This is a genomic window from Halorubrum sp. B53, assembly GCF_059752395.1.
Genome location: NZ_MWTH01000005.1, coordinates 261,655 through 319,325, shown reverse-complemented (window position 1 = coordinate 319,325; position 57,671 = coordinate 261,655). Strand labels below are relative to the sequence as shown.

Genomic DNA, 57,671 nt, shown 5'->3' with positions numbered 1-57,671 from the left:
AGACCACCCAGCCGTACCCCACGTCGTCGTAGCCGGGCCGGCCCGCGCGCCCGAGCATCTGGAGCACGTCGAGCGGCGAGATGTCCGTCTCGCCCTCCAGCGGGTCGTGGTACTTCGTGTCGCGGATGACGACGCAGCGCGCCGGGAGGTTCACCCCCCACGCGAGCGTCGACGTCGAGAAGAGCAGCTTGATCTTCCCCTGCTTGAACCACTCCTCGACGCGGTCGCGGTCCTCCTTCCCGAGCCCGGCGTGGTGGAAGCCGACGCCGTCGGTGACGGACTGGCGGAGCGTGTCGTTGGTGAGCTCCTTCGCCTCGTTGTGGAAGTCGTAATCGTCCCGCGAGTCGATCGGGATGTCGCGGTCGGTGATCTCGTCGCGGGCCTTCTTGGCCGCCTGCACCGTGTCCTGCCGCGAGGAGACGAACACCAAGGCCTGCCCGTCCTCGCGCACGTGCGGCTCGGCCAGATCGAGCGCGCGGTAGAGCCGCCGGTACTTGTCGGCGAAGGCGTTCGAGCCGTGCGAGTACGTCTTCACCCCGGTCTCGAGGTCGACCGGGCGGTACTCGTCGCCGAACTCGTAGGTCGTCTCCGCGGGCGCGTCGAGCCACTCTGCGACGTCCGCGATGTTCGGCATCGTCGCCGAGAGCGCGACGACGCGGGGGTCCTGCAGCCGACGGAGCCGCGAGACCGTCACCTCGAGCACCGCACCGCGCTTCTCGCTGTCGAGCAGGTGGACCTCGTCGATGACGACGCAGTCGACGTCGGTGACGAACGAGTAGCGCGCGGAGTCGTGCTTTCGGGTGGCGCTGTCGGCCTTCTCGGGGGTCGTCACGAGCACGTCCGCGCGCTCGGCGCGGCGCGGGTTGAGGTCGCGCTCGCCGGAGACGACGTAGACGGAGTAGCCGAGCTCCTCGAAGCGCTCCCACTCGCTCTCCTTCTCGTTGGTGAGCGCGCGGAGGGGAGCGATAAAGAGCGCTGTGCCGCCCTCCGAGAGGGTCTTGCAGATAGCGAGCTCGGCGAGCGCGGTCTTCCCCGAGGCCGTCGGCGCGGAGGCGACGACGTTGTGGTCGGTCTCGAGGATGCCCGGCAGCGACTCGCGTTGCATCCGGTTGAACTCCTCGAAGCCGAACGCGTCGGCGAACTCCGGCACCGCGTCCGCGACCTTCACGCCGCACCACGCTCGCGGGCGAGTCGACGGCGACCGAGCGTTGTTCGCATCACGTCGAGTCGGGGGGCTCCAGCGCAAAGGCGTTTCTCATGTGGCCGGCGGAGCGCGGTCCGTTCGGACGGGCGCGTTCGCCGTCGTCGACCCCGAGCGTTTACGTGACCGCGGACCGACCGGCCGGTATGATACCGTCGGACCCGCTCGTCGTGGGGGCCGTGGCCGTGATCGCCCTGCTCGTCCTGTTGGCCGTCGTCAGTCGCCTCCGCGGGCCGTCAGAGGAAGCGCGGGAGTCGAAGCGCGCCCACGACGCCGCACAAGAGCGCGAGCCGCCCGTCGAGATCGGCGAGACGTACGAGTTCGGCGTCACCGAACTCACCGACCACCACTCCGGCGAGGAGGTCGCCGTCGGCAAGGTCGAGGGGTTCGTCGTCTTCACCGAGGACATCCCGCGCGACCTCTCGACGGGCGACGTGATCCGCGCCAAGGTGCTCTCGTTCAACGAGGGGCGCACCTCGGCCGACGCGACGTTCGTGACGAAGGCGTAGCGAGGCCGCCTCGGGCCGAGGGGGATCGAGTTCGGGAGCCGAACGGGGCCTGCCAAGTCCACCTCCGCTCCGAACATGAGGTTCATACGTGATGGCGACGAAGGGATTTCGTAATGGCTCAGGCCGGGAATCAGGACCTCACGGAGCGGTTCATTCAGTTCTACCGCAACTACTACCGCGAGGAGATCGGCACCCTCGCGCAGCGATACCCCAACGAACAGCGCTCCCTGTACGTCGACTACGACGATCTGTTCCAGTTCGACCGCGACCTCGCGGAGGACTTCCGCACGAAGCCGGATCAGATGCGCGAGTACGCCGAGGAGGCGCTGCGGCTCTACGACCTCCCCGCCGACGTCAGCCTCGGCCGCGCGCACGTCCGCATCGAGAACCTCCCCGAGAGCATCGACATCCGCGGGATCCGCGTCCACGACGACCACATCGGGAAGCTCGTCTCGGTCAAGGGGATCGTCCGCAAGGCGACCGACGTCCGCCCAAAGGTGACCGAGGCCGCCTTCGAGTGCCAGCGCTGCGGCACGATGACGTACATCCCCCAGAGCGACGGCGGCTTCCAGGAGCCCCACGAGTGTCAGGGCTGCGAGCGGCAGGGCCCCTTCCGCGTTAACTTCGACCAGTCGGAGTTCATCGACTCCCAGAAGCTCCGCATTCAGGAGTCGCCCGAGGGGCTCCGCGGCGGGGAGACCCCCCAGTCGCTGGACGTCGACATCGTCGACGACATCACCGGGAAGGTGAGCCCCGGCGACCACGTCACCTGCGTCGGCGTCCTCCACATCGAGCAGGTCGAGCAGGGCAACGAGAAGTCCGCCATCTTCGATCTGTACATGGACGGCGTCTCCATCTCTATCGAGGACGAGGAGTTCGAGGACATGGACATCACCGAGGCGGACAAACGCGAGATCATCGAGCTCTCCAACCGCGACGACATCTACGAGGCGATGGTCGGCTCCATTGCCCCGGCCATCTACGGCTACGAGGAGGAGAAGCTCGCGATGATTCTCCAGCTGTTCTCCGGCGTCACCAAACACCTCCCCGACGGCTCGCGGATCCGCGGGGACCTGCATATGCTCCTGATCGGGGATCCGGGTACGGGAAAGTCTCAAATGATCAGTTATGTCGAGAATATTGCTCCAAGGTCAGTTTATACGTCTGGTAAAGGATCATCTGCTGCGGGGCTTTGCGTAGTTGGTGACACGAAGATTCACACGAGCGACGGGTTCGTCCCGATTCGGGAGATCGCCACAGACCGGCATCCCGATCCGGTCGAGATCGAAACGGCCGCAGAATCGACGCGCGATCTGTACACGTTCGACCGTGCCAACGGCTCGATCGAGCTCGCAGAGAGTTCTCACGTGTGGCGAATGCCCGAGAAGTCCTGTCGGCGGATCGAGACGGCACACGGAAAGGATCTCGAAGCGTCGGTCAATACGCCGGTTCTCGTCTGTGACGAGCACGGCATCGAGTGGCGCGAGATTTCGGAGGTCGGTGTTGGCGACCACGTCGCAGTTCCCCGATACACCGGGATCGACCGGTCATCGCCGTCAGTTCGTGAGTACGTCGAGTTCACGGGTGAAAAGCTGAAACCGACGGACGAGTCGATCGAACGCCTCCGCACTCGTCTCTGCGAGGAGTTCGGGACGCTTCGTAACGCGGCCGCCGAACTCGATCTCTCGGAGGACTTTATTTACGACACGCTCTCGAACCGTCACATTCCACGCGAAAAGCTCGATACGGTCCTCGATGCACTCGACGTCCATCTCGACGACATCGGCCTCGAACGGGCGATGCTTCGGCACGGAAGCGGTGTGACGATCCCCGAGAAGTTCGACGCGGATCTGATGTATTTGATCGGACTCGTCTTCGGTGACGGCGACGTGATGGTGTCGCGTCGAGGGGGCAACCGCGGTCACGTCCGGATCTCGAACTCGGACACGGACCTGCTGAAACAGGCCGCCGATATCATCGAGGCCAAATTCGGGAGGTCCGTCCAGGTCGAGTACCAGGACGAGCGTGTCCCCTGCATTCGTCTTCACAGCGCGACCGTCGCCCGCTTTTTCGCCAACGTTGGCGTCGAATCGCCGAGAGACGACATCCGTCTCGATCCCGGACTCACGACAGCGGAGCACGCTGACGCATTCCTCCGGGGCCTGTTCGATGCGGACGGGTCAGTTTGCGGACGTGACGACGGCGGATCGAGCGTCCAGTTCTCGACCGTCTGTGGCGAACTCGCGGAGCAAGTCCAACTGATGTTGGAGACGTACGGCGTCCGTTCGCGAACCCGTGAGCGTGACCGCCGCGGGACCTACACACGGGCGGACGGACACGAAATCGAATCGACTTCGATCCAAACGCACCTCGCCATTTATGGGAAGGAACTCGACGCGTTCGCCGATCAGATCGGATTCCGGTCGACTGCAAAATCACGGGCGCTAGGCAGCATCGTCCGCGACGTGCCTCGGCGTGGTGAACGGCTTCCGGTGGGGAGCGCACTCGCACGGGCAGACGGCGGGTCTACAGCATACCGCCAGAATATCGTAAAAGGGCAGAACCCAAGTCGTTCCCGGGCGAAAGCCATCGTGGATAGTCTCGATCTCGGCGCGATCGCCGGGGATGTCGAGGAGGTTGCCGACGCCGACCTCGTCTGGGACGAAGTCGTTGACGCCGAACACACCGGAAAAAAAGAGGTGTTCGACCTCACGGTCCCGGACACCCACAACTTCCTCGGAAACGGGATCGTGACGCACAATACGGCCGCGGCTGTGAGAGACGACTTCGGCGACGGCCAGCAGTGGTCGCTCGAAGCCGGTGCTCTTGTCCTCGCAGACAAGGGGATCGCCGCGGTCGACGAGCTGGACAAGATGGACTGCGTGACCGGCGACACGCTGGTCTCGCTCGCCGACGGGCGCGTGGAGCGAATCGACGAGCTGGCACGGGAGGCCGCGGAAGACGGCGAAATCGAGGAGCTCTCGAACGGCCGACGAATCCGCGACGTCGATCTGGACGTCTGGACGATGGACGAGGAGGGAGATCTGGTCGAGCGTCCCGTGTTCTCGGTCCACGAGTACGACGCGCCCTCGGAGCTGACCCGCGTGACGACAGAGACCGGCGAGTCGCTGACGGCGACGGCGGACCACCCGTTCTTCGTCCTCGACGACGGCGAGCGCGTCGAGCGCGAGGCGGCGGCGCTCGACGACGGCGACTGGGTGTACGTCCCCCGCGAGATTCCGACGAAAGCGACGGACGGCGCGGGAGCGGTGGCGGCTGCAGGCGATAGTATCGACGCCGGGTCCGTCGGTGACAGCGGAGGAGTCGACGCCGCGATGGCGAGCGTCCTCGGATACCTCTCCGGCGACGGGAACGTCTACTACGATCGGGAGGAGGGCGTCTACGGCGTCCGGTTCACCAACACCGACGAGGAACTGCTGGCCGACTTCGAGCGGGCGGCGCAGGAGGCGTTCGGTACAGAACCGACCCGTCCGCCGAGCGAGAAGCGTGACGACGGCACCGAGACGGTTCGAGTCACCGGGAAGGAACACGCCGACGCCGTCCTCGACGCGGGGATGAACCTCGGTCGATACGACGAGAAGTGCTTCCCGACCCCTGTTTCGACCGGAACCCGTGCGGCGAAGGCCGCGTTCGTCCGTGCGCTCGCCGACAGCGAGGGCCACGTCGACGAGTCCGCGGGTAACGTTCGGATAGCGTCGGCGAGCCGAGACCTGCTTCGAGGGGCGCGGACCCTCCTCTTACAGTTCGGCGTGTCGAGCCAGCTCCAGCGCCGCGAACGAAACGGGGGCCGAGACGTGTACTACCTCACGGTGACGGACGCGGACTCGCTCGCGGCGTTCCGCCGCGCTATCGGATTCACCGCCACCCGAAAGGCGGAGGCGCTCGACTGCGTCGTCGAGGCCGCCGACGGCGACCGCACGATTCTCGACGTGATTCCGGAGATAGACGGCCTACTCGCGGAGTGTCGCGAGTCGCTCCGGCTTCACCAGAGCGAGTGCGGGCTCGACGCGGTCACGTATCACGACTTCGAGAGCGGCGCCGCGAACGTGTCGCTCCATCGAGCGCAGCGGGTGCTGACCGCGTTCGAGGAGAGACTGGAGACGGCCGCCGAAGACAGAGACCGGCTCGGCGAGGATCCGACGTGGGAAACCATCTCCGAGCTTCGAGGCCGGTATCACGTCTCGCAGTCCGAACTGGCTGAGGGAACGGCGCTGTCACAACAGCGGATTTCCCGCGAGTGGGGCGAGAGCGACTCTGCTCGGCGAACGGTGGCCGACCGACTTCGGGGGATCCTCATCGAGATTACGAAGACCGACCTCGGCGACCTTCGCGAGTTCGTCCGCGGCGACGTGAAGTGGCGCCGCGTCGAGTCGGTTGAAACGGTGCCGCCGGAGTCGACCGAACACCGTCGCGAGGTGCTCCGACAGCGGCTTGCAGAGGTTCTCGGCGGTCCGGTCGAGGGCATCGAACGACGCGCGCGGAGTCTGCTTGAACGCGATTCAGTCGGGGAAACGAGAGAGGAGCTATCGGCGGCGCTCGAGGCGTACGGCGTCAGTCAGTCCGACGTGGCCTCGTCGCTCGACGTGGATCAAGCGACCGTGTCGCGGTGGCTGTCCGGGGCCGTCGAGACCGACAGGCTCGGCGATCTCCACGAAGCGATCGGAGCCGAAGTCGGCGCCGTCAAGGACGAACTGCGCTCGCTCCTGGCTCGGATCGAGGACGGGCGGAGCCCGAAGGTGTACGACCTGACCGTCGACGAGACGCACAACTTCGTCGCGAACGGCGTGGTCGTCCACAACTCCTCCGACCGCTCCGCGATGCACGAGGGGCTCGAACAGCAGAAGATCTCCGTCTCGAAGGCGGGGATCAACGCGACGCTGAAGGCGCGGTGTTCGCTCCTCGGCGCGGCGAACCCGAAGTACGGCCGGTTCGACCAGTACGAGCCGATCGGCGAGCAGATCGACCTCGAACCCGCGCTCATCTCGCGGTTCGACCTGATCTTCACGGTGACTGACAGCCCGGACCCCGAACACGACTCCCGGCTGGCGAAACACATCATCAAGACGAACTACGCCGGCGAGCTCAACACCCAGCGCGAGGAGCTGGCGAGCTCGGAGTTCACGTCGGAGCAGGTGGCGGAGGTGACCCAGGAGGTCGCCCCGGAGATCGACGCCGAGCTGCTTCGGAAGTACATCGCCCACGCGAAGCGCTCCTGTTACCCGACGATGACGGAGGAGGCGAAGGAGCTGATCGAGGAGTTCTACGTCGACCTGCGCTCGAAGGGCGCCGACGAGGACGCACCGGTGCCCGTCACCGCCCGGAAGCTGGAGGCGATGGTGCGGCTCGCGGAGGCGAGCGCGCGGCTCCGGCTCTCGGACACCGTCGAGCGCGAGGACGCCGACCGCGCGACCGACATCGTCGAGTCCTGTCTCAAGGACATCGGCGTCGACCCCGAGACGGGGCAGTTCGACGCCGACGTGGTGGAGACGGGCACCTCCAAGAGCCAGCGCGACCGCATCAAGAACATCAAGGGACTGATCGCGGACATCGAGGAGGAGTACCAAGAGGGCGCGCCCATCGAAGAGGTGCTCGACCGCGCCGGCGAGATCGGGATGGACCCCGGGAAAGCCGAACAGGAGATCGAGAAGCTCCGGACGAAGGGCGAGGTGTACGAACCGAAGCAGGGGCACCTCCGGACGACGTAGATGGACCGCATCTCAGCGATACGGAACGTCGAGGACGCCCTGCGCGCGTTCGAGAACGGCGAGGCCGACCTCGCCGACACGGAGCGGCGGGTGGCGGCGGTGCTCCGGACCTACGCCACGGAGTTCGACGGCGACGACGACGTGTTCCGCGCGGTCGGCGAGGATCCGGTCGACGGGCGGGTCGTCGTGGCGCCGTCGGCGCCGGCGGCGCGCGAGCGCGTGCTCGCGCTCTCCGGGATCGACGCGGACGACGCGAGCGGCGCGAGAGAAACCGAACGTCAGAGAGATCTGACAGACCTCGAAAACGACGCAGTCCCCGAGTTCGAGGTCGAACGGGTAGGCGATTCGAAGTAGTTCGGAACCGATAAGTTCCGCCCTCGATCAGCCGCGTCCGTGCTGCTGATCGTGACGTATTCGGAGGCGGCCCGCACCGGCCTCCGGAACCTGTGTCGACGCCACGAGGAGCCGGTCGTCCGGCGGTTCGGACGGGCGGCGCTGCTCGACGCGACGAAGTACGCCGCGTTCCTCGCCGTGCGGCTCCGCGAGTCGCACGGCGGTGCCGTCCAGATCGAGCGGACGGAGCCGTTCAACGAGTTCGTCGCGCTGGACGAGTCGGTCCGCGAGGCCGCGAGCGCGTACGCGAACCGGGACACGGCGGCGACGCCGTACGCCGCCTTCGCCGCCGGGACGGAGCACCCGGACCCGGAGCGGCTGAAGGGCGAGGAGCTGTGACCGGCGGGTCGGATCCGGCGCGGCCGGCAGATCCGAGTGATTCCTCGGTCCCCGTGCCAGCGACGGTCCTCGGACGAGTGCCGACCGGGACCAGCCTCCGGCAGGAGCTCGCGGCGGCGGCCCGGTCGCGGGGACACGGGTCGTCGGTGAGCGACGAGCTCGGTCGGCTCCGCGACGAGATCGCGGCGATCGAGGTCGAGTCGGTCGACCTCGCCGCGGCCCGGCGGCGGGTCGCGGAAGCAAGCGGCGAGGAGGAGCACTTAAAAGAGCGCGTCGCGGCGCTCCGCGGCGACGTCCGGGCGCGGCGGGCCGTCGAGGCGGAGACGGACGAGACGCTCGACGACCTCGAGTCCGCCGCGGCGGAGCTCTCGAACGCGCAGACGGAACGGATCGCGGCGGAGCAGGCGCTCGAACGGGCGCGCGAGCGGGCCGCCGCCGCCCGCGACGAGCGCGAGCGACGGCTCGAACTCGAAGACCGACTGCGGAACCGGCGGCGAGAGGCGCGCCGCGAGCTCGCGGCCGACGTGTACCCGGCGTTCCGCGACGCGCTCGGTGCCGTCCCCGACGGCGACCCGTCAAGTGCCGGGTCGGGGCCGTCGGAGTACGACGGGCCGCGGCTCGCCGCGTCGCTTGCGGCGGTTCGGATCGCCGACCTCGACGCGCCGGTCACGCTCGGCCGCGAGGCCGCGCGCTGGCTCGCCGAGCGAGGGTCGAGACCGCCGGAGGCGGTGCTCGACGTACCGATCGCTCGTCCGGACGCCGCACCGGACCCGTGATCGGCGTCGGTGTCGGGTCGATAGTTAAATACGATTCCGCGACAGCCGACGTATGGACCTCTCGTGGACCGTCGACCGAGCGGGCGACGTGTCGTTGGTGCGCTGTCGGCTACGCAACGGCGACGCCGGCCCGCGCCGCGTGCGGATCGAGAGCCGGTTCGACGCGCCCGTGTTGCCGCCACGGCGGGCCGGCGTGCCGGTGGACGGCTGGGACGCCGACGGCGTGACGCTGCGGATCGGTCCGGAGGAGCGACACGGGTTCGGCTTCGCCGTGCCGACCCGGCCCGTCGAGCCGCCGGTGGAGATCGCCGAGATCGACCCCGTCGGCCCGGACGAACCTGCCGGCGGAGTCGTCGGTTCGAGCGACGACTCCGCCGGCGGGTCGGCGGTGGCGACCGCACTCCGCGACCTCGGTGACCATCGGCCGCCGCGCGCGGCGGTCGACGGGGAACGGGTGACCGGCGAGGACAACGAGGACTGCGATGCCGACGAGCCGGAGAGCGCGGGCCCCGATGCGGTCGACGACTGGTTCGCCGCGGTCGAGGCGCGGGTCGATCGGGCGGAGCAGCTGACCGACGCAGACGTGGCGACGGCGACGGACGCGGTCGCAGACGCCGGCGGCGTCGACGCGCTCGCCGACCTCGACGAGCGCGTGGCGGCGGACGCGGAGCGGCTCCGGGCGGTGAGCGAGCGCGCCGCGGCGCTGGCGGAGCGCGCCGCGGCGACGGACGCGCCGATCGAGGCGCTGGAGCGGCTCGCGTGATCCTCGCCGTCGCCGGCGGCAAGGGCGGCGTCGGGAAGACCACGCTCGCGTACAACGTCGCCGCCGCGCTCGACGCGGTCGCGGTCGACGCGGACCTCGGCATGGCCGACCTCCCCGGTGGAGGCGGTCCGGACCTCCACGACGTGCTCGCGGGGCGCGCCGATCCGACCGAGATCGTTCGGGCCGGGCCGGTGGACGTCGCCCCCTGCGGTCGGACGCTCGCCGGCGCCCGCGCCTGCGACCTCTCGGCCCTCGGAGACGCGATCGCAGCGATCGAGCGGGAGCGCGGGGTCGTCGTCCTCGACTGTCCGGCCGGCCGACGGGCGGACGCCGGCGTCCCGCTCGCGGTCGCGGACGCGTGCCTGCTGGTCGTCTCCCCGCGGGCGTTCGCGCTGGCCGACGCGATCCGGACGCGGGAGCTGGCCCGCGAGCTCGACGCCGGCCTCGTCGGCTGCGCCGTCAACCGGGTGACCGAAGAGCCGCCGACCGAGGCCGTCGCCGACGCGCTGGGCGCGCCCGCGGCGGTGATCCCCGCGGACCCGCGAGTCGGTCGCTCCGTCGCCGCGGAGCGCCCGGTCGTCGACGCCGCGCCGGACAGCGACGCGGCGGGGGCGATTCGGAACCTGGCCGAGCGGGTCCCCCGCTGACGGGTACTGGGCGCGGGACATCGGGTCGTTTTATTCGGTCCGGAACGGAGGGAGAGCCATGCTCACGGTCGCGTTCCTCGTCGGCGTCGCCGTCGTCGGCTTCCTCGCGGTCGAGGTCGGACCGCTGTACGCCGCCGACCGCTTCCGCGACCTGCGGGAACCGACGGACGCGGAGCGGAGGCGGCTCACGTCGCTCCGCGAGACCGCCGGCCTCGGCGTGGAGCGGGTCGCGATCGAGACCGACGGGGCGACGAGCGATGAGGGGACGAGAGACGGGGGGGCGAGCGAGGAAACGACCGCCGACGAAGACGGGTCGGACATCGGACGGGTCGAAGTCGCCGTGCGCGGCCCGCCGGGCAGGCGGGTCCTGTTCGTCACAGAGAGCGTGCTCGGCGGCCTCGACGAGGACGTCGCGACCGGGCTCCTCGCGGCCGAGGCGGGGCGCGTCGAGACGTACTACGGCGAGTTCCGCGCGATCGCGATCGCGGCGGTGCTCGCGATCCTGGCGGCGATCGTGACGGTAGCGGTGCCGTTTCAGGCCGGCTTCGCATCGCTCGTCGCCGTCGGAGTCGCCGCGTTCTGGGTCGGACGACGTGTGCAGTACGCGGCCGACGCCCGCGCCGCGGACGCGGTCGGCGCGGAGCGCGTCGCCGACGCCTTCGAGCGCGTCGCCGCCGTTCGGGGCGTCGAGCCAGAGACGGGCGACTGGTCGACGTGGTTCGAGGTGCAGCCGCCGCTCGGCGATCGGATCGCGGCGCTCCGGGAGCGGGCGGAAGACGAGAACTGACGGGAGCGAGAGGCTCGGGGGCGCTACTCGTTGACGGGAGAGAGAGAGAGGCTCGGGGGCGCTACTCGTCGACGCGAGCGACGACCGCGTCGCGGTCGACCCGCACGTCGTACTCGTCGACGGAAAAGGAGAGGGCGATCTCGCCGTCGGGACGGTGCTCGACGAGCGCGTCGAGCGCGTCGGGGTCGACGTGATCGTACAGGACGATGCCGGTCTCGGCGGCGAGCGCATCGGTGGCGACGCCGGCGAGGTCCGCGAGCGCCTCGACGACCGCGCGGCTCGGGGATCGGTCGGTACGGCCGTGGGCGACGCGGACCGGTCCGGAAATCGAGCCGGCGTTGGAAGCGCTTGTCGGGACACTGCTCATACCGGTCCGAACTCCGCTCCGGTATATAAGCTCTCGGCGCCGGTAATCAAACCAGATAATGCGGATCAGTCGGTGGGGGCGGATCGGCCCCGACCGGAGCGAAACGGTTAACGGGACTCACGCGTCACGGGATCGCATGGCACTCGAACGCGCCACGGCGGGTATCGCTCGGAGAGCCGACGGCGACGCGTTCGAGCGCTTTTTTAAGTAACCGGCGCGCGGCGGACCCGCCCCGCGGTCGGGCGGCGAAACCGCGCGGTTCGGCGGCGACGGGATGGTGCGGGAGGAGGTCGACCGCCCCGCGCCGTCCCGCGAGAGCGACGTGCCGGAACCGTTACCAACCAGCCACACGCGTATGGATACAACTCGAATGCGACTCCCGGAACGACAGCTCGCGGTCCTCGAGGCCGCGAGCGCGACGGACGAACGGACGATAGACGAGATCGCGACGGAGACGGGCTTAAAGCCCGAGACGGTCGTCGGCGCCGCCTTCGACCTCCGCGACGAGGGCCTCTGCTCCGTCGCCGAGCGCACCGCGGAGACGGCCGATCTCACCGACGAGGGACGGCGCTACGTCGACGACGGGCTCCCCGAGACGCGGCTCTACCGGGCCGGGCTCGCGCTCGGCGCCGACGAGTCCGCGGTCTCGATGGGACGGGTCATCGGCGAGGCCGACCTTGACGGCCCCGAGGTCGACATCGCCCTCTCGAACTTCGCGCGGAAGGGGTTCGGCGCGATCGATTCGGGCGAGCTGACGGTCGACGCTGACGCCGACCCCGACGCCGACTCCGAGGCGGCCGCGCTCGCGGCGCTCGCCGGGGGAGACGACCCCGCGGTCGAGGACGCGGTCCTCGACCAGCTGGACTCCCGCGGGCTCGTCGACCGCGGCGAGTCGGTCACGCGGTCGGTGACGCTGACCGACGACGGCGTCGACGCCCTGATGACGGGCGTGGAGGCGACCGAGACCGTCTCGGAGCTCACCCCGGAGCTGCTCGCCAGCGGCGAGTGGCGCGACGTGGAGTTCGCCGAGTACAACGTCGAGGCCGACGCGCCCGGCGTCTCCGGCGGCCGGAAACACGTGCTCCGGCGGACCGCCGACCGCGTGAAGGACGTCCTGGTCGGCATGGGATTCCAGGAGATGGAGGGCCCCCACGCCGACAGCGACTTCTGGATCAACGACTGCCTGTTCATGCCGCAGGACCACCCGGCGCGGACCCACTGGGACCGGTTCGCGCTGGACGTCGACCCGATGGAGTCGATTCCGGAGGAGCTGATCCGGCGGGTCGAGTCGGCCCACCGGGACGGGTGGGGGGAGGACGGCGACGGCTACCACTCGCCGTGGTCCGAGGAGTTCGCCCGCGAGGTCGCGCTGCGGGGCCACACCACGTCGCTGTCGATGCGGTACCTCTCGGGGATCGCCGGCGCAGAGCTGGAGCCGCCCCAGCGCTACTTCTCCGTCGAGAAGGTGTACCGCAACGACACGCTCGACCCGACGCACCTCCTTGAGTTCTTCCAGATCGAGGGGTGGGTGATGGCCGAGGACCTCTCGGTGCGCGACCTGATGGGCACCTTCGAAGAGTTCTACCGGCAGTTCGGGATCACCGACATCCGGTTCAAGCCACACTACAACCCGTACACGGAGCCCTCCTTCGAGCTGTTCGGGGAACACCCGGAGACGGGCGAGGAGATCGAGATCGGCAACTCCGGCGTCTTCCGCGAGGAGGTCACCGGGCCGCTCGGCGTCGACTGCGACGTGATGGCGTGGGGGCTCGCCCTCGAACGGCTCGCGATGCTGACGACGGGCGCGGAGGACATCCGCGACCTCCACGGGACCTTGGCTGACATCGAGTTCCTGCGCGACGCGGAGGTGAGCTACTGATGCCCGTCGTCGACATCGACACCGACGAGCTGCGCGGGCTCACCGGCCGCACCGACACCACCGACGAGGAGTTCAAGCAGGACCTGTTCGGGCTCGGCTTAGAGTTCGAGGGCGAGACCGACGACGGGCTCCTCCAGTTCGAGTTCGCGCCCGACCGGCTCGACCGGCTCTCGGTCGAGGGCGTCGCGCGCTCGCTGCGCTACCACTACGGCGACGACCGCGGCGTCTACGTCCCCGAGACGAACGACCCCGAGTGGACCATCGAGGTCGATGAGTCGGTCCCCGACGAGCGCCCGTACGTCACGGGCGCCGTGATCCGCGGCGTCGACCTCGACGAGGGCGCGCTCGAGTCGCTGATCCAGCTGCAGGAGAAGCTGCACGCGACGATGGGTCGCGGCCGCGCGAAGGGCGCGATCGGGATCCACGACCTCGCGATGCTCAAGGGCGCCCCGCTGCAGGAGGGGTCGGAGCCGTCGATCACCTACCGCGGCGTCGAGCCCGACGGCGACACGTTCGTCCCGCTGGACGCGAACGACGAGCTGACGCCGAGCGAGGTGCTCGACGAGCACGACACGGGCCGGACGTACGCCGACCTCGTCGAGGACTTCGACCGCTACCCCGCCATCTACGACGAGCTCGGGCTCTTCTCGTTCCCGCCCGTCATCAACGGGAAGCGGACCGAGGTGACGACGGGCTCCCGCGAGCTGTTCGTCGAGCTCACCGGCACCGACCAGTGGACGATCGACCGGATGTGCACCATCGTCTGCTACGCGCTCTCCGCCCGCGGCGCGACGATCGAGGAGGTCGAGGTGAACTACGCCGACGGCGCGGCCGCCCCCGACGAGTACGGCGCGGAGCTGGTCCGGCCGAACCTCGACGTCGACGAGAAGTCGGTGGGCCACGACCGCATCGAGACGCTGCTCGGCGTCGACTTCGAGCCCGAGGCGGTCGTCGACTGCTTCGAGCGCGCCGGGCTCGACGCCGACTACACCCTCGACGAGGACGTGACCTACGAGGTGGAAATCCCGCCGTACCGCGTCGACGTGCTCCACCCGCTCGACCTCGTCGACGACGTGGGGCGCGCGTACGGCTTCGACGAGTTGGAGCCGCGCTACCCCGACGTGGGGACCGTCGGCGGGCGCCACGAGCGCTCCCGGCTGGAGGACGCGGTCCGGACGAGCCTCGTCGGACTCGGCTTCGAGGACCTGCTCAACTTCCACATGACGAGCGGGACCGAGAACTACGACCGGATGAACCTGGAGGCGGGAAGCGACGCCTTCGGCGGCGGCGAGCCCGTCGAGATCACGGAGCCGTACAGCGAGGAGTACACCCAGCTCCGCACGTGGGCGCTCCCCTCGCTCGTCATGCTGTTGGAGCGGAACACCCACAACGCCTACCCGCAGGACGTCGCGGAGGTCGGCTTCGTCGCCGAGCGCGACGAGTCGGAGAACACAAGCGTCGCCGAGCGCCGCCGCGTCGCCGGCGCGGTCGCCCGTCGCGACGCCTCCTACGAGGCCGCGAAGGGGCGCCTGCAGGCGGTGTGCGACGACTTCGGAGCGGAACTCGCGACGCCCCGCACCGAGCACCCGTCGTTCATCGACGGACGGACCGCCGCGGTCGAGATCGACGGCGAGACCGTCGGCGTGATCGGCGAGGTCCATCCCGCGGTCCTCGTCGAGCACGACCTCGAAGTGCCGGTCGCGGCCTTCGAGTTCGACCTCGACGCGCTGCGCTAGCCGGAGCGACCGCCGGCGAAACCGCCGGATCGGACGGTTTCACGAGCATTTAGGATCGTGAGATCGGGAACAGAAAGTATTTGTATCGGTTGTCGAAGGAACTTCGTATGAACTGTGAGAAGTGCGGCGCCGACGCGCCGGTCCGCCACTGCGACGTCGACGGGTTCGCCTACTACCTCTGCGTGACGTGTTCCGAGGAGTGGGACGCGGTCACGGAGCGGCCGGACACGCAGGCGCCCGCGGACGCCGCGGGACGGTCCGTGGTACAGTAGCCTGACGGCTCGGAACCGCGGCTACCCCTCGAACCCCCCTTCCCACCGGAACGTCCCAGTTGCACCTTTTTCCCGGGCTCGCTCCGCTCGCCCGGCAAAAATCTGCACCAAAAACCGCGGCTACCCCTCGAACCCCTCTTCCCATCGGAACGTCCCGTTCCGCTGGACGACCTCGCCGTCGACTTCCATCCGGGAGCGCTCGCTCACGTCGCTTATCATGTCGACGTGGACCGCGCTGTCGTTGCCCGACTCGCCCGCGGGGAGGCAGGCGTCGTAGGCGCGGCCGACCGCCAGGTGGACCGTGTCGCCCATCTTCTCGTCGAAGAGGATCGAGTCGGTGAACCGGTCGATCCCGCGGTTCATCCCGATCCCGAGCTCGCCGAGCCGCCGGGCGCCCGCGTCGGTGTCGAGCACGCTCGCGAGCGCGTCCTCGCCGGCGCCGGCCGCGAAGTCGACGACCTCGCCGCCCTCGAAGACGAGGCGCACGTCCCGGACCCGGGTCGCGTCGATCGTCATCGGCACGTCGAAGAACGCCTCGCCCTCGGTGTCGTACGGCGCGGTGAACACCTCGCCGGACGGGAGGTTGTGGGAGTCGTACGCCACGGAGGCGGCGGAGTTGACCGCGGTGCGACCCGCGATCGACATCGTCACGTCGGTATCGGGCGCGTCGTCGCGCTCGGTGACGAGCCGGACCTCCTCGCCCGCGTCGAGGATCGCTTTCATCTGTGCCATCTCGTCGGCGAGCGCCTCCCAGTCGCGGAGGACCGCGTCGTAGACGAACTCCCGGTACTCCTCGTAGGCCATCCCGGCCTGCTGCGCGAGGCTGCGGGTCGGGTGGACCGTCGACACCCAGTCGGTGTCCATCCGAGCCTCGCGGACGCCCTTCCGCGCTTTCGCGTACGCCTGTCGGGTTTCGGGGGAGACGTCCGCGGTCGCGGTAGTGTTGCGCCCGCCGCCGATCCGGAGGTAGGCGTCGGCGGCCTCGAAGATCGCGCGGTCGACGGCAGGATCGTCGTCGAAGTCGGGGGCGTCGCCACTGTCGTCGTCGCTGCCGCTTCCGTCGACTCCCGCCTCGGCGCCTTTTAAATAGGCTCGGGAGAGTTCGTCGGAGCCGTACAGCGTCGTGACGGTCGCCCCGCGCTCGCCGAGCGCCTCGGCGACGGCGACGCCGAGGTCGTGGGCGTCCTCGGCGACGCTGACGACGACGTCGTCTCCCGCCTCGACCCGCGCGCTCCAGTCGACGAGCACTTCGGCGTGCTCGCGTACGCGTTCGTCCATGGTCGCCGCGTCGTGTGGGAGCGGTAAATCGGTGCCGGGACGGTGATCGCCGTTCGGACGTGATCGGTCTCTGTTGATACGTGAGTGCGGGCCGTCACGGAACGGTTCGCGTGCTCATCGACGCGTCCGGTGAGAGGGGGTCCGAGGCCACCGAATGCGGCAGCGCTCTCAGAGCTCCTCGAAGCGCTCCACCCCCGCCCGTGCGACCGTCATGTCTTCGTCGACGCTGCCACCGGAGACGCCCACGCCGCCGACGACTGTTCCGTCGTCGACCTCTAGCGGGAACCCGCCACCGAAGGTGACGATTCGCCCGTCGTTCGTGTTCCCGATCCCGTACAGCGACTCGCCCGGCTGTGACGCCTCGTGGATCGCCTCGGTGTCCAACTTCAGCGACACCGAGGAGTACGCCTTGTTCTGGGCGATGTCGACGCTCCCGAGCAGCGCGCCGTCCATCCGGTGGAATCCCACAAGGTTCGCGCCGTCGTCCATCACCGCGATACACATCGGCACGTCGATCGCCGCGGCCTCCTCCTCCGCGGCCGCGATGACCTCCTTGGCGACGTCTAGTGTTACGTGAGTCATACTACGTGTGCTCCGTCTACCCGGTCCCGCGGTAGTATAATAAATTAACATGATAGATACGGGCACCCGCGAGCAGACGAGGAGGGGGAGCGGCGAGCGGGCGAACGGCAGGGAGGAAAGGTCGATGCGCCCGGCGTGAGCGGTTTATAAAACGCGCAGCACGAGAGCCCTTCGAACCGACTACTCCAGGTCGAGCAGCGCCGCGATCTCGTGGAGGTAGTCGTCGTAGATCCCGACGGCGGCCTCGATCGGGTCCGGCGAGGCCATGTCGATGCCCGCGAGCTCGACGACGGAAAGCGGGTAGTCGGAGCCGCCCGCTTTCAGCATCTCGCGGTAGTCGGCGGCGGCGGGCTCGCCCTCGTTGAGGACGCGCTCGACGATCGCGGCGGCCGCGGAGATGCCGGTCGCGTACTGGTAAACGTAGAAGTTGTAGTAGAAGTGCGGGATCCGCTCCCACTCGCGCTCGATGCCGCCGGTCAGCTCGGCGGGCGCGTAGTAGTCGCCCTTCAGGTCGCCGTAGATCTCGTCGAAGGCGTCGGGCGTGAGCGCGTCGCCGGCCTCCACGCGCTCGTGGATCCGCTGTTCGAACGTCGCGAACATCGTCTGCCGGAAGAGGGTCGAGCGGAAGCGCTCGAGGTACTCGTCGAGGACGTGCGTCCGCAGCTCGTCGTCCTCGACGGTGTCGAGCAGGTGGTGCGTGAGGAGGGTCTCGTTGACCGTGGAGGCGATCTCGGCGACGAAGATCTCGTAGCTCGCGTCGTGCCACGGCTGTGCGTCGCCCGCGAGCTCGGAGTGCATCGAGTGGCCGAGCTCGTGCGCCAGCGTGAACATCGAGGCGATGTCGTCCTGGTAGTTCATCATGATGTACGGCTGCGTGTCGTACGTGCCCGAGGAGAACGCGCCGGAGCGCTTCCCGCGGTTCTCGTACACGTCGACCCACCGGGAGTCGAGCCCCTCGGCCATCCGTTCCTGGTACGCCTCGCCGAGCGGCGCGACCGCCTCGATCACCCACTCGCGGGCCTGGTCGTACTCGACGTCCGGCCCCTGATCGCCCGTCAGCGACATGTAGAGGTCGTGACTCTCCAGCTGGTCGACGCCGAGCGCTTGCTCCTTCAGCTCGGCGTGCCGGTGGAGCACGTCGAGGTTGTCGTCGACCGTGTCGACGAGCGTGTCGTACACCTCGACCGGGACGTTCGAGCCGTCGAGCGCGGCCGCGCGGGCGCTGTCGTAGCCGCGGATGTCGGCGCTCGTCGCGTGCTCGCGGACGGCCTTCTCGAGGGAGGTGCCGACCGTGTTGCGCACGTCCGCCCACTGCTCGTAGAACGTCTCGTGGACGCGGCGGCGGAAGTCGCGGTCCGGGTTCGTCTGGAGCTTCGTGAAGTTCGACTGCGTGATCTCCACCTCCTCGCCGTCGGGGTCCTCGACGACGCCGTAGGTCATGTCGGCGTTCGTCAGCATCGAGTAGATCTCGCTCGGCGCGTCGGTGACCTCGGAGAGGTCGGCGAGCACCTCCTCGACCTCCGCCGAGCGCGTGTGTTCTTTCATCCGCAACACGTCGTCGAGGTAGTGCTCGTACGCCTCCAGCGCGGGCTCGCTCTCGAGGAACTCCGCGACTGCCGCCTCGGTGAGCGACTGCAGCTCGGGCTCGAGATACGAGAGCGCGCTCGACGCCTCGGAGCCCAACGAGGACGCCTTCGCCGACATCGCCTGGTACTCCTGGTTCCGTGTGTCCTCGGCGCTCCGCAGGCGGGCGTACGTCGTCACCTGCTGGAGCTCTCGGAAGATCTCCTCGCGGAGCTCGAGCAGCTCCAGCAGGGTCGCGGCGTCCTCGGTGACGCGTCCCTCGTAGTCGCGCAGCTCGTCGATCCGGTCGGAGACCGTCTCGTAGGCCGACTCCCACCCCTCGTCGTCCTCGTAGATGCTCTGGAGGTCCCACTTGTACGCCTCGTCGATCTCCGCTCGCTCGGGAACCGAACTCATACCGTTCGGTTCGCGCTCAGGGCACTAAGGCTTGTTAAAAGCGGAAGTTCGCGTGTCGATCGGGACCGACGAGGCGAGCGACCGTCTGATCCCCGCCGCTCGCACCGCCGGCAATTACGCCCCCGCCGCTCGCATCGCCGGCAATTACGCCCCCGCCGCCCACTCCGCGAGGTCGACGACGAGCACGATGGCGTCCTCCCCGTCTCGGTAGTAGTTCGAGACGCGGCGGACGGGCTCGAACCCCTCGTCCGCGTACAGCGACCGCGCGACCGCGTTGCTCTCGCGGACCTCCAAGCGCACGACCGCGACGCCGAGACCGCGGAGCCGCGCGAGCGCCGAGCGGAGCAGTCCCCGCCCGAGCCCTTCACCGCGCGCCTCCGGGTGGACCGCGAGGTCCTTGACATGGCCGATGTCGCGGCCGTGGTTCGGCGTGGCGTCCGCGACGACGTAGCCGACGACCCCGCCGTCGCGCTCGGCGACGAGGAACGCGGGCTCGTCGAGCAGCCGCTCGAAGGCGTCGTACGGCCACGGGTCCGAGAAGCACGCCCGCTCGATCCGCACCACCGCGAGCAGGTCCGCGCGCTCGACCCGGCGGATCGTGGCGTCGACCGGGGTCACGAATCGAATTGGCGGGCGGGATGAATAAACGCGACGGGACGCGAGCGCGGCCCCGTCCGCGTTCTTCCCCGACCGGATCTGTCGGCCTCAGCCGTCGATCCACGGCTCCGCCGCCGCGACCGCATCGGGGCCCGGCGCCTCAACGACGAAGCACGCGCCGTCCGGCTGCGGGACCGCAGGCGGGAGGGCGGGCACGTCCGCGTCCGGCCGGAGCCGGACCGTCCACCCGTGAGATTCGACGACCTCGCGGACGATGTCGAGGCCGTACCCGGTCCCGTCGGCGCTGGTGGTGAAGCCGGGGTCGAACGCTTCGTCGCGGTGCTCGGGGTCGATCCCCGGACCGTCGTCGGCGACGAGGAATCCCTCCGCGGTCGCGCTCACGACGACGGTGAGGTCGTCACCGCCGTCAGAGGTGTGGTCGACGCGGTCGTCGGAGTTCGTCCGGCCGCCAGTCGAGCCGTGCTCGACGCAGTTCCGGAACAGGTTCTCCAGCGCCTGTCGCAGGCGCCCGCGGTCGCCGCGGACCCGGGCGTGGGCGCCGACGACGAGCGTCGCGTCGTCGCTTCCGGCGGTCGCCCAGGCCTCGCGGACGGCCCCTTCGAGGTCGAACTCGGTCGGCTCGTCGATCCCCGACCCCTGCCGGGCGAGCGTCAGCAGCTCGGAGACGAGCTGATCGATTCTGTCGACCGCGCGCTCGCCGCGCTCCAGCGGCTCGGTGTCCCCCTGCAGCCGCGCCATCTCCATCGACCCGCGGATCACGGACAGCGGGTTCCGGAGGTCGTGCGAGACGATGCCAGCGAACCGGTCGAGCCGCTCGTTGCGGTCGGTGAGCCGTCGCTCGCGCGCCTTCCGCTCGCTCACGTCCCGAGAGTTGATGAGGAGCTGTCCGACCGCGGCGTCCGGCAGGGAGCGCGTCCGCGACTCCAGCCAGACCCAGTCGCCGTCGGCGGTGCGGTATCGGTACTCCATCGTCGGCGCCGCCTCGGGGTCGTCGAGGGCGTGGTAGAACCGCTCTGTCACGCGCTCGCGGTCGTCGGGGTGGACGTACCCGAGCGGCGACCGACCGACGGTCGATCCCTGCTCGTAGCCGAGCACCTCCTCGAGTGAGGGGCTCTCGTACCTGACCAGCCCGTCGTCGTCGACGACGGTGACTAGGTCGGTCCCGTACTCGAGGAACTGGCGGAACCGCTCCGGGAAGGCGCGGTCGACGTCGACGCGGCGCGCGGTGACGACGCGACCGCCGAACTCCGGGGCGAGCTCCTCGTCGACGACGGACTCGACCCAGACGAAGCCGCCGCTCGCGTGTCGGAGCCGGTGGGTGACGGTGCGGTCGGCCGCGACCGCGGAGAGCGCGTCGGAGACGGGGTCGCGGTCGTTCGGGTGGACGTGCTCGAGCAGGTTGTCGCCGAGCAGCGCCTCGCGCTCGACGCCGAGCACCGCGGACACCGACGGGCCCGCGAACAGCACCTCGCCGTCGACGGCGACGGCCGCGACGAACCGGTCCGAGCCGCGGTCGGCCGCGGTCGCCGGGGCCGCCGCGTCGAGATCGGGTCCGGCCGTCGGATCGGAGCTCGATCCCCCGTCGGCCGTCGAACGTCGCCGCTCGTCAGAGGGCTGGCCGTCGTCGTGAAGTGAGTCGTCCCGCGGGGCGGACGATCGATCGCTTGGACGGAGGGTCACGTTCGTTCTGCCGACGCTATGAACGCGTGTGTATAAACCCGCACCCCGAAGGTATCAGAACAGATAATTTGTGGGACTGCGGACCGATAGTAAGTCGTGGGCGACGGTCAGCGGGTTCGGACGGTAGACGGGGCTCAGTGACGTCGCCTCAGTTGGGACGGAATCAGAGGAGGCGGAGCGCGGTCAAGCGATCGTGACGCCCCGAGTCAGAAGCGTTAAACGCTCGCCGCGGATATTCGAGCGTGAGGGCGCGTAGCTCAGCGGACAGAGCACTTGGTTCCGGACCAAGATGCCGCGGGTTCAAATCCCGTCGCGCCCGCTTGATTTTCGAACGATCCAAATCCGACAGACGGCGGTAGGTCACTTATAAAGCAACTTTGGCTGTCGAATCTGATTTCGTTCGGATATCGAACGATTCCGTCTGAGGTCGGTGCCTTCTGGCGATTCGTGTACATCCAAACATGGGTAGAAAGCGGATAATTAATGGGTTAGTGGATGAGCTTGATCGAAGAGTTCCCCTACCTGCTGTTCGCCGCTAATCTCTGACTGTAACTTCTAAACCTGACTCGATAGCAAGATCAGAACGATTCAGATTCTAACCAATCTTGTATATAAACGTGTAATTGGATTTTGTACTGACTCCACCAAACTATCAAAAGCCAAACGAGAAGTTATATGCGCCAGCACAGGCGATGTATTAGTAACAACTTGGAGCATAGATGGAAATCGTAAGCACAATGGGTAGTGGCTCACTCGGACGAGAAATTGATTTAGAAGCTCTCGTATCCGAGCTGGAGAACTATCTTGGAGCGATTGTAGACGCGAACTTCCAGGGAGCTTCAATGGTCACTGTTCGGCTGGAAGAGAATGGCCCAGCCTACACTATCTATCGAACGGGCACGTTCCAGATTCGTGGAGCTGAGACCGAAGAGATGCTAACAGAGTCTTTCCGACGGTTTGAGGAGGTTCTTGATGAGATCTCGGTCAGTACCTCTGAAACTGAATTCAGGCAGGTAACCTCTGTATTCATGGAAGATCTCGGACGTGAAGTCAATTTGGAAGCGTTTGCCATCGTACTTGGGTTTGAACACACAGAGTACGAACCCGAGCAGTTTCCCGGTTTGATTTATCGGCCTACTCAATATGAGGTCACTTTATTGGTTTTCGCTAGTGGGAAAATCATCATTGGTGGCACAACAGATCGTGAACATGCTAAGTCTGCTATTCAGCATCTCCAGAACCAACTCACTGCTCTTGATAATGCCTGACTGTAGTGAACCAGTAGGCAAAATTGAAGGCCCCAACCACCGGTGATTGTTGTATGAGTATTAATGGCGACAACGGGAAATTCGAGAAAAGCCTCTGGCAATCTGCTGAGGGGCTTCGTGGGCCCGTTGAATCTGCTGAGTACAAGCACATCGTTCTCGGTCTCCTTTTTCAAAAATATATGTCGGACGCGTTCCAGCAACGCCGTGAGGAACTGCGGGAGCTGACGTACGACGAAGATTCGATGTATTACTGTGGCGACGACGACAAAGAGCGCCAGTTTATTTTAGAGGATAAGGACGCATATCACGGTGAGAATGTCTTCTACGTTCCGGAAAAGGCACGATGGGAGCACCTCATCGACAATGCAACTAACCCTGACATCGGCGCAAAGATTGATGATGCGATGCGGGCCATTGAGGATGAAAATCCCGATCGACTTGATGGAATGCTACCAAAGCGATATTCTCGGATCCCTCAGGATACGCTAGAGGGTCTTCTCAATAAGTTCGCTGAACTCGATCTCGGCAACGGAAAAGACACACAAGACGAGGATGTCTTCGGGCGCGTCTACGAATACTTTATTAAAGAATTTGCCCGCCAAGAAGGCCACCGTGGTGGAGAATTCTATACACCGAAACACGTAGTCGAACTTCTGGTTGAGATCTTGGAGCCTTTTGAGGGACGCATTTTTGATCCGTTCTGTGGCTCCGGCGGGATGTTTGTACAGAGCCACAAATTTCTAGAGCGAAAAGGTGGAGATGAAAACTTAGTGTCAATATATGGGCAGGAAGTTAACGACGCTACATGGCGCATCTGTAAGATGAATCTCTATCTTCGTGGTATTGATGGTAATATCCAACTTGGGGATAGTGTCCGGAACAATCAATTCCCCAATCTTCGTGCAGATAAGATCATCACGAATCCACCATTCAATATGAGTGAGTGGGGAAAATCGACGATCTCTGATTCTGATCCCCGTTTCAAATATGGGATTCCTCGTTCAAGCAATGCAAACTTTGCGTTCATTCAACATATGCTGTATCATCTTGATGAGGATGGTATGGCAGGGACGGTGATGGCAAATGGTTCAATGTCTGTTCAGGGTACTGATGGTGAAATACGAAAAGGGATAATTGAAGACGATCGGTTAGATGCAGTTATCGCACTTCCTAAGGAACTATTCTACACCACTGGTATCCCTGTCTGTATCTGGATCCTCTCAAAAGGAAAATCAACGGATGACTACCGTGACCGAAGCAATGAAACTCTCTTTGTAGATGCCCGTGATATGTATGAATCAGTTGATCAGTCCCAGAATCGGTTGACAGAGGACCATATACAAACTATCGCTAATACGATACGAGCATACAGAGGTGAAGAGGATGTGGGCAGTTATGAAGATACGACTGGTTTCTGCAAAAAAGTGACTACTGACGAAATAGCAGATAATGAATACATAGTGACACCAGGGAGATATGTAGGGTTGGAGTCGAATTATGGAGATGATGTGCCATATGAAGTGAAGATGGAAGAACTCTCTACGGAACTACGAGAGACATTCCGTCAATCAGAAGAGCTTCAACACACAATTAATGCGAAACTGGAGGAATTAGGATTTTGAATTCTCAGCAAGAGCTCTCAGAATATTCTAATGACCAAGACCGGTTTGAGAAAGTTCGATTAGGAGATGTTTGCCAAATAAACCCAGATTCGGTGAATGATGATGATTTCGAGTACACCGAAATCAAGTACCTAACGATTGGTAACGCAGGTACTGGTGTAATCTCAGAAATCGATGAGCATGAGATCTCTGAAGCACCAAGCCGTGCACAGCGATGGGTGAAACCAGGGGATACAGTCATATCCAGAGTTAGGCCTGGGAGAAAGCAGTATGTATACATGAAGGAACCTCCTGAAAATATGGTTGTCTCGTCAGGATTTGTGGTGATAAGGCCAAATAATCCAAAGACCCTCTTACCTCGATATGTATACTACGCAACAACTTCACCAGGATTCATTGATTACTTAGAAGTAAATGCAACAGGCAGTGCGTACCCGTCTACTAATATTTCTGAGGTTCGGAAAGCAGAAATTCCAGTCCCACCCACAGAGGTACAGTCAGAGATTGTAGAGACTCTCGGTGCTGTTGACGATAAGATCGAAAATAATAGACAAATGAATAACCAACTTGGTGAATTTTCTCAGTTGGTATTCAGAAATTGGTTCATTAATTTTGGGCCGTTTACTGACTCGGAGCTAGTCCATCACGATAACCTAGGTATGGACATACCGTCTGATTGGGATGTCATAGAAATGTCTGAGATTGCGAAGGTCGTTGATTGCCTCCATTCGAAAAAACCAGATAGACAAGAAGATGGAAATTTCTATATTGAGGTAAATGACATCGGAGAAAACGGAGAACTGTTCCTCAACGACAAATATCTGATTTCAGAGGAAGATTATAATCAGTGGACAAAGCGAATCACCGCAAAACCAGGAGATGTTATTATTTCTAAAGATGGACGGGTTGGCGCTGTTGCTCAGGTTCCACGAGGAGTAGAGGGTGCAATTGGAAGAAATATTGTTTGTATCAGACCAGATTCTGACAGATTGTCTCCACCATTTTTACGGGAGTATATGCTGTCCCCTCTGATGAGACAAGAAATTGGTGAGAAAACTCTTTCAAGATCCATATTCGAAACGCTCCACGTCAGCGAAATAGAGGACTTGCGTGTATTACTTCCTCCAAAAGATGTACGAGAAGAGTTTGACAGAATTGTCGATCCAATTCATAAGCTGATTGAGTCAAATATCAAGGAGATCATGGACCTCCGCGAACTGCGAGACCACCTGCATCCTCAACTCATTTCCGGAAACACAGAGCTTACTTCTGAGCAATAGTTATGCTTGAAGAACAGAAACTAATTCGTACTAATGGGTCTTGACGAACTTGAACTGGCCGAAAAGCCAGCAATTGCTATTTTTCAAGAGCTCGGTTACAACTATTTGTCAGCGTCTGATCTAGACTCTGAACGACAGACAACCTCTGAAGTCGTACTCCGAGATCGACTTAAGAATAGCATCGAGCGAATAAACCCAGATTTGCCCCAGATGGCTTTGGAGGACGCAGTTCGTCAAATTATGTCTACCCAATCGCCCAACCTTCTAGAAGATAATGAACTGCTTCATAAACAGTTAGTAGACGGAATACAAGTAGAATTTGAGAAAGGAGGAGAGCAAATTGGACGATTCGTTCAGGCCATAGACTTCAAGAACCCAAATAACAATGACTGGCTTGTTACGACTCAGTTCACAGTTCAAGTGGGCGAAAATCCTCGTCGGAAGCCAGACATGGTCATTTTTGTCAATGGACTTCCTCTCGGCATTTTAGAGTTCAAAAATCCCACCGATCCTAAAGCTACTCTAGAGAACGCATACGAGCAGGTCAACAGCCGATACCGAGACGATATTTCGCCGCTCCTTCGGTTTAACGAAGTTATCGGACTGATGGATATGAATGAGGCCCGGATAGGGTGCCTGGATGCAGGCTGGCAGTGGTACCGTCCTTGGCGATACATTGAAAAAGAAGGTGATGAGCGAGATGACCTGCCCGAACAAGAGGTTCTGCTCCGAGGGGTATTCAAAAAAGAACGACTCTTGGACCTTATTGAGAACTTCATAATCTCCAGCGAGAAGGATGGCCAGCCAGTAAAGATGCTGGCGGGGTACCACCAGTTCTATGGCGTCCGAGAAGCCGTCAAGAGCGCGAAGGAAACTCAAGGAGACGACCTGGGCCGCATCGGTGTCTACTGGCATACACAGGGCTCTGGAAAGTCACTGTCGATGGTCTATTTCGTGCGGAAGATCCGTCGAAGTAGCCACTTCGGCAACCCGACCTTCGTGGTTGTGACGGACCGGAACGAGTTGGATGAGCAGATCACGCACACGTTTAGCGATGCGGGGTACAACGTGAGTTGGGCTGATACTATCCCTGACCTGCGCGACAAACTGGATCGCCAGGCTGGCGGTCTGATCTTCACCACAATACAGAAGTTCCAGACTCAAGACGACGAACGCCAACACCCAGTTGTCAACGAGCGTGAGGATGTGATCGTGATGGCAGACGAGGCCCATCGATCACAGACAAAAGAGTTGGGAGAGAATCTTCGGGATGCCCTCCCTAATGCCTCCTTCATCGGCTTCACTGCCACTCCGATCCACGATGGCGACAACGCAACCCGAGCGACATTTGGTGAATACGTCAGCCAGTACACTATCGACCGCTCTGAAGAAGACGGCTCAACTGTCCCGATTTATTACGAATCCCGGTTCGCAAAACTCCAGCTCAATAAAGAGGCGATCAGCGAATCAGTACGAGAGTTGCTTGACTCAGGTGACGAGGAACTTGAGAATCAACTCGTTGAGAAGTGGACTACCCTTCGTCGGATCATCGAAACCGCCGATGACCGTCTCGAAAAAATAGCAGGCGATATAGTTGACCACTACAACGACCGTGAAATCGAGGGGAAGGCTATGGTCGTATCCATTAGTCGTAAAGCTGCAGTAAAGTACAAGCGTTACATCGAGCAGCAGCCGGATTCACCCGAAGTTGGCGTAGTCATCTCAGAGCCCGAAGAATACATCGACGATCCACCGAACGAAGGGGAACTCAAACACCGGTTCAAAGATCCAGACGATCCGCTCAAAATCATCGTTGTCTGCGATAAGTGGACGACTGGCTTCGATTGCCCACCGCTACATACCCTCTACATCGATCGGCCGATGAAGAACCACAACCTGCTTCAGACGATCGGGAGAGTGAACCGGGTTTACAAGGACAAGCCAGGAGGGCTCGTGGTTGATTACATCGGTATTGCCGAGGACTTACGCAAAGCACTGGACAAGTACACGTCCGACATTCAGGAGATGGCGATGGTCGATGTCGAAACTGCCGTTGAGGTTATGCAACAGAAGCATCACAAGGTCTCTCGATACCTCTCACGGGTAGATTACGAGGGTTGGCAGGAACTCAGCGAGCTCGAACTGTCTCGCCTCATCCATCGTGCTGAGAGCGAGGTTATTGCTACCGAAGAGAAGCAAGAAGAGTTCATGCAAGCTGTCGCAGAACTCAAAAAGGCCTTTGCGTTGGTAACGCCTCATAACGCAGCTAGCGATATCCGGTCTGACGTACTATTCTTCGAGGCAGTGCGGGATAGTCTCCGGTCTTTGGAGAGTGAAGGCTCTACTGGAGACGATGAGTTAGACTCGGCGATGAAGAAGTTGATCGCGGAGGGAGTTACTGCTGACGACGTGGTGTCCGTTGCGGGGTTCGAGAAATGGAAGTCAGAAGAACCGATCGTTAGTGAGGAGTTCCTCTCCGACGTTGAGCGTGTTGAACAACCGGAGTTACAGGTGAAGATGCTTGAGAAGTTGCTCCGGAGCGAGATTTCAACTCGGAAGCAGCAGAATCTAGCAAAGTACGAGTCATTCGAGGAGGAACTGGAGGAGACACTCAACGAGTACAACAATCAGTTCTTAACGACAGATGAAGTGATCGAGGAGCTGCGGAATTACGCGGACGAGCTTCAACAAGAGGACCGGCGGAAAGAACGGTTAGGGCTCTCAGCAGAGGAGTTAGCGTTCTACGATGCGATAGCGACAAATACAGAGACAGAAATCGACGAGGAACTGCTTCAGGACATCGCTCAAGAAGTCTGTGAGACGCTGAGGGAGAACGTAAATATCGATTGGACGAATCGAAAGGCGATGCGGTCTAAACTAAAGACAAGAGTGAAAGGACTTCTCCGCAGAAATGGACTATCGCATAGCGACTACGAACCTCTTATCGAGCCTATAGTACATCAAGCAGAGGCCCTTTATGGAGATGTCGCAGCCGACGCTCAGTCATAATACTGATTCGCCCCTGTGCCGCAGTTGGTTGTTAGATTTTCTCTGTTACGAGGTAAGCTACCTTGACCAGCAATAACGTTAGAACGGATCAGAGGTCATCTGTCGTTTCAGCACCTCTCAGGTTACCCAACGTTGTATACAGCAATCCCTGCATTCGTGAGGAAACATCACCGACTGGAATAGGTGTTTCAAGCTGGTAGACATCAGAGAAGGTAATCACCTTCTTTGAATCCGCGATTTCCGTCGGATCACGGTCGATATCTCGCTCTGAGATGAACTGGTTCTTACTGACGATGTCATCAACGACACCGATTATTTGTAATTGCTGGTGAGGGCGAGTCAGGTAGATACAGAAGTACTCAGGTTTTGATGCTATATTGATGAACCCCCAAGCCTTGTGGTCCCGAATGAAAGGAACACCCCTAGCGAGGTCGCTCGCATACACCCCAACCTGAGTTGAATCTTCGCCTCCGAAGGTATTCACGTCCCTAATAGTGAATATAGCGCCTCCAGTCGATTCATCCACTACGATATCATCTACCAACTCTATATGTTCGTGCTCACCAGCAACTGCTTCAGAGCGATTTACAGGAGATTTTTCCGGAGAATGGGGTTTCCCATCTGCAACGTCGATTATTTTTTGAATGAACTGCTTGATGCTGTCTCTGCTAGCATTAAGTTCCGCATACACACCATCAACTACCTCTTCACCGTCTGCCATTGGTTCTCCATCTCGATCCGTCGGTTTGGTATTGAGGATGTTTCGTGTTGGGCCAGCAGCGATTGGGAGGTCGTCAATAGTGAGTAGTCCTCGCCCAAACAACACCTGAATTGCCCCCCGAAAGTGATCTCTGGCACTCACTCCCTCGCTCAGACAGACTTCACCATCCTCGAATCTCACGTCTGTATTCTGCTCCACTACTTCGTACGGGTCATCTTCACCGCCGTTGCCACCAATTTGAGACATTTCAGCCAACTCCTCGCTCACTGATTCAAGGAATTCGATGACATGGCGTTTCGCTGGCTGCTCAGTGATACCCCCAGTAGATTCAGTAAGAACTGCTCTGTTGAATCCGATGACGGCACGGGGATCGCGATCTCTGAAAGCGCGATTATCTCGCTCTTCGCCGCCAAGGAGTTGGATCGATCCACCTAGAGATCTCGATCTTCTCCCTCTCTATCAAGAGTCCATCTCTACAGTCTCTCGGTAGCGGTCCTGAACCAAATACAGAGTGACACGATCCCGACGCCTTCTGCGGATTCAACAGAGCAGAAAATTCATTTCTGAGGCCGTGTAGATGAATTAGTTGGGCTCTGTTGGAATCCTGTTCTTTGGTGGGTTCTTATATCAAACTGCCAGTTACGGGGGCAGTCATTATGCCCATGCTGCACGAAAAATTCGATGAATCTGCAGAATTTCTCTTCAGAAAAATATTATTCGTTTTTAGTTCAGTGTAAATATGTATATGAAGATCATCTCAGTCGCAATATCTCGATCATAGTCTTCAAACATCAGGCTCCAATACAATGGCTGGACTTTTGTTTATAGGATATCATTTGATATAAGAGATGTACTTTGAGGAATATCGAACCCGGCGCAACCGATTTCTTGCGATTAACGTCCTTGCCATTATAGTTGGATTATTAATAATTTCTATTGTGTCAATATATTATCCACAACAGTCATCCACTGGATTCTCAATAGGATTACCAATAGTTGTGGCTGGTGCCGTTCGAATGTTTGACTATAAACTATTCAAATTGGGTGAGCAGAAAGAACTTGTAGATGATCTAGTCCAAGATTGGGGAATCTTAGATATCCAGGATGGTAGGGGAAGAGCTGAAAGGGAGCAGTATGAGGACCTGATGCTCAGGTGTGATAACAAGTTACACATCCAAGCAATATCGTTATCTCGGTTTCAGAACGATCTAGGCGATGAACTTGACCGCCTAGGTCAGCAAGATATCGAAATTCGTCTTCTATTGTTAGACCCCGAATCACAAATTTGTGACTGGTATGGTGAAGCAGATACAGAAAGGGGAGATCTCAAAGCCACCATCAGGAACTCCACTAGAAGATTTTTGGAGCGTGATATCGATTCGCTTGATATCCGATATTACGAGGGACTACCAACGAATTACTTTAGAGTTGACTCCAAAGCCTTTGTCGGACCGTACTTCATAGGCGAACCAAGTAGAACGACTCTGACTTTCTTAGGGAGAACAGATGGAGAATTAGTAAGCAGTTACACTAAGAACTTTGAATCACTATGGGAAGATAGCCGAGTACCAGACCTCACTCAGTAATTTATGAAAAATAGATTTGACTATCCGGACAATATAGAGCCATTTTTTGTTGATAGTGACCTTATTGAAAAAATTCGAGGTAGTGATTTTGAGATTGATGAGATTCAAGGATATCAAGGAGATCCGATCTCAGGTGTCGGTGATGTCTATACCCCAGAACCAATAGTAGAATTCATTTTGGATTCAGTTGGATATACTGTTGATAATAACATAGAGCATCAGAAAATCGCAGATATATCATGTGGAACTGGATCCTTCGTGAGGGCTATCACTGAGAGACTTCGTGATCGGATGATTCGGATTGGATATGACCCTGAAACGACAGAGGGTGCTAGACAAATCATCTCTACAATTAGAAATAATATTTACGCATATGACATAAATTCCCTCGCTGTTTGGCGAACAGCTCAACACATATTGAGTGTTCTTGACGATGAGATCTCAACAATAGAAGAGTCTAATCCGATTATATCACTTCCAGTATTCCATGCTAATTCCCTAAAGAAAGATACCGAGATATCATACTCCAAATTCGACACTATTGTCGGAAATCCTCCTTACATAAAAAATAGAGATATATCTGACGAAGATGATGAGATATACAGGAACCAGTATGATTCCGCCGTTGGTAAATATGATATCTATCTTCTCTTTTTTGAGAGGGCAACCGAGCTATTAGATGTCAACGGAAATTTAGGGTTTGTCACACCGGATCGATTCCATCACACGGATTATGGCGAGAATATTAGAGAGATACTTCTTAACAGAACGTATTTTGACTCGATAATCAAAATAGAGGATGAACCTTTCCCAGTTGTAAATGCATACCCGTCAATCACGATCCTACGGAGACAAGACAACACGTTCCCGAATTATCAAAGAGAGAATGAATTTCGATATTGTGAATGCGATACGAATGAGTTGGAGAATCTCTCTAAGTCGTTAAACAGTGATGGTGGATCCGCGACAAACTGCTGTACTAAGATTAACCAAGAAGACCTTGATCCTGATGGTTGGTTATTCACGTCTCCTGAAATAAAGGAACTTCAATCAAAGCTTCACAAAAACCTACCTGATATAAAGAATACCGATATAAGAATCAAAACTGGAATTGCCACAGGTGCTGACGATATCTACATATTGAGTGAAAATGATGCACAAAGAATGTCCACTAAAATTGTATATCCACTGATCAAGGGAGAAAACATTAAGAAAGGGAGGATCAGCGGGGAGAAATACATTATAAATCCATATGACCGAGACGGTAGTATTATCGATCTAAATGAATATCCAGAAGTCCAGAAATATCTTGAACATCATAAGCCTGCTCTTGAAGAAAGATACTGCGTTAAAGAGCAAGGAAAATTGTGGTATGAAACACATGATACTATCCAAACCGACCTGGAGACAAGTAAAAGAATTGTCACACCTGACTTGACTTCTACATCTAGATTTGCCGTGACAGAACGAAAAATTTCACATAATACTTGCTATTCATTTTTCTTTGATGGTGATCTCGAACCCCTAGCAGCGACACTTAATAGTAGTGTATTCGAATTTCTTCTAAAATCATCGTTACCCGAGATGGACTCTGGATTCTGGCGACAAATGAAGCGGGATCTCGTGGGCTTACCAGTTCTATTACCCTCACAGTTTGGTCCAAAAATAAAAAATCAGCTCAGCCAATTTTACCGGAAGCAGCAGTGGGATGAGATTGATGCATTAGTGTATGATGTGTTAGATTTAACAGATGAAGAGATCGATCTAATCGAATCTATTACTTGCTAGCAGGAATTTGATCTGTCAATTTATCATCAATCGTCTGATACAGATCATCAAATGTACCTTCATTAATTATCAGCGTATCAATTTGTTGTTCAAGAGCCTGAATAATACCGAATCGATATTCAGTGAAATCTTTTTGTAAAAAATCTCTATAGGAATAGCTAGAGCCCGGATTATCGCGTTCCAATTTTCGCTGATATCTTAGTAGGCTGTTAGCATAGACCCCGCCTACAAAGATTGAATTAAACTCCTCTCGAATTATTCGTATCTCTTTTTCGGTTCTAAATCCAGAAATGATGGAAATATTATTATTTGAATCTTTTATTTGTTTGCATATAGGGCGGGCAAAAGTACCCATTCCCTTTTCGTCAAACTCTCTCTTTACAAAATTCATTATTTTTCCTTCAAATGAACATTTGGAATACCGGTTCATGACAAAGTCGCTAGCTTCATAATGAGTTCCCCCAGTCTCTGAACCGATGTACTCTGCTGAAGTTGTCTTTCCAGCACAGGATGGTCCAACAATGCAGATAATCATGAAAATCTAGAATCTCCGATCTGGGATTGGCTAGGATCATTTGTTCCTGAATCAAATTCAGCATTATCTTTATATATTATCTCCCTTGTGGCCGAATCCAACGTAGTTTTTATTTGCTCGTTTGATACGCCGCTATTCACAATCGCTGCATATTCCCCCATTCTCTGACATATCTGATCAAATATTGGACGACGGAAATCATATTTTAAAAATTCAGTAATTGGCATCTCGTTATAGACCTTGTTTGTTCCCCTTGGAACAAAATAGAGATTGAAATCATCTGCACTCAGCCAAGAGTACTTTTCATTTTCTTGCTTAATATTGCCATCTAAATTTATTTTCCCTTTTTGTTCATTAGTTAATATTAATGGATCGTGATTAGGTATATTTAACGCCAGACCCGACTCTATCGTAGCTCCCTCACTCTGAGAGAATTTCAGTTTAAGATCTTCTTCTGATTTGGTGTTCCACCATTTTTTAAAGTACTGACCGGGGCCTTCACCATCCATAGCATCGAAAAATACGGAGGTCTGCTCAATAAGGAAGAATATATCTCTAATATCATCAAACACGTCATTATGTATGGCATCTGACAATAACAGTTCCATATCATCAGATTGGATTTCTTTATATTCTATAGGAACACGAACCAACTCCACTCCGTGTTCCTCTTCCAGGTTATTGCGATACGCAAGATAACGAAGGTGGTCGAATTTTCTGCTACTAGAGGTTATGAGAGGGAGGGGAATACTGTCTTCAGACATGGTTATATACTACTCTAATAAGCAGATTAGGTATCCGTGTATAAATTGGTTCCCCACCTTTTTGATTATCTACCTGGAAGATACCTTATGAGAATAGAAACAGGTAGCCGCCTTCACTTTGGACTCATTGATCTAAGCTCAGAATCAAACCGCGTTGATGGTGGCATTGGACTGGGGATAGAATCTCCCGGTGTCATATTAGAGGTAAAAGAATCAGACGATTTGAGAGTCCGAGGACCAATGCGAGAGAGGGTTAAAGATGCAGCAGGAGCTGTGATACGTCGGTATGATCTTCAGCCGGTTGAAATCAGAATCAAGGAAACGATTCCTCAGCACCAAGGATTAGGATCCGGTACCCAGACTGATTTAGCTGCTGGTTTTGCGGTTGCTAGGACTAATAACCTAGAACTTTCTTCTTCCGAAGTAGCTAAGACTGTAGGACGTGGCGGAACGTCCGGAATTGGGACTGCTGTATTTGAGAATGGAGGTTTTGTACTGGATGGCGGACATGACCTAGATGAAAAAGGTGGATTTCTACCATCTGCGGCTTCATCTGTCTCACCTCCACCAGTAATTTCCCGACTGGACTTTCCTGACTGGCATATTAATATATTAATTCCTGATTCGACTGGTGCATATGGCTCTGATGAGGTGTCCGTGTTCAAAGATGAGTGTCCTATCCCAAGCTCAGAAGTAAAAAAACTATCATATACAATTCTTATGAAACTACTACCTAGTATAGTAGAGTCCGATTTCAACCTATTTAAGGACTCTATCGAGAAAATCCAAGAAATAGGATTCAAAAAAAGGGAACTACAGCGACAACCAGATTCACTTTCCATAATCAGAGAGCTTCAAAATAAAGGATATGCGGTTGGAATGTCATCCTTGGGGCCCGCTGTTTTTGTTATATCTCCGGATCCAATATCTATGCCCTATAACGAAATCAAGACGATCGAAACCAAAGCGATGAATCAGGGAGTTAAATTTTCATAGCTTCTTAATAGCTCCTAGAAGTCATTTAAATGTGACCTCCGTTGTTCCATTTTCTCTTCCTCAGAACGCGAGTCATAGTGCATTAAGAGCACTTTTTCAGAGACGTTCGCACGGTCTCCGACTGCCTTCATCGGCCATCCCTCCTGGAGTGCATGCGTGATCCCTCCTCTACGAAGTGCATGAGGACTCTCCGTAGACGGACATCTAGATGCCTCATCGTATTCCGTTGCCTCACAGTCTTCGATATCACGGCTATGCGGACAATCCCCAGTTACGACACAAGGTCTGGTATAGCGATAGCAGTCACCACGCAACGTGGTGGTATGAGCACGTCCTTGTGGTATCGTAATTAATGGATCCCGACCGTAGTTATCGGTCGCTGACGGGCGCGTATGCTCCAACCAATCGTCCAGCAACTCACAGACTTCATCCGAAAGAGCAACAAAGCGTTCACCCCTTGATTGATTCTTCATGGTCGTGTCTGTGTCAGGCCGATGAGCAACTTCTAACGACTGCTTGGCTGGATCGTAATCATCGCAATCCAGTGCGTAGATTTCACCCACACGCATCATCGTGTGCCACATCAGCGTGAGTACGACGTGTGCACGTGAGGCATATTCGTACTTCTTCAGGTAGCTTAGTATTCGATGTGCACGTTCGGAATCCAGCATCTCATCTCGGATGTTGTCGTCACCGGTCAAGGTCGGAGACAGTACCTTCGTGTGGAGGTCCTGTTCGACGCCATCAATCGATTCTAACCATTTAATGAACACCCGAAGTGTGTCCATCTGAGTCTTTTCCGTTGCTGACGAGAGATCTCCCTCCATCCGACGCCAAACACGGAATTCGTGGAGCTGACGTCCGGACAGTTCATTCAGGTTAGCGATGTCCGCCTCTTCATTACACCACCGTACGAAGTGCCCAAGTCTTGACCGGTGGGAGTAGATCGTCGCTTGGGAGACGCTATTTTCGCGGTCAACGATGTACAGTTCAAGCGCATGGTCGGGTTTGATGGGTACCAGGCTCATTTGTCGGGCCCACACGAAACCTCGATAGAACACCTGTTTTGAAGCGGCTGATTTCGGCTGTCTCACACCTGAAAGATCGATTAGTTCGATGGTCGAACTTCAGTGGTGTATCGGTGGGATTCGCGTACAGCCAAACAGGTCCGGGTAGAGAAAATCAATCGCTGATTGACCTAGGAAGAGTGTGCTGAATACAGAGTGCCTGTCCAGCAAAACGAAGACTGGAGCAGACGGAGGCTCTTTTTTGACTCAGCACCGCATCTTCTTTCGGCTCTGATAAGATGAAAGCCTGCTAGGTACCACAGTATGCGTGAATCTGTCACTGCGACGGGAAACAGATACAGACAGTAACTGCTAACCAGAATCACCGATTGATTATCAAGCTCCCATTCGAGTCTAAATTACTACAACAGAACAGCCAGTAGCCAGTCACAGAAATTCACGAACACGTCACATGACCCCTGGAAATGATCCAATCGATGTACAGCCCAGCTCGAAGGAAGCTACCGTGCTCTGCGCACTCTACAGGTATGAGGAGTATGGATTCCGAGCAGAAGATCTCAGCAGGTTCACGACACTCAAGACAAGCAGTGCTACAAAAGCTCTCGCTAACCTCTATCAACAAGATGTTCTCGGTAAGACTGACGACGGATACTATCATGCTCTTGATGATGCATGTGTCTCCAAGATCGCCGATGACCTCGAAGAGGGAGAACACATCAACCTCGCTACAGGGAAAAAAGATTATCCAGACAACATGAGCGGAACAACAATCGGACAGGTTGAAGAAAATGACGAGTAGTTGTTGCGCAACTTCATTCTGTGAAATGATTCGAAAGTACTTCTCAGTGGACGACTCCGAAGAGAATACCGAATGAAAAGGTTCTGCTCAGAGCGTATTCTTCAGCCACAAAACCGCATGAAACGGCTGGTCACCGAAAGGTGCGAATTGGACGTTGATATTTCTACCAATTTAGGGAAGTGTTTTGATAGCTGTGCAAGATACAGGGCGCGAACTCCGGACAAGGTTATTTCCAATTCCAACAGAGCGAACCGGTCAATACTGTTCGTTTACACCAATATTTGTGCCAATTATTTCCCAAATCACATCAGTAACCGCTTCACAATTATTCTCGACCCAACGCGGTATGGTGCGTCACCGATATTGTGTTATTCGTCGCTGACACCGTTCGAGTAGAAATCTCGGTGGAACATCTTGTAGGAGTTTGTAATTGGGACAAGTGTATAAGAGTCGACAACATCATTATTCTGGAGATATTCCCGTACATGAGCGTTGAGCTCATTAAGCGAGGATTCCCAGACACGGATCATAAGATCATGTTCGCCGACCACTTCGGCCACCTCGTAGACGAGACCATCGTTGAGGAAGCCCTTAATGAACTCTTCTATCTGCTCTTGGCTGACATCCGTCGAGTAGGAGATGTGAACCTCCGCGTAGGTATAGTCAGCCTTCTTGAATACAAGCAACGCGAAGATCTCGAGGATCCCATCATCTTGGAGGTTTTTCCGCCGCCGTCGTGCAGCAGTCCGAGAGAGACCGACTCGCTCAGCCAGCTCTGTGTCCGATAGCCGGCCGTCCTCATTCAGCTCACGAAAAATCAAATAATCCTTGTGATCCATCGTCTCTTCCAGCAGTTCGACGACTTGGGGGTCCTCAATCCACTCCTTTGGTTCCGGCATTTCAATATCCATACCTTGTATTCTTTAGCCTCAATTAATAGCTTTCTTACAGCAACTTTACAAAAAGTTACTCCGTCTTAGGCACTGATTGTTCCACTGGCTTTCTGCCAGACACTAATGATCTGTCGGCTGTATGTTCTATGAGTGGTACGGCTACACATTCTCCTCGTGTGTAAACGCGTAAACAACTTTTCCGCCAGATTCGATGGTCTGCATTCCACCTGACGTGGCGAACTGTTGAGAGCCGGCGTACGCCCAGAGGTAGCCGTCAACAGGCATTTTGACTGACTCCACGTGGTTACCGTGGAGATCAACGATGTCGGCGACGGTCTCTCCTTCGGCGACAAACTCTCCAGTCGGTTGGCGCGGATAAAGGATTCCGCCGCTGTCATTGCGGACCATTCCGTGGGCACGATTGACACCATGGCCACCAGTGTACTGACACGGAACCAGCGTGATATCCTCTTGAGGGCCTTCCGAGGGTTCCCCTTCCAAGAGGTCAAACTCCCGCAACACATTGAGGGTGCCATCCACCCCAACCCGGAGGCTCGTCTCGTCAAGATACCGGCCGTCGATGAACTCCACCATGAGCTCGGGGATGCCCTCTGCTGCACCTTTATTACTTAATGTCGGGACACGGTCAGCACCAATCGGTCCGGGACCAGATTCGACAATATCGTCCTTTCGAATCGTCGTGATACCGAACGCCTCGGCAGCCCGCTCAACGTCAGCCTCCGTCTCTTCGGTCGGCTCGATGATCTGGAAGTACAGTGAATCTGGGTGGTCGTTACAGTGATAGTTCACGACGATATCGGCCTTACTCCAAGCGTTCTCCCAGATAGCGCTAGCGAGGCGTTCAGTTGTGTTACCTTCTGTATTCTCGACGTTGACATAGCCGACATCTCGATTGTCGATCCACGACCGGTAGGTCGCATGCATAAATGCCAGCGGGTTAGCAACGGGGATGGCGATCACCGTACCTGCTACCTCTTCTGGCGAGAGTCGCTCGTGGATCATTTCGTGAGTGACAGCTGTTCCCTGGAGTTCCTTGCCGTGCTGGGTCGAGAACAAGAGCGCAGTCGGTCCCTCTTTGGAACCATTAAGCACAACCACAGGGATGTCGATACTGTCACCAGTCGTTAGCTCGACACCTTCGATGTACCCCTGCTCGCGGGTCCCTGGTTCCGCGCTGACGTCGCCGACCTTGACGGCATCGCTCATGCTTCTACCTCCGGGGCTGTCGTGATTGGCAGCACCGTCGTGGTACCGACCGCAGCCATCGCGAGTACGGGGTCGACAACTGGGATTTCGAAGGACGACCCGATGTCACCCAGCACGCCTGAGGTCGTCAGCCCGGTGCAGCTGGGCGCGACTACGTCGCAACCGGCGTCGGCTAGCCGCTTAATCGCTGTCCGGATCTCTGTCTGCCCCTCCTTGGTCGTGAGATAGTTGGTTGTTTCCGCGCCTTCAACAGTCTCGGTGGCCCCTAAACGGTCACCCAATAGATTGCGAACTATCGGAGGTGTCCCGCTCTCAAGGCCGAGCGTCCCGACAGTTTCACCCCGGGCAAGCGCAATCGCCGCAACGCTGGCGCCCGCACCGACAACTGGCACGTCCACCTCATTGTCGAGTGTTGACACTGCAGGGTCGAGCGCGCAGCTGATCGTTAGCACGTCGATGTCAGTCGCCATTTCCCGTCCTAGTCGCTTGATGTATGGTAGCGCCTCCTCTTCAGCCTCGACAGACGGAATCCCTTCCGGATGGTCAGGAATACACCGCGACGTCGTCGAGATGTGGGGGAACTGCTGTTCGATCACGCGTCCATGTAGCGATACGTCTTCAGGGTCCTCCAGCGTCAGCACGCGGAGGACACCCATCTCGATTTGATTTTGTTTGGTCATGTATCTGCAGTATCTTCGTTCTTTTCAGCCGGTTCGTCTATGCCGCGGGCCGCGAAGAAGCCCTGCTGGCGCAGGGCGGCAAACAACGTCTCTTCGCGACGATTCATGAAACCGTCAGGCCCCCAGTAGCGCTCGAGAGTCCCGTGCCACTCTCGATCGGAGTCTCCGTAGACACTGTCACCGTACATTTCGTCCATCGCGTCGTGGGAGGCTTCAAGTAGTTCTGGTGGAGGATCTTGATACTCTCCCTCGTGAAGAACTGCCTCGAGCGGGAGCCGCGGGGCGTTCTCTTTGGCCTCACCGTGGGCTGGGACGCCGATACAGAGCCCGTAGATTGGGAGGACACCCGACGGGAGGTCGACAGCTGCCGCAACTTGGGGGAGACCATTCAGGATGTTCCCGATTGGACAGATTCCGTACCCTCGGCTCTCGGCGGCTGTCATCGTTGTCATCGCCGCCAGTGAGGCGTCGATTGCTCCCTCAAGCATCCCCATCCCAGGTACGATGCGGAACTCGCGGTCACGGTGTTCCAACAGCAGCCGGACCCGCCGCAGGTCGATGCATACCAGCAGGAAGTGGCTCGCCTCCTCAATCTGCTTGGTTCCGCGGTCGCACAACTCATGGATGCGCTCACGCAGTGATTGCTCGCGAATCCACACGAAGCTGTACATCTGTACCGTCCCGCTGGTTGGGGCCTTCCGCCCGGCGTCAACCATTTCGCGGACCTCCTCGTCTGGAATCTCTGCACTAGGGTCGAAATCACGGACTGTCGCCCGGCCTGCAAGCCACCGCGTCAGGTCTGACACCTGTGATTCCTCTCCGTGTAGCGCTGGACGGTCAGTGTATCTACTGTCACTATCGCTATCGGTCATCTGTTACCTCACAGTCGGTCACACAACCACCTCACCACCGGTAACAACGAGTTCGTCGTCGAGGTAAACGTCGGGTTCTAGTGCAATCCCGTCGACATGGGAGTCACACTCGATCGTCCCTCCAAACCCGTGGTTGTCCCCGAATGCTACGTGACATGTCCCATAGACTTTTTCATCCTCGAGGACAGTCCCGATGATCTCCGCAGCTGGGTTCGTCCCGAGGCCGAGTTCGCCGACCTGGCGAGCGCAGTCGTCTCCGGCGGTTGCCTCAAGGAACTGTTCGGCCGACGGCCCCTCGACAGATGTAACCGATCCCGACTCAATCCGGACAATAACAGGTTCGTCGAGCGCACCGACACCGACGAGGCCGCCGTCAAACGCGATAGCGCCCTCAGCAGTATCCTCAACTGGGGCAATATACCCTTCACCGGAGGGGAGATTTCCTGACTCACCCGGTTTGCGGATCAGACCGTCACTGGGAATTCCCTTGCGGTCAGTCAACGACATTTTCAGTACCTCTTTACCGGTCTCGATACGGGCTTCATCAGCTGCAGTCAGCCGGTCGGCGAGCGCGGCTGTCAGCCGCTCAACCTCATCATAGTCGGCGGTAATTGCACCCTCGCCGAACATACGCTCGGTGATGCCCGGCATTGTGGCGACGCGAGCGCCTGTCTCCGTTGCAGCCTCCCGAGCACGCGTATGAGTTAGTGACGCGCTTGTTGGTGCCACTACAATATCGGCCTCCCGCATGGCCGCGGCGACGAACGCCGGGGGTTCCATCCCGCTACGTTCCATCGGCGGCGTCTCAACAATTCCGACTTCGAGATCAAGGTCAGCGCCGGCTTCGAATAGTGCTCGTCCAATCTCTCGCTTGTCGGTGTCAGTCACGACCACCAACGACTCATCAGCAACAGCTCCCATATTCTCTGAGAGAACTCGCCGTGCGACTGCTCGAAGGTCCGCCATCACAGCACCTCCGTGGAAGTCTTCCAGAGTACTGACCGGCCGAGTAAGACCCCCGCACCAGTCGTCGTCCGGACCTGATCCTTCATTTCAGGAGTGTATCCCATACAGTCCATCACGACGAGATCGACATCGGTTCCTAGCGCCTCGGCAGCGGGACTGACCTCATCCTCATCAACGTAAGGCGACCCGGAAGCGGTGACCAGGTCAAATTCCGCCCACTTCTCGCGGGTCTGGAGTACTTGTTCGGGCTTGGGCACGAGTACGCCGACCGTACCGTCGTCGACGATGCCAGACGTCCAGGCGTGTAGCAGCTTGCTTGGCTCCAGTACCGGGACGTCGACGTCGAATGTAGGGAACGCTCCCGTACAGAGGACCCCGATAGTGGAGACATCCGCCGCGAGCTCCTGAATCCGCTCTTGCATCAATCCGATTGTTGCACCCCGGTCGATGGTGACCGACGAGCCGTCTCGGAGTTTCGTGACGAATACCGGCTCGCCATCGCGGGCTCCTGCCGCCTCCTCGATCTCTTCAGCGGAGTCGAACCGGTCAAGCGCGCCCGCTTCGATAACCTCGACGTGCTCGGGGAGTTGGGCCTTGATGTCGGGAGTGATGTCATCCCGAGGCGCCTGGCCAATAGTGAGCAGTCCAAGCTTTGTCATCGGCTCTCACCCATTGTCTGAAGATGGTCCATTGAGCCGTATAGCGACTTCAGGCGGTCGAACTCTGCCTCATCGTAGAATGAGGCACGTCCGCGCGTGAAGTCTTTCGCCGTCTCGACGACGAATCCGGTGGCTTCGGCGATCTCAGGGAGATAGTTTGCTCCGGTGCCAGAACCGGGAACTGGATTCATGCTTGTCGTGGCAACGCCCACCACTGGCGCGTCTGTTGCGGTTGCAGGCTGGAGGATGCTGTTGATATGGTGGACATCATTCCCATAGGGTGTGATATCTTGGGCCGTCAGCGTGAGCGTACTCGGGGGCTCACCCGTAACCCGCTCTTGGGCGTCGAGAAGAGTCTCGCTCGGACGGAGGATCCACCCTTGTTTAACTGTCGGAGTTAGCGCGAACCCGCGTTCGCAGTGGACCCGGTTACCTTTCGTGGCGTCGACTGATAGCACCGCATCCATTTCGCCATCAACCTCGTGTTCATTCATTGTGGCCATATCTACGGGGCTCCCCATGAACGGAACCGGATCGTGAGCCTGGGTTGGAGCATTCGGACAGACGTGGGTCGCGATGCGTACGTCACCTGCGAGCACATCACCGCGGGCATGCATCTCCGCGAGCTGAAACGCCGTCGCAAGCGCGACGATCGCACCGTCGGCGTCCGATACCATTCCGATCTCCTCGGGACGGGCTCCCGCGCCACCAAGCCTCCCGATGACACCGAGCGTGTTTGCGTCTGGATCCTCACCCGGGACAACTATTTTTACGAAGTCCGTTGTTCCTTCTTTGCCCTCGATGGTCGTCACATCCACATCGACACCGGTCCCTTTTAATTCCGAGCGGACGGCCTCGCCGTCCGCATCGGGGTGGTCAAGCACATCGTAGGCGCGCTGTATTCGCTCAAACATGATTACACCTCCGGGAACGCGTGTTCGACGACCGGTTGCCCGACAGCCTCTTCGACGGGTTCGAACAACCCAGGGTCGTCCATTCCAGCGCCGAGTGCCAGCGACGATGCCGGCGCCAGTACAACTGTGACTGACTGGCCTTCTGCAATTTCGGCAGTCGATATCGGCTCGCCGGTGTCTGTGTCCAGCGTTGTGATCAGGTCGGGGAACGTTGCGAGCCGCTCACCATCACGGCTGAAGGTCATATACTCGTTCCAGAATGTGAGTTCGTGGCCGTCGACGACGACAGTCCCGATGTCGAATCCGCCAGCTGTCTCCAGTTCCCGTGAGTCAACAGTCCCAGTGATTGCTACTTCGCCGTCCAGCAGTGACGCTACCTCTGCGGCGGCGGTCTCGCCGTCACGTGCTGTCTGAACTGCCTGACCGAGCGCTTTTGCCTGGTCGTACACCGAGAGCGCAGCATTAGACTCGGCGTACTCCGCCGGGACGGGATTACGCGCGACCGCAACTAGGCCTCCGGCCGCCTCAGCTGTTTGACGGATTGTGTCCGCTGCGGACGAAAGGTAGGCCTCCACGACCAGTTCGTGGCGCCGTCCAGTGTCGGGCTCGCCCCCGACACCGGCCTGTAACACAGTCTCGTCGCCTGACAGTCCGATCGACCCCATCGGCCCCGTTGGATGTGCGCGGCCGTTGCACGCCGCATCCACTAGTGGGAGCCCAGTCACGGCCGACTGCAGCAATCCGTTGACGCTAGCGAACCCACCCATTTCGTTGGTCATTAGCGCACCGACTGATCGACCACGCTCGGCGAGCCGGTTCATCACCAACTCGACAGCCTGCACGTAGTCAGCCGGCTTGACGTGGCTGTCAGTCGCCGCTGGGGCGCCGACACCGCTGACAGTCAGAACTACCTCGGAGGGGTCCAATTCGGATATTGGACGTAGTGTCGGGCTGCCATACTCGACCGCCAATTCGCCGAACTCGATACCTTCATCGAGCGAGCCACCGCCCCCGCCGCCGAGGATCGCCCCGCCGACCGCTACGTGTTCAACCCACTCATCAGTGATCTCTGTGTGATTATTGTCGTTCATTTGTCGTTGGATTTTGTCGGTTGCTTGTTTTTCGATGCCGTCTCCCCGATGCGCTCGTTATCAAGCGCTAGGAACGTGTTCGGCCGCTCACGCTCAACGGTCCGGAGCGTGGCGTCGTCTCGTGTTCGCAATCGCTTCATGCCGTTCTCCACCAAGTAATACGCCTGGTCGCGGCCCATCGACTCGAAGAGGTTACCTGCCTTTCCTACTGCCGTCGCACACACCTCGTCGGCCTCGCAGGGCCGCGGACAGGCTGCACAGGCCGGTGTACGATCCTTGAATTTCATCGGATCGGCCGCCGATTCAATAAGCAGCTCGACTGTCCAGGGTTGCCGCTGGCGAGCCCGTCGAAGTGTCTTGATTCGAGAGGAATCCTCAGACATGGTCACCAATCGGGCTCTTCCCGGTAGCGGTCATCGTGCAGGTAGCACCGTGCTTCCTGGTCGTCTCCCAGTTCGTACATCGTGGGTTCTTCACCTGAGCAGGCATCGAACGCACGGGGGCACCGCGAGCGGAAGGCACAGCCGCTGGGCTTCTCCCGAGGGTCCGGGATCTCGCCCTCGAGGTTCTGTTGTTCAGGCTTGGCTTGCTTGTCGGCCTCACTCACCGTCGATATGGCCGATAACAGCGCCCGGCTGTAGGGATGTTCTGGCGTCCTGAAGACGGACTGAACATCACCGACCTCGACAAGCCGGCCTAGGTACATCACTCCGATGCGGTCGGCGACGTTGCGCAGCAGCGAGAGGTCGTGAGTGATGAACAGATAGGTGATCCCATACTCTTCTTGGATTCGCTGGAGTATGTTGACGATGCGGGCCTGCACGCTCACGTCGAGCGCACTTGTTGGCTCGTCTAGCACGACGAACTTCGGATTCAGTGCTACTGCTCGGGCAATACCGACCCGCTGTTTCTGTCCGCCTGAGAGCTGCCCAGGGTGGCGGTACATGTATTCCCGCGGTAGGTCGACCATGTCCAGCAGCTCCTCGATGCGCTCGATGCGCTCTTTGGCATCACCGTAGTCATGGATCTTCAACGGTGCCTCGATAATCGTCTTCACACGGTGGCGAGGATTAAGACTCGACGTGGGATCTTGGTGGACGATTTGCATGTTCTGTCGGAACCGCTTGAGTTCGTCCTCGGAGAGATCGACGACGTTCTGACCGTCAATCCTGACAGTACCTGCCGTGGGTTCAGTCAGCCGCAGCATCGCCCGGCCCATAGTCGTCTTCCCTGACCCAGACTCTCCGACCAGTCCGAAGGTCTGCCCCTCACCGATCGAGAAGCTCACTCCGTCGACCGCTCGGACTTCTCCAGCCCTCTTCCGTAGGATCCCTTCATGGATAGGGAAGTGCTTCTTCAGTCCCTCGACTTGGACCATGGGGTCTGCTTCTTTGCGAGCCTCCCGGGTGACCACCTCGTCGGCGTTGTCAGTGAGACTCATTTGCTAGCCCCTCCATCAGCCACTACGTCGGACCCAGTCTCAGTCCCCGAGCCCTCCCGCCAGGGGGGCGACCCAATGTCGACCCTCTCCTGAGCAAGCTTCTGATGGCGGTCGTGGGCGGCCTCCCCATCAAAGAGGTGACAGGCAACCGTGTGGTCATCGGCTGTCTTCCGCGGATACGGCACCACCTCGCTGCACTTAGATTCGGCGTGGGGACATCGCTCCGCGAATCGGCAGGCTGCCGGCGGATCCGTGTAATCTGGAAGGTGACCTTCAATACCCCCGCCGATCCCACTCGAGAGTGTCGGTATACTCTCGAGTAACCCTCGAGTGTAGGGGTGCTCCGGATCGGCGAACAGTTCGGCTGTCGGAGCCTGCTCGACGATCTCGCCGGCATACATAACATTAATGAATTCGCTCACCTCACGAGCGACGCCGAGGTCGTGAGTAATATACAGAACGCTAGTGTTCCGATCCTCGACTAGTTCGTCAAGCAAATCCAACACTTTTGCCTCGGTCGTGACGTCTAGGGCCGTACCAGGTTCGTCGGCAATCAGGAAATTTGGTTCGGACAGTAACGCGATGGCGATCAACACACGCTGGCGCATACCACCAGACAGCTCAACAGGGTAACTGCTAAACACCCGTTCTGGCGCAGAGATTTCTACGTCAGCAAGCATTTCAATCGCTCGCTCGCGGTGGTCCGCGTCTGACCCTCTAGAGACCTTATCCCGGAGCCAGTCGGTGACAGATAGCCGGCGCTCGCCTTGCCATTTTAGCACGTCGATCATCTGTTCACCGACTGTGAGGACGGGATTGAGGCTCGTCATCGGATCTTGCATGATCATGCTAATCTCGCGCCCCCGACGTGCATGACGCTCGGCATCGGACAACTCCAGCAAATCCTGGCCTTTATATATGATCTCGCCCGCGGTGATTTCCGCTGCAGGGAGTAAGCCCATAATAGATTTGACAGTCACGCTCTTGCCACAGCCAGTTTCGCCGACTAATGCGGCCGTCTCGCCACGGTTCAGCGTGAAATCGACACCGTTGATTACCTCCGCGACGCCGTCGTATGTATCGAACTGGACGTGGAGGTTTCGTACCTCCAAGAGAGTCTCAGCCATTTCAGTTCACCTCTACGTCGAAGGCATCCCGTAGGCCGTCGCCAATGAAATTGAACCCGAGCACAGCGAATGAGATGGCCAATCCTGGGAACACTGCGATCCACCAAAAGGTGGTGACGTAGTTACGCCCCTGAGCGATCATTGCCCCCCAGGTCGGGGTCGGCGGCTGAGCACCCAGTCCGAGGAATGACAGGCCTGCACCTACGAGAATGACGAATCCCATGTCTAGTGTGGCTTTGACTGTGATCGGACTCACAATATTGGGTAGTACTTCTTTGAATGTTGTCCGAAGCCAGTTCGAGCCTAATGCCCGGCTAGACTCGATGAATTCTTCCTCCTTGATTGAGAGGACTTCTCCTTGGGTCAGTCGCGCGTACCATGACCACCAAGAGAACGCGATGGCGACCATGACATTAAATAACGATGCCCCAGTGGCCGCGACAACAGCCATCGCTAGCAGCGTTGGCGGGATGGCCAAAAAGATGTCAGTTGTGCGCATGATGACCGAGTTGGTCTTCCCACCGAGGTAGCCGGCGACTAGCCCGAGGGTGACGCCGATCGAAATTGCTATTGACAGCACGATTGCACCCATCATCAGCGAGATACGTGCACCAAACAACACCCGACTGAAGATGTCACGACCGGTTGTGTCCGTGCCCATCGGGTGCTCAAGACTTGGCGGCTGGCTCGCGCGGTCGAAATGGACCCCTGGCCCAGCATCATCAGGGTACGGTGCAATAAACGGAGCGAACGTCGCTGCGAACACCAGTATCAGTATCATCAGCAGACCCACGACAGAGAGCTTATTCTGCATAAAGCTCTTCGAGGTCCTCTTGAGCTGTTTAAGCCGCTCCTGTCGAGCGGTGTCCTCTGTACTGAGAAACCGTCCATCGCTTTTTTCAGTAGCCATATTTATTGATCCTCCAGTCTAACTCGCGGGTCTAGGTAGCCGTACAGCAGGTCCACGATGAAGTTCGCACTCACGAACCCGACACCGACGACCATGACGACTCCAATGATGGCGTTGAAATCTTGATACAGAATTGCCTCGACGCCGTAACGGGCCATCCCCGGCCATGCGAAAACGATCTCTACGAGGAACGCATTTCCCAGCAGGAAGCCAAACGACAGCCCGATAACCGTCAGCGAGCTCGTGAACGCGTTGCGCAGCATATATTTGTATTCGACTAGGTTGTTCGGAAGGCCGTACGCCCGCGCAGCGAGCACGTAGTCCTTGCGCTGTTCGTCGATCATGTCCGATCGGATGAGTCGCATCACCTGTGCTAGTGTTGCCAGTCCGAGCGCGAACGCCGGCAATATCAGATGCGTCGCGGCGTCGACAAACGTCCCGAACTGGCCCGCAAGCAGGCTGTCGACGAGATAGAGGTGCGTTACGTCTGGAGGCGGCTCGACTCCATCGCTCAGCCGCCCCGATAGCGGAAGCAGCCCGAGGGTGACGACAAAGATGATCTGGAGCACAATAGCGACCCAGAACCGTGGCATTGAGACGCCGAACAGCGCGGTGATACGAGAGACATGGTCCTGCCAGTGATCTTTGTTTGTTCCCGCGATAACGCCGAACGGAATCGCGAGCAGCACCGCGAAGAACAGTGTTAGGACGACGAGCTCGAACGTAGCGGGCAGCCGGGCGATAATGTCGTTGAATACGTTATTATTCGTCCGCAGAGACATTCCCCAGTCGCCTTGAATTACGCCGATCAGCCAGTCGACATACTGCACCGGGATTGGCTCATCAAGCCCCATTTCGGTTTTGAGGGCCTCGACCTGCTGATCGCTGGCCTCTGGGCCGAGCGCGAGCCGAACCGGATCTCCCGGAATCACCCGAGAAATGACAAAAATCAGCATAGACAAACCAAAAATAACCGGGATCGATTGGAGCGCACGGCGAATCAAGTAGTTAACGTATGACATTAGTTGCGTGTAATATTGGAAGTGATGGGATCTGAGGGTGTTTAATTAGGGTTGGCTCTGGCAGCCGCTATTCTGCGCGCCCCTCCCCTTCGCGGTGCATCGAGTGCACGTCCCAGTCGAATGCCATCACGCCTTGGTACTGCCAACCACCGACATTCTCGTTAATTCCGATGCGGTACGGTGGGTTCGCAATAAATACGCTGGGCATCCCCTCGACTACCAGCGCCTGTGCTTCTTGATATTTTTCGAGGCGCTCTTGGAGGTCTGGCGTGCTGCGAGCCTCCTCGAGGACTGATTCGAGTTCGTCGGTCGAATACCACGACTGGGAGATGTACGACCCAAACGACTCAGGGTGGTACATCAAGTAACTGTGACTGTCCGGCGAAGGCATCTTCGCGGTGTGGAAGATATTCGTGATGTGGGCTGTCTCTTCGGGGTCGGTGGCGCGGTCGGTGATCGTGGCCCACTGCTGGGGATTGATTTCCACTTCAATACCAAGCTCCGACAGACCGGACTGGTTTAGCAACCCAACTTGCCGTTGGAGCTCGGTTCCGGCTACGACTACGTGTTCGAGGCCTATCTCGTTGATTTCGTCAACGGAATACTCCGCCTGATCGAGGAACTCTTGCGCGCGATCGAGGTCCTGAGACATCGGCTCGAGATCGTCGTTGTGACCCGCCATCTCTCGAGGGACTGGCCCCGCGGCAACCGCTCCACCACCGATTATGTCATTTACCGCGCTTTCGTAGTCGAATGCGTAAGCGATCGCCTTCCGGACGTTGATGTCGTCGGTCGGTGCCTTTTGAGTATTCAGTGGCAGGTGGAACAACTGAAGTTGGGGTACTTCTGGTACCCGAACGTTCGAGAACGAGTCCATCTCCTCGTAGGCTTGGGTCCCCATGTACTGGTCGGTCATGTCGCCACCGCCCTCACGCATCGTGTTGACGATGGTCGATTGCTCGGTGATGACTGTCGACCGGAACGTGTCGAAGCTGTTGTCATCCCATCCCTTCCAGTAGTCATCGTAGGCTGATGTTGAGATGGAATTACCCTGCTCCCACTCGTCAAGGATGTAGGCACCTGACCCCGCCGAGTTGTCTTGGAGGTAGGCATTTCCGTAATCGCCGTCCTGCTCGTTTTCCTGAACTACCTCGCTGTTAACGATGTAGAATTGGACTAGCGTTGCCAGCGCTGGGCCGTAAGCCTGGTTGAACCCGAATTCGACCGTCTGCTCGTCGCGCGCGGTCACGTCCTCTGGATTCAGGTAGCTGAGCCAGAACGACGAGTAACCTGCCTCCATCTCCAGCATCCGCTTCATCGAGTAGGCCACGTCCTCAGCGGTCATGTCTGTACCGTCGGTGAACGTCACATCGTCGCGGATGGTGAATATCCACGTCTGACCGCCATCCTCAACATCCCATTCTTCGGCGATGTTGGCAGTCGGCTGTAGCGAGTCCGGATCAACCGTGACGAACTCGTCGTAGAGATTCTGTGCAGCCATCCCTTGGGTGTAGTCTACCTGCTCGGCCGGGTCGAGGGTGCCGAATACCTGGCCCGCGATGAAGTGGAAGTCCGTTTCCCCCCCATCGCTTCCGTCTTCGCCATCGGTCCCATCGCTTCCGTCTTCGCCATCGGTCCCATCGGTCCCATCGCTTCCGTCTGCGTCATCGTTGCCTGCACACCCTGCGAGTGCGACAGTAGTCGTACCTGCACCAACCAGTTTTAGGAACTTGCGACGTTCCGTGTTATCGGGTCGCATGACTACGGCTGGTGTTGCGGAGTATTATAAATGTTTCCTAAATGAGAAAATAATCGTCTGGAAAATTAGAAGAATTAACTATAGAAATATTCGAATTTAATATCGGGCCGTCTGGCTGGCCTAGCTACATAGTATATAATCTGGCCAACATAACCAGGGTTATGAATAACTACGGGAGAAATAGGGACGGGTCATCATGGCAAAACGAATACCGCTGCGATTGATCCAGATTGGTTATTTCTGAGAAAACTGATCCCTGTTCGCGGACCGCCGTAACGAACTCCTCGTCGGTTTCTGGATCGTAATATGCCGGAAAAGAGATAGTCCGGTTGTGGTCGCTCGACTTCACGACAACAACGAACAAGAACAGGTCTTCTGCGGGCGCACGGTGGAGTTCAAACTCGTTGAAGCTCTCCTCATCTCCTTCGACAGCCTCCCCTAGCATTTCCAACTCCGATTTTGGAACTACAAGCCGGAATCCAGTGTTGCCCTCAGTTATCGTCGAGACATCGCCAGGGTGGAGTACAAGCGTTTCCCAGCCATCTGACTCGTACTCCGACGCAATTGTCTTGACGTCGTCAAGCAAGTCTTCCCAGTGAATCAGCGCCTTGTTCGAGCGGTTGATCTTTTCGCGACTCATACCGACCCCCTGTTGGCGATAAAAAAAAGCTTTGATATCCGAATAGACCTTGCTGATTATTCTGTATGCACCCACATTCTATCGGCTGATTCAGGATATATTTGGGTGAAATAACGCAGTTCCCGTGCTGAATAGATCCTCTGTATCTCGCACGTGATTTCTGACGGAATGTGGGCAGATCGGTGATATACATCGGTAGGTGGATCCCCTGTATTGACCGATCATTCTATCCCGTAGATTGCCCTCGGTTTGTACCAGATTCGCGCTCTCTATACAGCAGCATCGTTTCGAATTCCCTGCCGCCTGTCAGTAAGGGCATGACCGATACAGAGCGTGTATGCAGCAGGGTGACTGTGTCGGCAGTAGAATGATTACGTACCAGTTCCAGAGATAGGTATGAGCGAACGGCAAGGGCGTCTCCTCGGTATCGTCGGCATCGTCCTGTCTATTCTGGCGTTGACCTATACGGTTCTCTGGTTCGCTGGAATCGTTTGAACTGCGCGACCGACTCGCGCGCTGTATTCAGCACGAATGGCGCAGATTAGTAACTTATTTGTCAGAAATGGCGGTTTTGAACCGGTCGAATTCGACCGCCTCACGCCTGAAAGGTCGATTCGTTCGACGGTCGAACCAGCGCCCGTCGCGCCCGCTTACTCTCTGCCGTTCAACCTGCTCTGAACTCGTTACCAACCACGTGGCGGGAGTTCTTCTTCCGTGTCGATATGTGGATCTCCATCGCCGGACCTGAGAGCATATGGGGTACTCGGAGCCCGCTATTGAAGCACAATCCCAACGTGTAGTTCGGGCGCTCCTTGGATCGCATCGGCCACCACCGATTCATAGACGCCTGACCATTCGATGACGATAGCGGTTGCCCCATCACTGCTCATTCTCCTCCGAGGCCAAAGTAGTCGTGATACCCATAGGTGACGGCACTGAGATTGGTGGCGAGATGGAGGCCAACTGCGATCTCCCAGTGGCCGACACTCCATAAGGCCACGTAGAGCCAGCCGGTGGTCACCAGTATCGTAATTCCGCGGCCAATGCCGTGGAGGGCCGCCCACACCACGGTGCCCGCGACAACCGGCCACAGCGGATCAATCCCGATGACACCTGCGCCGAGATACGCCAGCCCGCGGAACACACCCTCTTCGGTGGCCACCCCAACTATTGCGGCCGTCTGTACCGAGAAATACCCCCACAGGTTCTGTGGCGGCTCTATCTCGGCGTATGGCGCAGTGACCGCAACGCCGGACACATACCGGAGCAACATCTGTGACGGTGCGTACGCGCGCAGGAGCCGGCCGACACGGTAGCCAACCGGCATCCCATGTACCCACTCACGATGGGTGAGCCGCCGCAACACCCGCTGAAGCTGTAGATCACCAACAGTTAACATGGCATACAGCACGACCAGCGGCGCAATCTCGCCCGTCGTAATCCAGTGGGCGATCTGCTGAATCGGGGCGGTCACACGGAGTCCATTCATTCGGACGTCGGGTTTGGCGCGTGGCTGGCTGGTTGTGGGCGATTGCTCACGCGGTGTCGCGGCTGTGTGTGTGCGCTGCTCACGGGAGAACAATATTTTTTGCGGGCGTAGCCGGTGGTTCTTGACGCTTCTGTTGTGGAGTGTCAGGCGGATTCGGCGGGTGTTTTGACCACAGGGCAGCCGTCGTGTTTTATGACACTACGAGTTGCCCATGTCCCACCGGTGACCACCCTTGAATTCGGGCTATCGCACCGTACTCGGTCGTGTTTCAGCGACTGCGCCGTCCGCAAGATCCACAGTCGAAACGAGTGAAAACTCCGACAGCATACTCCGTGATAACCTTCGTTTCAGGTGGACTGCCCTCCGTCGTGATCGATGAAATCGGCGTGACACGGGCCGTAACGCGGCCGTCTTTCCGGGGGTGTTCGATCCCCGCCGCGATCGGCGCCGTGTGCGACAGCGGCGCTATATATTTCAGATTTATGTGAGAACGTATTCGAACTGTCGCACCACCCCCGACAACACGGGGGTGGTACGGCAGATCTTTGATATCGTATTGCTGAGATATTTAGCATACCGACGTGTCGTGGCGCGGCGACCGTTGTCACGAGTTGTATCTGATCCCGCTGCGGGCAGGCGGTTTGTTGCTGTCTGGATCGCCGGGCACCACTTCACCACACGAGCCACGCGGCTGTGGCGTCACTCGCGGTGGTGAGAGTAGCTTTCACCCGTACGTGACGGGGTTCTTGCGGACGGCACAGTGGCTGAAACACCTCGATTTGTGGGCCGCTACGCTCGCTTTTCCCCTCAGCGGCCACCTGCGGGGTGGTTAAGCTTGGACCACCATGTGCTGCCAGCGTCTGTGGGGGCCCGGCCGTGCCCCAGGTGGTTCCACCACGCCACGGCGCGTTCGCTGCCCCCGATCACGCCCGGTCGAGATACGCATCCCGGGCGGCCTGAAACGTAACAACGTCCGTGAGCCCTGGCTGGTCGATGGTGAACATGTCGGGTCGGGTCTGTTCGCCGTACGTTTTTGCGACGCGCGCCGGGCCCGTCGCGGGGTCGTTGAGCGCCGTAATCACCTCGTGGGCGGCCGCCCGGTTTTTGACGATCCAGACGGCCGCCGCCGGCTCTTGGGCGGCGAGCTTGTCGTAATCGGCGGGGATCGCTTCTACGGCGTCGTTGTTGATCCGCTCGGCTTCGAGCGCGGCGACGACGTCGCCGGCCTCATCGACGGCCGCGGCATCAAGCCGCCCGTCGGCCACCTCATAGTACTCTTCAACCCGGGTGGCCGGCGACTCAGGGTCGGCGACGTACTCGTGTTCGAGCAGCTGTGTGCCCACCTCGACCATCGCCACATGAAGGCTGGATTCGCTGAGGTCGCCGGCGCCGGCGCCGTACGCGACGCCCTCCCGGTGGCGCACGCCGATTGCGTCCCGCCCCTCCGGCGTGACGGTATACAGCGTATGCGGGTACCGACAGTCCCGGCTGACCAGCCCCGCCTCCCGGAGCTCATCAACTTCGGCGGCGTCGATGCCAACGTACTCCTGAAGCCGGCGCATACTGTCGCGGGTGATGTCGTACTCCAACTCGGGGTCGTACTGGCCCTGATGCGCCGAGTACACCGCTTGGAGGAACCGCAGGCCGGCGTCGCTGATCGCGCTCTCCTGGCGTTCAGTGTACGTGAGCTTGAGCGGCAGCTCACAGATCGGGTACGCGGCGCGATCAACGGCGCCCGGATCATGACAGCAGACGACCGCCGCGCGGAGGCCGTCGGGTGACGGGTCATACCGGGTGTCACAGCCCGTACAGATGACCGCGTGGCGCTCGCCGTCGTACGCGACGGGCTCGGGGAGCCGGTCGGTGTACGGCAGCGCCGAATCAACGCGGGTCGGCGCGTCGTCAGCGGCCGCATCCGTTGGCTCGGCCGCCTCGGTCGTCGACCCAGTTGTCGCCTGCGTGGCCGTCACGTCGAGCCCGTACTGCTCGCGGGTGCGCTCGCGCAACTGCTCGGAGCGGGTGGTAAAGGTGGCCTCCCGTGCCGGCCGGAACCCGTCACCATCGGGATGGCCCGGCGGCAGCGGCGCGCTCGCGAGCAGGAACGGCCGGGGTGGCTGGGTGTTGAAGGGGGCGGGCAGCCGGGCCAGCCAGTGGCCCCGCTGGAGCGACCGCAGCCGGTTGCCGACGGCGCTCGGCTCCAGGTCGGCCGTGGCGAGCCGCGTGGCGAGTGCGTCATCGACGGGGACGCTCCCCGTGATGATCGTCGAGACGTTGTTGAGCAGCTCCACGTACGCGGCCTCGTCGCGGACCCGCAGCTGGCCGGGGAACTGCGTCGCAAGCGTCACGCCACAGCCGAACGACCGGACCTGCGCGAGGAAGTCATCGATAACACCGGAGCTGACGAGCTGGGCCGCCTCCTCGAGATACAGGTTGACCACCGGCCGATCGGCCGGCTCCGTCGTCTGGGCGCGCCGCTGGAGCGCCGTCCACAGCTTCGAGAGGACGGTCCGGGCCAGCGCCTGCTGGCTGGCCGCCCGGAGGTCGCCGGTGTCGAGGATGACGACCGCGTCCTCATCGATCACTTCACGTAGGTCGAAGTGGGGATCGTCATCGTCCGGGACGTGATTAAACAGCTGGCCGAGCCGCTGGTCGAGCGGGATCTTCTCGATGCGGTTGTGAACCCCCTGAAGGAGTTCGTCAAACGTCTGTTGGCTGTTGGCGGCGACGTTGTACAACATCGACTGAAGCTCATCGTCGACCACCGGCGGTGGCTCGCCCGTCTCATGAAAGCGGGCGGCCGCCTGCTGGAGCGCCCGATGGGTGAACGCGTCGTCGCCGTGGACCGGATCGAAGAGCGCTTTCACCAGCTGGCGGATGATGTCGGGCGAGCGGACTGCTTGGTGGAACTGCTCGGGGCCCATGATGGCTTCGAGAATCTCGATGTAGTGGTCGGTGAGATCCTCGACGGCGGTCGCCCGATCGATCCCGGCGGCCAGCTGCGGCCGGATATCGAAGAAGGACAGCGCCGGCAGCGTCTCCGCACAGTCGAAGTAGTAGACGTCCGCGAGACTCCCGGTCTCGGCGTAATGCGCGCGGAGATACGCTTCGGCGGTCGCGTCGCCTTTCGGCGTGATGAGGATGTCGGCGCCGTCCGTGGCGGCCTGATTGGCGAGTATGCCGGTGAGGAGACTCGTTGATTTGCCGGCGCCGGTCTTCCCGAACCACGCGACGTGGAGCCGCTGGAGCGACGGCGGCACCGCCACGGTGTCGCTGGTGGGCTCGCCGTCCTGATCAAGCGGCTGGCCCAGCGTGAGCCCGGGCTGTTGATACCGGGCCAGCTGGTCGTCGGGTGGCGGCGGCAGCGCCGTCCGGTCGGCGCCGGGCGGGTCGACGGCGCGGTCGCCGCCCGTGGTGAGCGCCGTCCCATCGAGTAAACAGAGTGCGGGCACCGTCCCCGCGTCCATGATGAGCGCGCGGCTTCGGTTGCGGGTCCACGGCAGCTTCGTCTTTGCTGTTTCGTAGCTGGGCTCGTGGACCGCGCGCTCCTGAATTGCTGTACAGACCGGCTCGACCGCGTCTCCCGTGTGGACGGAGCCATCGATCGTGTAGTAGTCGCCGCTGAGCGCCTCCAGGGCAGTGGTGAGCCGGCGGGCCAACCCCTTCGCGTCGGGGCCAGCAATGACACACCGGGCCGACACGCAAAACGCGTGTTGCGGATCGGCGGCGGCGATCGCGTCCTGCCGGCCGGTGACGGCCGGATTGTCCCACTCGCGGGCGGTGGTGGACGTCTGGTCGGAGCCGGTTCTCTCCGGCCCGCCGAGCAGGAAGTCAATAAACCGCGCGCCCATGGTGTCGCGCCCTTCCTCAAGCTGGAACTGGCGGTCGTGCGCCTCGCTGCGCCAGTCGTCGTAGCGCTGGCAGACGATCTGGACGGTGACGGCCGCGGTCGTGTCGGCCAGCGTCTCCGCGAGCACCGCCAGCGGGAGCTGGGCGTCGTCGTCTTCCTGAAACGTAGCGAACGGGGTGAGCCGGGTTTGCCAGTCGTCGCGCCGCTCGGCCTCGCCAATCCACTCGACGGCCGCACGGGTGGGATCGTCGGTGGGTGGTGCGTCCGGGTCGTCCGTGGGTGGCGTGTCAGCGTCGGCGGCTGGGGCTCGTGGGTTGGGCGGCTCGTCGCCCGTGGCTGTGGGGTCGGCGGCATCGCCCGGCGGCGCCGGGGTGGCGCCGTCCGTGGCTGGCGCATGTTCAGTGTCGTCGGTCGTGGCTGGTGTATTTCCGTCGTCGTCGTCCGTAGCTGGCGTATCTTCGACATCGTCGGCAAGCGGGGCGACGGGGTCGGGTGTCGCCGGCGTGAGCTCGTAGGCGTTCGGGCAGGCAGTGCGGAGCGCCTCTTTCAGCGCCGCCTGCGGTGCGTCCTCGATGCCGGCATAGAGGCTGAGCTCGGCGTCGGCACCTGCCGGCCGCTGGAGCCGGAACTCGATGGTGGGCGGCTCGGTGCTGAACAGCCGGTCGCGCCAGCCCTCGGTGGGGGTCTCAATCGTATGGAGGCGACAGAACCCCTGCTCGACGGCAGCCGGCGGCAGCTCGGTGTCGGTCGGGCGAATGCGGAGGTGGCTGTGCTCCGGGGACTCATCGGATGGGGGATCGGCAGCGCGCCCCATACTGTGTGTCGTGATACCACGACCCACATTAACGTTCCGCCGATCTGGCTGTGAATCAAACGCTGCTGGGTGGGGTGTGGGACGCGGCCCACCGTTGGGCTGTGGCGGGTGTAGGCTCGTGGGCTGCGACGTGGGCGCCCCGCGCAGCTGCCCGAGGTGTGACGCTTGTGGTCGCTCGCGGCTGGTGCGTGTGTGTGCCGGCGCGCCGCGCTCGCCGCTGCCGCCCGGCGCGTCGCTCGCGACCGACCATTCCGGGCTGGCGCGGCCTCGCTCCGCTCGGCCGCGTTCCGGGCTGAAGTGAATATGGTCTCGGCGCCAGCGGGAAAGCGCGGGGGGTTGCGCGGCGTGGCTGCTCACCCCCCACGCTTTCTCCGCTGGCCGCTCGCGCCGG

General features: G+C 59.5%; 47 protein-coding genes and 1 tRNA gene (1 of these 48 running past the window's edge). 20 read left to right on the top strand and 28 right to left on the bottom strand.

Annotated features, from left to right (window positions below; all coding sequences use genetic code 11):
• A protein-coding gene (locus B4V06_RS05005; protein WP_498167957.1) for a DEAD/DEAH box helicase crosses the window boundary here: on the bottom strand, positions 1-1,168 show its 5' end (the start). 1,175 nt of this gene lie to the left of the window's left edge; 1,168 of the gene's 2,343 nt are visible here — the first part of the coding sequence; it begins with the start codon at positions 1,166-1,168; its stop codon lies off the left edge, out of view.
• A gap of 179 nt (positions 1,169-1,347) precedes the next feature.
• On the opposite strand from B4V06_RS05005, the gene B4V06_RS05000 reads away from it, so the two are divergent.
• From B4V06_RS05000 to B4V06_RS04965, 8 genes are all read left to right on the top strand, one after another.
• A complete protein-coding gene (locus tag B4V06_RS05000; RefSeq protein ID WP_498167954.1) occupies positions 1,348-1,710 on the top strand; it encodes a hypothetical protein in 363 nt (120 codons plus the stop codon).
• 113 nt (positions 1,711-1,823) lie between these two features.
• Positions 1,824-7,436 (top strand): LAGLIDADG family homing endonuclease, encoded by a 5,613-nt coding sequence (locus B4V06_RS04995; RefSeq protein WP_498167952.1) that lies wholly within the window; start codon positions 1,824-1,826, stop codon positions 7,434-7,436.
• The gene (locus tag B4V06_RS04990) at positions 7,437-7,790 is read left to right on the top strand and encodes a DUF7854 family protein (protein ID WP_498167949.1); all 354 of its coding nucleotides are present in this window, start codon (positions 7,437-7,439) and stop codon (positions 7,788-7,790) included.
• A gap of 39 nt (positions 7,791-7,829) precedes the next feature.
• Positions 7,830-8,168: a DUF7855 family protein gene (locus B4V06_RS04985; protein WP_498167946.1), complete on the top strand. Its 339-nt coding sequence runs from the start codon at positions 7,830-7,832 to the stop codon at positions 8,166-8,168.
• Positions 8,165-8,944, top strand: coding sequence for a DUF7856 family protein (locus B4V06_RS04980; RefSeq protein WP_498167943.1), 780 nt, complete (start codon positions 8,165-8,167; stop codon positions 8,942-8,944). The genes B4V06_RS04985 and B4V06_RS04980 overlap by 4 nt, the downstream gene beginning before the upstream one ends.
• Before the next feature lie 52 nt (positions 8,945-8,996).
• A complete protein-coding gene (locus tag B4V06_RS04975) occupies positions 8,997-9,707 on the top strand; it encodes a DUF7857 domain-containing protein (RefSeq protein ID WP_498167940.1) in 711 nt (236 codons plus the stop codon).
• Complete coding sequence (locus B4V06_RS04970) at positions 9,704-10,354, top strand: MinD/ParA family ATP-binding protein (RefSeq protein WP_498167937.1); 651 nt, start codon at positions 9,704-9,706, stop codon at positions 10,352-10,354. The genes B4V06_RS04975 and B4V06_RS04970 overlap by 4 nt, the downstream gene beginning before the upstream one ends.
• A 58-nt stretch (positions 10,355-10,412) precedes the next feature.
• Positions 10,413-11,141 carry a peptidase gene (locus B4V06_RS04965; protein WP_498167934.1) on the top strand — a complete coding sequence of 243 codons (729 nt, stop codon included), beginning with the start codon at positions 10,413-10,415 and terminating at the stop codon, positions 11,139-11,141.
• Positions 11,142-11,202: 61 nt separating this feature from the next.
• On the opposite strand, the gene B4V06_RS04960 is transcribed toward B4V06_RS04965, so the two are convergent.
• Complete coding sequence (locus B4V06_RS04960; RefSeq protein ID WP_123113335.1) at positions 11,203-11,508, bottom strand: HalOD1 output domain-containing protein; 306 nt, start codon at positions 11,506-11,508, stop codon at positions 11,203-11,205.
• A gap of 370 nt (positions 11,509-11,878) precedes the next feature.
• Between B4V06_RS04960 and pheS the strand changes: the two genes are divergently transcribed.
• The 3 genes from pheS to B4V06_RS04945 all read left to right on the top strand — a co-directional run bounded on the left by pheS (position 11,879) and on the right by B4V06_RS04945 (position 15,395).
• Positions 11,879-13,387, top strand: coding sequence for a phenylalanine--tRNA ligase subunit alpha (gene pheS, locus B4V06_RS04955; protein WP_123113336.1), 1,509 nt, complete (start codon positions 11,879-11,881; stop codon positions 13,385-13,387).
• Positions 13,387-15,123 carry a phenylalanine--tRNA ligase subunit beta gene (pheT, locus tag B4V06_RS04950; protein WP_498167931.1) on the top strand — a complete coding sequence of 579 codons (1,737 nt, stop codon included), beginning with the start codon at positions 13,387-13,389 and terminating at the stop codon, positions 15,121-15,123. The genes pheS and pheT overlap by 1 nt, the downstream gene beginning before the upstream one ends.
• Before the next feature lie 107 nt (positions 15,124-15,230).
• Positions 15,231-15,395 (top strand): hypothetical protein, encoded by a 165-nt coding sequence (locus B4V06_RS04945; protein WP_158606066.1) that lies wholly within the window; start codon positions 15,231-15,233, stop codon positions 15,393-15,395.
• A 120-nt stretch (positions 15,396-15,515) separates the two neighbouring features.
• On the opposite strand, the gene B4V06_RS04940 is transcribed toward B4V06_RS04945, so the two are convergent.
• From B4V06_RS04940 to B4V06_RS04920, 5 genes are all read right to left on the bottom strand, one after another.
• Positions 15,516-16,673 (bottom strand): aminopeptidase, encoded by a 1,158-nt coding sequence (locus B4V06_RS04940; RefSeq protein WP_498167927.1) that lies wholly within the window; start codon positions 16,671-16,673, stop codon positions 15,516-15,518.
• 168 nt (positions 16,674-16,841) lie between these two features.
• On the bottom strand, positions 16,842-17,255 hold the full coding sequence (locus B4V06_RS04935; RefSeq protein WP_498167924.1) for a GlcG/HbpS family heme-binding protein: 414 nt from the start codon (positions 17,253-17,255) through the stop codon (positions 16,842-16,844).
• A 180-nt stretch (positions 17,256-17,435) separates the two neighbouring features.
• On the bottom strand, positions 17,436-19,235 hold the full coding sequence (pepF, locus tag B4V06_RS04930) for an oligoendopeptidase F (RefSeq protein WP_498167921.1): 1,800 nt from the start codon (positions 19,233-19,235) through the stop codon (positions 17,436-17,438).
• Between the two features lie 144 nt (positions 19,236-19,379).
• Complete coding sequence (gene rimI, locus B4V06_RS04925; protein WP_498167918.1) at positions 19,380-19,853, bottom strand: ribosomal protein S18-alanine N-acetyltransferase; 474 nt, start codon at positions 19,851-19,853, stop codon at positions 19,380-19,382.
• Between the two features lie 87 nt (positions 19,854-19,940).
• Positions 19,941-21,533, bottom strand: coding sequence for a PAS domain-containing protein (locus B4V06_RS04920; protein ID WP_498167915.1), 1,593 nt, complete (start codon positions 21,531-21,533; stop codon positions 19,941-19,943).
• Positions 21,534-21,779: 246 nt separating this feature from the next.
• On the opposite strand from B4V06_RS04920, the gene B4V06_RS04915 reads away from it, so the two are divergent.
• The 5 genes from B4V06_RS04915 (at position 21,780) to B4V06_RS04895 (ending at position 28,712) form a co-directional block, all read left to right on the top strand.
• Positions 21,780-21,852: transfer RNA gene (locus B4V06_RS04915), tRNA-Arg, on the top strand.
• Between the two features lie 400 nt (positions 21,853-22,252).
• A complete protein-coding gene (locus tag B4V06_RS04910; RefSeq protein WP_498167912.1) occupies positions 22,253-22,801 on the top strand; it encodes a TATA-box-binding protein in 549 nt (182 codons plus the stop codon).
• Positions 22,802-22,854: 53 nt separating this feature from the next.
• Positions 22,855-24,423 carry a type I restriction-modification system subunit M gene (locus B4V06_RS04905; RefSeq protein ID WP_498167909.1) on the top strand — a complete coding sequence of 523 codons (1,569 nt, stop codon included), beginning with the start codon at positions 22,855-22,857 and terminating at the stop codon, positions 24,421-24,423.
• A complete protein-coding gene (locus B4V06_RS04900) occupies positions 24,420-25,703 on the top strand; it encodes a restriction endonuclease subunit S (protein WP_498167906.1) in 1,284 nt (427 codons plus the stop codon). The genes B4V06_RS04905 and B4V06_RS04900 overlap by 4 nt, the downstream gene beginning before the upstream one ends.
• Before the next feature lie 33 nt (positions 25,704-25,736).
• Entirely contained in the window at positions 25,737-28,712 is a 2,976-nt protein-coding gene (locus tag B4V06_RS04895; RefSeq protein ID WP_498167903.1) for a type I restriction endonuclease subunit R, read from the top strand.
• Between the two features lie 88 nt (positions 28,713-28,800).
• Here B4V06_RS04895 and B4V06_RS04890 read toward each other — a convergent pair whose 3' ends face one another.
• Positions 28,801-29,700, bottom strand: a complete 900-nt coding sequence (locus B4V06_RS04890; protein WP_498167900.1) for a DUF8743 domain-containing protein — start codon at positions 29,698-29,700, stop codon at positions 28,801-28,803.
• 581 nt (positions 29,701-30,281) lie between these two features.
• On the opposite strand from B4V06_RS04890, the gene B4V06_RS04885 reads away from it, so the two are divergent.
• Together B4V06_RS04885 and B4V06_RS04880 are read left to right on the top strand one after the other, a co-directional pair.
• Complete coding sequence (locus B4V06_RS04885) at positions 30,282-31,019, top strand: hypothetical protein (RefSeq protein ID WP_498167897.1); 738 nt, start codon at positions 30,282-30,284, stop codon at positions 31,017-31,019.
• Between the two features lie 3 nt (positions 31,020-31,022).
• Positions 31,023-32,807, top strand: coding sequence for an Eco57I restriction-modification methylase domain-containing protein (locus tag B4V06_RS04880; protein WP_498167895.1), 1,785 nt, complete (start codon positions 31,023-31,025; stop codon positions 32,805-32,807).
• Here B4V06_RS04880 and B4V06_RS04875 read toward each other — a convergent pair.
• On the bottom strand, positions 32,797-33,342 hold the full coding sequence (locus tag B4V06_RS04875) for a nucleoside/nucleotide kinase family protein (protein WP_498167892.1): 546 nt from the start codon (positions 33,340-33,342) through the stop codon (positions 32,797-32,799). The two genes, B4V06_RS04880 and B4V06_RS04875, sit on opposite strands and share 11 nt — an antisense overlap.
• Positions 33,339-34,106, bottom strand: a complete 768-nt coding sequence (locus B4V06_RS04870) for a non-canonical purine NTP pyrophosphatase (RefSeq protein ID WP_498167889.1) — start codon at positions 34,104-34,106, stop codon at positions 33,339-33,341. Before B4V06_RS04870 ends, B4V06_RS04875 begins: the two co-directional genes overlap by 4 nt.
• A gap of 87 nt (positions 34,107-34,193) precedes the next feature.
• Here B4V06_RS04870 and B4V06_RS04865 point away from each other — a divergent pair, with 87 nt between their 5' ends.
• Positions 34,194-35,102, top strand: coding sequence for a beta-ribofuranosylaminobenzene 5'-phosphate synthase family protein (locus B4V06_RS04865; RefSeq protein WP_498167886.1), 909 nt, complete (start codon positions 34,194-34,196; stop codon positions 35,100-35,102).
• Positions 35,103-35,116: 14 nt separating this feature from the next.
• Here the strand turns inward: B4V06_RS04865 and B4V06_RS04860 are convergent, their stop codons facing one another.
• A complete protein-coding gene (locus B4V06_RS04860) occupies positions 35,117-36,130 on the bottom strand; it encodes a tyrosine-type recombinase/integrase (protein ID WP_498167884.1) in 1,014 nt (337 codons plus the stop codon).
• A gap of 451 nt (positions 36,131-36,581) precedes the next feature.
• Between B4V06_RS04860 and B4V06_RS04855 the strand changes: the two genes are divergently transcribed.
• Entirely contained in the window at positions 36,582-36,929 is a 348-nt protein-coding gene (locus B4V06_RS04855; RefSeq protein ID WP_498167881.1) for a hypothetical protein, read from the top strand.
• Between the two features lie 368 nt (positions 36,930-37,297).
• On the opposite strand, the gene B4V06_RS04850 is transcribed toward B4V06_RS04855, so the two are convergent.
• From B4V06_RS04850 to B4V06_RS04770, 17 genes are all read right to left on the bottom strand, one after another.
• Positions 37,298-37,840, bottom strand: a complete 543-nt coding sequence (locus tag B4V06_RS04850; protein WP_498167879.1) for an Lrp/AsnC family transcriptional regulator — start codon at positions 37,838-37,840, stop codon at positions 37,298-37,300.
• A gap of 141 nt (positions 37,841-37,981) precedes the next feature.
• Positions 37,982-39,049, bottom strand: a complete 1,068-nt coding sequence (locus B4V06_RS04845) for a succinylglutamate desuccinylase/aspartoacylase family protein (RefSeq protein WP_498167876.1) — start codon at positions 39,047-39,049, stop codon at positions 37,982-37,984.
• The gene (locus tag B4V06_RS04840) at positions 39,046-39,729 is read right to left on the bottom strand and encodes an aspartate/glutamate racemase family protein (RefSeq protein WP_498167873.1); all 684 of its coding nucleotides are present in this window, start codon (positions 39,727-39,729) and stop codon (positions 39,046-39,048) included. Before B4V06_RS04840 ends, B4V06_RS04845 begins: the two co-directional genes overlap by 4 nt.
• The gene (locus B4V06_RS04835) at positions 39,726-40,601 is read right to left on the bottom strand and encodes a nitroreductase family protein (protein ID WP_498167870.1); all 876 of its coding nucleotides are present in this window, start codon (positions 40,599-40,601) and stop codon (positions 39,726-39,728) included. Before B4V06_RS04835 ends, B4V06_RS04840 begins: the two co-directional genes overlap by 4 nt.
• An 18-nt stretch (positions 40,602-40,619) precedes the next feature.
• Positions 40,620-41,567, bottom strand: coding sequence for an aminopeptidase (locus B4V06_RS04830; RefSeq protein WP_498167868.1), 948 nt, complete (start codon positions 41,565-41,567; stop codon positions 40,620-40,622).
• Positions 41,567-42,226: an AroM family protein gene (locus tag B4V06_RS04825; protein ID WP_498167866.1), complete on the bottom strand. Its 660-nt coding sequence runs from the start codon at positions 42,224-42,226 to the stop codon at positions 41,567-41,569. The genes B4V06_RS04830 and B4V06_RS04825 overlap by 1 nt, the downstream gene beginning before the upstream one ends.
• Positions 42,223-43,140: a DUF1177 domain-containing protein gene (locus B4V06_RS04820; RefSeq protein WP_498167864.1), complete on the bottom strand. Its 918-nt coding sequence runs from the start codon at positions 43,138-43,140 to the stop codon at positions 42,223-42,225. Before B4V06_RS04820 ends, B4V06_RS04825 begins: the two co-directional genes overlap by 4 nt.
• 2 nt (positions 43,141-43,142) lie before the next feature.
• Entirely contained in the window at positions 43,143-44,231 is a 1,089-nt protein-coding gene (locus B4V06_RS04815; RefSeq protein ID WP_498167862.1) for an S-methyl thiohydantoin desulfurase family protein, read from the bottom strand.
• Positions 44,228-44,614, bottom strand: coding sequence for a hypothetical protein (locus B4V06_RS04810; protein ID WP_498167859.1), 387 nt, complete (start codon positions 44,612-44,614; stop codon positions 44,228-44,230). Before B4V06_RS04810 ends, B4V06_RS04815 begins: the two co-directional genes overlap by 4 nt.
• Before the next feature lie 2 nt (positions 44,615-44,616).
• Positions 44,617-45,672 carry an ABC transporter ATP-binding protein gene (locus B4V06_RS04805; RefSeq protein WP_498167857.1) on the bottom strand — a complete coding sequence of 352 codons (1,056 nt, stop codon included), beginning with the start codon at positions 45,670-45,672 and terminating at the stop codon, positions 44,617-44,619.
• Positions 45,669-46,799 (bottom strand): ABC transporter ATP-binding protein, encoded by a 1,131-nt coding sequence (locus B4V06_RS04800; protein ID WP_498167855.1) that lies wholly within the window; start codon positions 46,797-46,799, stop codon positions 45,669-45,671. The genes B4V06_RS04805 and B4V06_RS04800 overlap by 4 nt, the downstream gene beginning before the upstream one ends.
• Before the next feature lies 1 nt (position 46,800).
• Complete coding sequence (locus B4V06_RS04795) at positions 46,801-47,709, bottom strand: ABC transporter permease (protein ID WP_498167852.1); 909 nt, start codon at positions 47,707-47,709, stop codon at positions 46,801-46,803.
• A gap of 2 nt (positions 47,710-47,711) precedes the next feature.
• The gene (locus B4V06_RS04790) at positions 47,712-48,731 is read right to left on the bottom strand and encodes an ABC transporter permease (protein ID WP_498167849.1); all 1,020 of its coding nucleotides are present in this window, start codon (positions 48,729-48,731) and stop codon (positions 47,712-47,714) included.
• A gap of 67 nt (positions 48,732-48,798) precedes the next feature.
• Positions 48,799-50,490 (bottom strand): ABC transporter substrate-binding protein, encoded by a 1,692-nt coding sequence (locus B4V06_RS04785; protein ID WP_498167847.1) that lies wholly within the window; start codon positions 50,488-50,490, stop codon positions 48,799-48,801.
• 169 nt (positions 50,491-50,659) lie between these two features.
• Positions 50,660-51,130 carry a DUF7529 family protein gene (locus B4V06_RS04780; protein ID WP_498167845.1) on the bottom strand — a complete coding sequence of 157 codons (471 nt, stop codon included), beginning with the start codon at positions 51,128-51,130 and terminating at the stop codon, positions 50,660-50,662.
• An 886-nt stretch (positions 51,131-52,016) separates the two neighbouring features.
• The gene (locus B4V06_RS04775; RefSeq protein ID WP_123113364.1) at positions 52,017-52,619 is read right to left on the bottom strand and encodes a hypothetical protein; all 603 of its coding nucleotides are present in this window, start codon (positions 52,617-52,619) and stop codon (positions 52,017-52,019) included.
• 923 nt (positions 52,620-53,542) lie between these two features.
• Positions 53,543-57,280, bottom strand: coding sequence for a type IV secretory system conjugative DNA transfer family protein (locus B4V06_RS04770; RefSeq protein WP_498167843.1), 3,738 nt, complete (start codon positions 57,278-57,280; stop codon positions 53,543-53,545).
• Positions 57,281-57,671 lie beyond the last annotated feature (391 nt).

Excerpts from the sequence above, each read along its gene's own strand:
- B4V06_RS04990 (WP_498167949.1), top strand. The coding sequence starts at position 7,437 with ATGGACCGCATCTCAGCGATACGGAACGTCGAGGACGCCCTGCGCGCG.
- pheS (WP_123113336.1), top strand. The coding sequence starts at position 11,879 with ATGCGACTCCCGGAACGACAGCTCGCGGTCCTCGAGGCCGCGAGCGCG.
- B4V06_RS04960 (WP_123113335.1), bottom strand. The coding sequence starts at position 11,508 with ATGAGCAGTGTCCCGACAAGCGCTTCCAACGCCGGCTCGATTTCCGGA.
- B4V06_RS04845 (WP_498167876.1), bottom strand. The coding sequence starts at position 39,049 with ATGAGCGATGCCGTCAAGGTCGGCGACGTCAGCGCGGAACCAGGGACC.
- B4V06_RS04895 (WP_498167903.1), top strand. The coding sequence starts at position 25,737 with ATGGGTCTTGACGAACTTGAACTGGCCGAAAAGCCAGCAATTGCTATT.
- B4V06_RS04785 (WP_498167847.1), bottom strand. The coding sequence starts at position 50,490 with ATGCGACCCGATAACACGGAACGTCGCAAGTTCCTAAAACTGGTTGGT.
- pepF (WP_498167921.1), bottom strand. The coding sequence starts at position 19,235 with ATGAGTTCGGTTCCCGAGCGAGCGGAGATCGACGAGGCGTACAAGTGG.
- B4V06_RS04910 (WP_498167912.1), top strand. The coding sequence starts at position 22,253 with ATGGAAATCGTAAGCACAATGGGTAGTGGCTCACTCGGACGAGAAATT.
- B4V06_RS04835 (WP_498167870.1), bottom strand. The coding sequence starts at position 40,601 with ATGACCGATAGCGATAGTGACAGTAGATACACTGACCGTCCAGCGCTA.
- B4V06_RS04820 (WP_498167864.1), bottom strand. The coding sequence starts at position 43,140 with ATGTTTGAGCGAATACAGCGCGCCTACGATGTGCTTGACCACCCCGAT.
- pheT (WP_498167931.1), top strand. The coding sequence starts at position 13,387 with ATGCCCGTCGTCGACATCGACACCGACGAGCTGCGCGGGCTCACCGGC.
- B4V06_RS04795 (WP_498167852.1), bottom strand. The coding sequence starts at position 47,709 with ATGGCTACTGAAAAAAGCGATGGACGGTTTCTCAGTACAGAGGACACC.
- B4V06_RS04995 (WP_498167952.1), top strand. The coding sequence starts at position 1,824 with ATGGCTCAGGCCGGGAATCAGGACCTCACGGAGCGGTTCATTCAGTTC.
- B4V06_RS04880 (WP_498167895.1), top strand. The coding sequence starts at position 31,023 with ATGAAAAATAGATTTGACTATCCGGACAATATAGAGCCATTTTTTGTT.
- B4V06_RS04775 (WP_123113364.1), bottom strand. The coding sequence starts at position 52,619 with ATGAATGGACTCCGTGTGACCGCCCCGATTCAGCAGATCGCCCACTGG.
- B4V06_RS04935 (WP_498167924.1), bottom strand. The coding sequence starts at position 17,255 with ATGACTCACGTAACACTAGACGTCGCCAAGGAGGTCATCGCGGCCGCG.
- B4V06_RS04940 (WP_498167927.1), bottom strand. The coding sequence starts at position 16,673 with ATGGACGAACGCGTACGCGAGCACGCCGAAGTGCTCGTCGACTGGAGC.
- B4V06_RS04790 (WP_498167849.1), bottom strand. The coding sequence starts at position 48,731 with ATGTCATACGTTAACTACTTGATTCGCCGTGCGCTCCAATCGATCCCG.
- B4V06_RS04975 (WP_498167940.1), top strand. The coding sequence starts at position 8,997 with ATGGACCTCTCGTGGACCGTCGACCGAGCGGGCGACGTGTCGTTGGTG.
- B4V06_RS05000 (WP_498167954.1), top strand. The coding sequence starts at position 1,348 with ATGATACCGTCGGACCCGCTCGTCGTGGGGGCCGTGGCCGTGATCGCC.
- B4V06_RS04840 (WP_498167873.1), bottom strand. The coding sequence starts at position 39,729 with ATGACCAAACAAAATCAAATCGAGATGGGTGTCCTCCGCGTGCTGACG.
- B4V06_RS04965 (WP_498167934.1), top strand. The coding sequence starts at position 10,413 with ATGCTCACGGTCGCGTTCCTCGTCGGCGTCGCCGTCGTCGGCTTCCTC.
- B4V06_RS04865 (WP_498167886.1), top strand. The coding sequence starts at position 34,194 with ATGAGAATAGAAACAGGTAGCCGCCTTCACTTTGGACTCATTGATCTA.
- B4V06_RS04885 (WP_498167897.1), top strand. The coding sequence starts at position 30,282 with ATGTACTTTGAGGAATATCGAACCCGGCGCAACCGATTTCTTGCGATT.
- B4V06_RS04780 (WP_498167845.1), bottom strand. The coding sequence starts at position 51,130 with ATGAGTCGCGAAAAGATCAACCGCTCGAACAAGGCGCTGATTCACTGG.
- B4V06_RS04825 (WP_498167866.1), bottom strand. The coding sequence starts at position 42,226 with ATGACAAAGCTTGGACTGCTCACTATTGGCCAGGCGCCTCGGGATGAC.
- B4V06_RS04945 (WP_158606066.1), top strand. The coding sequence starts at position 15,231 with ATGAACTGTGAGAAGTGCGGCGCCGACGCGCCGGTCCGCCACTGCGAC.
- B4V06_RS04870 (WP_498167889.1), bottom strand. The coding sequence starts at position 34,106 with ATGTCTGAAGACAGTATTCCCCTCCCTCTCATAACCTCTAGTAGCAGA.
- B4V06_RS04855 (WP_498167881.1), top strand. The coding sequence starts at position 36,582 with ATGACCCCTGGAAATGATCCAATCGATGTACAGCCCAGCTCGAAGGAA.
- B4V06_RS04850 (WP_498167879.1), bottom strand. The coding sequence starts at position 37,840 with ATGGATATTGAAATGCCGGAACCAAAGGAGTGGATTGAGGACCCCCAA.
- B4V06_RS04830 (WP_498167868.1), bottom strand. The coding sequence starts at position 41,567 with ATGGCGGACCTTCGAGCAGTCGCACGGCGAGTTCTCTCAGAGAATATG.
- B4V06_RS04875 (WP_498167892.1), bottom strand. The coding sequence starts at position 33,342 with ATGATTATCTGCATTGTTGGACCATCCTGTGCTGGAAAGACAACTTCA.
- B4V06_RS04860 (WP_498167884.1), bottom strand. The coding sequence starts at position 36,130 with ATGAGCCTGGTACCCATCAAACCCGACCATGCGCTTGAACTGTACATC.
- B4V06_RS04770 (WP_498167843.1), bottom strand. The coding sequence starts at position 57,280 with ATGGGGCGCGCTGCCGATCCCCCATCCGATGAGTCCCCGGAGCACAGC.
- B4V06_RS04800 (WP_498167855.1), bottom strand. The coding sequence starts at position 46,799 with ATGGCTGAGACTCTCTTGGAGGTACGAAACCTCCACGTCCAGTTCGAT.
- B4V06_RS04905 (WP_498167909.1), top strand. The coding sequence starts at position 22,855 with ATGAGTATTAATGGCGACAACGGGAAATTCGAGAAAAGCCTCTGGCAA.
- B4V06_RS04815 (WP_498167862.1), bottom strand. The coding sequence starts at position 44,231 with ATGAACGACAATAATCACACAGAGATCACTGATGAGTGGGTTGAACAC.
- B4V06_RS04805 (WP_498167857.1), bottom strand. The coding sequence starts at position 45,672 with ATGAGTCTCACTGACAACGCCGACGAGGTGGTCACCCGGGAGGCTCGC.
- B4V06_RS04810 (WP_498167859.1), bottom strand. The coding sequence starts at position 44,614 with ATGTCTGAGGATTCCTCTCGAATCAAGACACTTCGACGGGCTCGCCAG.